Annotated in this window: 55 protein-coding genes (1 of these 55 running past the window's edge); 22 read left to right on the top strand and 33 right to left on the bottom strand. The window is 57.2% G+C overall.

Features of this window, described 5'->3' with window-relative positions:
- From VL197_16060 to VL197_15925, 28 genes are all read right to left on the bottom strand, one after another.
- On the bottom strand, positions 1–137 hold the start of the coding sequence (locus VL197_16060) for an ABC transporter permease (GenBank protein HUJ19501.1). 652 nt of this gene lie to the left of the window's left edge; 137 of the gene's 789 nt are visible here — the first part of the coding sequence; the start codon lies at positions 135–137; the stop codon falls past the left edge of the window.
- A gap of 34 nt (positions 138–171) precedes the next feature.
- Entirely contained in the window at positions 172–519 is a 348-nt protein-coding gene (locus tag VL197_16055) for an STAS domain-containing protein (protein ID HUJ19500.1), read from the bottom strand.
- 12 nt (positions 520–531) lie between these two features.
- Positions 532–966: an ATP-binding protein gene (locus tag VL197_16050; GenBank protein ID HUJ19499.1), complete on the bottom strand. Its 435-nt coding sequence runs from the start codon at positions 964–966 to the stop codon at positions 532–534.
- 23 nt (positions 967–989) lie between these two features.
- The gene (locus tag VL197_16045) at positions 990–2273 is read right to left on the bottom strand and encodes a PP2C family protein-serine/threonine phosphatase (GenBank protein HUJ19498.1); all 1284 of its coding nucleotides are present in this window, start codon (positions 2271–2273) and stop codon (positions 990–992) included.
- 102 nt (positions 2274–2375) lie between these two features.
- A complete protein-coding gene (locus VL197_16040) occupies positions 2376–3650 on the bottom strand; it encodes a M48 family metallopeptidase (protein HUJ19497.1) in 1275 nt (424 codons plus the stop codon).
- Between the two features lie 215 nt (positions 3651–3865).
- On the bottom strand, positions 3866–4510 hold the full coding sequence (locus VL197_16035) for a response regulator transcription factor (GenBank protein ID HUJ19496.1): 645 nt from the start codon (positions 4508–4510) through the stop codon (positions 3866–3868).
- Between the two features lie 162 nt (positions 4511–4672).
- Positions 4673–5254: a Maf family protein gene (locus tag VL197_16030; protein HUJ19495.1), complete on the bottom strand. Its 582-nt coding sequence runs from the start codon at positions 5252–5254 to the stop codon at positions 4673–4675.
- A 123-nt stretch (positions 5255–5377) separates the two neighbouring features.
- Positions 5378–6355, bottom strand: a complete 978-nt coding sequence (locus VL197_16025) for a putative Ig domain-containing protein (protein ID HUJ19494.1) — start codon at positions 6353–6355, stop codon at positions 5378–5380.
- Between the two features lie 176 nt (positions 6356–6531).
- The gene (locus VL197_16020) at positions 6532–11484 is read right to left on the bottom strand and encodes a PilC/PilY family type IV pilus protein (protein HUJ19493.1); all 4953 of its coding nucleotides are present in this window, start codon (positions 11482–11484) and stop codon (positions 6532–6534) included.
- A gap of 31 nt (positions 11485–11515) precedes the next feature.
- A complete protein-coding gene (locus VL197_16015; GenBank protein ID HUJ19492.1) occupies positions 11516–11905 on the bottom strand; it encodes a hypothetical protein in 390 nt (129 codons plus the stop codon).
- A 25-nt stretch (positions 11906–11930) separates the two neighbouring features.
- A complete protein-coding gene (locus tag VL197_16010) occupies positions 11931–12521 on the bottom strand; it encodes a hypothetical protein (GenBank protein HUJ19491.1) in 591 nt (196 codons plus the stop codon).
- Between the two features lie 13 nt (positions 12522–12534).
- On the bottom strand, positions 12535–13707 hold the full coding sequence (locus VL197_16005; GenBank protein HUJ19490.1) for a prepilin-type N-terminal cleavage/methylation domain-containing protein: 1173 nt from the start codon (positions 13705–13707) through the stop codon (positions 12535–12537).
- Positions 13708–13737: 30 nt separating this feature from the next.
- On the bottom strand, positions 13738–14202 hold the full coding sequence (locus tag VL197_16000) for a prepilin-type N-terminal cleavage/methylation domain-containing protein (protein HUJ19489.1): 465 nt from the start codon (positions 14200–14202) through the stop codon (positions 13738–13740).
- Positions 14177–14785, bottom strand: a complete 609-nt coding sequence (locus VL197_15995; protein ID HUJ19488.1) for a prepilin-type N-terminal cleavage/methylation domain-containing protein — start codon at positions 14783–14785, stop codon at positions 14177–14179. The genes VL197_16000 and VL197_15995 overlap by 26 nt, the downstream gene beginning before the upstream one ends.
- A gap of 341 nt (positions 14786–15126) precedes the next feature.
- Positions 15127–15681 carry a prepilin-type N-terminal cleavage/methylation domain-containing protein gene (locus VL197_15990; protein HUJ19487.1) on the bottom strand — a complete coding sequence of 185 codons (555 nt, stop codon included), beginning with the start codon at positions 15679–15681 and terminating at the stop codon, positions 15127–15129.
- Between the two features lie 121 nt (positions 15682–15802).
- Positions 15803–16642: an AmmeMemoRadiSam system protein B gene (gene amrB / locus VL197_15985; GenBank protein ID HUJ19486.1), complete on the bottom strand. Its 840-nt coding sequence runs from the start codon at positions 16640–16642 to the stop codon at positions 15803–15805.
- A gap of 94 nt (positions 16643–16736) precedes the next feature.
- Positions 16737–17519, bottom strand: coding sequence for a cyclic nucleotide-binding domain-containing protein (locus tag VL197_15980; GenBank protein ID HUJ19485.1), 783 nt, complete (start codon positions 17517–17519; stop codon positions 16737–16739).
- A 119-nt stretch (positions 17520–17638) separates the two neighbouring features.
- Positions 17639–19021, bottom strand: coding sequence for a replicative DNA helicase (gene dnaB, locus VL197_15975; GenBank protein HUJ19484.1), 1383 nt, complete (start codon positions 19019–19021; stop codon positions 17639–17641).
- Positions 19022–19131: 110 nt separating this feature from the next.
- Entirely contained in the window at positions 19132–19578 is a 447-nt protein-coding gene (rplI, locus tag VL197_15970; protein HUJ19483.1) for a 50S ribosomal protein L9, read from the bottom strand.
- Between the two features lie 107 nt (positions 19579–19685).
- Positions 19686–20921, bottom strand: a complete 1236-nt coding sequence (locus VL197_15965) for a diguanylate cyclase (protein HUJ19482.1) — start codon at positions 20919–20921, stop codon at positions 19686–19688.
- Positions 20921–23593 carry a DNA mismatch repair protein MutS gene (mutS, locus tag VL197_15960; GenBank protein ID HUJ19481.1) on the bottom strand — a complete coding sequence of 891 codons (2673 nt, stop codon included), beginning with the start codon at positions 23591–23593 and terminating at the stop codon, positions 20921–20923. Before mutS ends, VL197_15965 begins: the two co-directional genes overlap by 1 nt.
- Positions 23594–23691: 98 nt before the next feature.
- Entirely contained in the window at positions 23692–24495 is an 804-nt protein-coding gene (locus VL197_15955) for a uracil-DNA glycosylase (protein HUJ19480.1), read from the bottom strand.
- 49 nt (positions 24496–24544) lie between these two features.
- Positions 24545–25396: an NAD(+)/NADH kinase gene (locus tag VL197_15950; GenBank protein HUJ19479.1), complete on the bottom strand. Its 852-nt coding sequence runs from the start codon at positions 25394–25396 to the stop codon at positions 24545–24547.
- A 122-nt stretch (positions 25397–25518) separates the two neighbouring features.
- Positions 25519–25989 (bottom strand): tRNA (adenosine(37)-N6)-threonylcarbamoyltransferase complex ATPase subunit type 1 TsaE, encoded by a 471-nt coding sequence (gene tsaE, locus VL197_15945; GenBank protein HUJ19478.1) that lies wholly within the window; start codon positions 25987–25989, stop codon positions 25519–25521.
- Entirely contained in the window at positions 25989–26447 is a 459-nt protein-coding gene (locus VL197_15940) for a CBS domain-containing protein (GenBank protein HUJ19477.1), read from the bottom strand. Before VL197_15940 ends, tsaE begins: the two co-directional genes overlap by 1 nt.
- Positions 26448–26541: 94 nt before the next feature.
- Complete coding sequence (locus tag VL197_15935; protein HUJ19476.1) at positions 26542–28095, bottom strand: NAD(P)H-hydrate dehydratase; 1554 nt, start codon at positions 28093–28095, stop codon at positions 26542–26544.
- A 25-nt stretch (positions 28096–28120) separates the two neighbouring features.
- A complete protein-coding gene (gene acpS, locus VL197_15930) occupies positions 28121–28525 on the bottom strand; it encodes a holo-ACP synthase (protein HUJ19475.1) in 405 nt (134 codons plus the stop codon).
- A 16-nt stretch (positions 28526–28541) separates the two neighbouring features.
- On the bottom strand, positions 28542–29258 hold the full coding sequence (locus VL197_15925; GenBank protein ID HUJ19474.1) for a pyridoxine 5'-phosphate synthase: 717 nt from the start codon (positions 29256–29258) through the stop codon (positions 28542–28544).
- A gap of 169 nt (positions 29259–29427) precedes the next feature.
- On the opposite strand from VL197_15925, the gene VL197_15920 reads away from it, so the two are divergent.
- Positions 29428–30600 carry a flagellar assembly protein T N-terminal domain-containing protein gene (locus VL197_15920; protein HUJ19473.1) on the top strand — a complete coding sequence of 391 codons (1173 nt, stop codon included), beginning with the start codon at positions 29428–29430 and terminating at the stop codon, positions 30598–30600.
- 100 nt (positions 30601–30700) lie between these two features.
- Here VL197_15920 and VL197_15915 read toward each other — a convergent pair whose 3' ends face one another.
- From VL197_15915 to VL197_15895, 5 genes are all read right to left on the bottom strand, one after another.
- Positions 30701–31600, bottom strand: coding sequence for a tetrahydrofolate dehydrogenase/cyclohydrolase catalytic domain-containing protein (locus tag VL197_15915; GenBank protein HUJ19472.1), 900 nt, complete (start codon positions 31598–31600; stop codon positions 30701–30703).
- A 71-nt stretch (positions 31601–31671) separates the two neighbouring features.
- Positions 31672–32148: a hypothetical protein gene (locus VL197_15910; GenBank protein HUJ19471.1), complete on the bottom strand. Its 477-nt coding sequence runs from the start codon at positions 32146–32148 to the stop codon at positions 31672–31674.
- A gap of 52 nt (positions 32149–32200) precedes the next feature.
- On the bottom strand, positions 32201–33808 hold the full coding sequence (locus tag VL197_15905) for a glycerol-3-phosphate dehydrogenase/oxidase (GenBank protein ID HUJ19470.1): 1608 nt from the start codon (positions 33806–33808) through the stop codon (positions 32201–32203).
- Between the two features lie 152 nt (positions 33809–33960).
- Positions 33961–34668, bottom strand: coding sequence for a glycerophosphodiester phosphodiesterase (locus VL197_15900; protein ID HUJ19469.1), 708 nt, complete (start codon positions 34666–34668; stop codon positions 33961–33963).
- A 78-nt stretch (positions 34669–34746) separates the two neighbouring features.
- Entirely contained in the window at positions 34747–35709 is a 963-nt protein-coding gene (locus tag VL197_15895) for a patatin-like phospholipase family protein (GenBank protein HUJ19468.1), read from the bottom strand.
- A gap of 816 nt (positions 35710–36525) precedes the next feature.
- On the opposite strand from VL197_15895, the gene VL197_15890 reads away from it, so the two are divergent.
- From VL197_15890 to galE (VL197_15790), 21 genes are all read left to right on the top strand, one after another.
- Positions 36526–37200, top strand: coding sequence for a winged helix-turn-helix transcriptional regulator (locus VL197_15890; protein ID HUJ19467.1), 675 nt, complete (start codon positions 36526–36528; stop codon positions 37198–37200).
- Positions 37201–37270: 70 nt separating this feature from the next.
- On the top strand, positions 37271–38287 hold the full coding sequence (locus VL197_15885) for an NAD-dependent 4,6-dehydratase LegB (GenBank protein HUJ19466.1): 1017 nt from the start codon (positions 37271–37273) through the stop codon (positions 38285–38287).
- Positions 38284–39474 carry a LegC family aminotransferase gene (locus VL197_15880; protein HUJ19465.1) on the top strand — a complete coding sequence of 397 codons (1191 nt, stop codon included), beginning with the start codon at positions 38284–38286 and terminating at the stop codon, positions 39472–39474. The genes VL197_15885 and VL197_15880 overlap by 4 nt, the downstream gene beginning before the upstream one ends.
- Positions 39461–40612, top strand: coding sequence for a UDP-N-acetylglucosamine 2-epimerase (gene neuC / locus VL197_15875; GenBank protein HUJ19464.1), 1152 nt, complete (start codon positions 39461–39463; stop codon positions 40610–40612). Before VL197_15880 ends, neuC begins: the two co-directional genes overlap by 14 nt.
- Before the next feature lie 2 nt (positions 40613–40614).
- Positions 40615–41697, top strand: coding sequence for an N-acetylneuraminate synthase (gene neuB, locus VL197_15870; protein HUJ19463.1), 1083 nt, complete (start codon positions 40615–40617; stop codon positions 41695–41697).
- A complete protein-coding gene (locus VL197_15865; protein HUJ19462.1) occupies positions 41694–42332 on the top strand; it encodes an acetyltransferase in 639 nt (212 codons plus the stop codon). Before neuB ends, VL197_15865 begins: the two co-directional genes overlap by 4 nt.
- Positions 42329–43375: a nucleotidyltransferase family protein gene (locus VL197_15860; protein HUJ19461.1), complete on the top strand. Its 1047-nt coding sequence runs from the start codon at positions 42329–42331 to the stop codon at positions 43373–43375. The genes VL197_15865 and VL197_15860 overlap by 4 nt, the downstream gene beginning before the upstream one ends.
- A gap of 24 nt (positions 43376–43399) precedes the next feature.
- On the top strand, positions 43400–44416 hold the full coding sequence (locus tag VL197_15855; GenBank protein ID HUJ19460.1) for a Gfo/Idh/MocA family oxidoreductase: 1017 nt from the start codon (positions 43400–43402) through the stop codon (positions 44414–44416).
- Positions 44413–45207, top strand: coding sequence for a hypothetical protein (locus VL197_15850; protein HUJ19459.1), 795 nt, complete (start codon positions 44413–44415; stop codon positions 45205–45207). The genes VL197_15855 and VL197_15850 overlap by 4 nt, the downstream gene beginning before the upstream one ends.
- Positions 45204–46520: an aminotransferase class III-fold pyridoxal phosphate-dependent enzyme gene (locus VL197_15845; GenBank protein ID HUJ19458.1), complete on the top strand. Its 1317-nt coding sequence runs from the start codon at positions 45204–45206 to the stop codon at positions 46518–46520. The genes VL197_15850 and VL197_15845 overlap by 4 nt, the downstream gene beginning before the upstream one ends.
- On the top strand, positions 46492–47319 hold the full coding sequence (locus tag VL197_15840) for an SDR family oxidoreductase (GenBank protein HUJ19457.1): 828 nt from the start codon (positions 46492–46494) through the stop codon (positions 47317–47319). Before VL197_15845 ends, VL197_15840 begins: the two co-directional genes overlap by 29 nt.
- Entirely contained in the window at positions 47313–48557 is a 1245-nt protein-coding gene (locus VL197_15835) for a hypothetical protein (protein HUJ19456.1), read from the top strand. Before VL197_15840 ends, VL197_15835 begins: the two co-directional genes overlap by 7 nt.
- Position 48558: 1 nt before the next feature.
- The gene (locus VL197_15830) at positions 48559–50115 is read left to right on the top strand and encodes a lipopolysaccharide biosynthesis protein (protein HUJ19455.1); all 1557 of its coding nucleotides are present in this window, start codon (positions 48559–48561) and stop codon (positions 50113–50115) included.
- Positions 50116–50162: 47 nt separating this feature from the next.
- Positions 50163–50999 carry a methyltransferase domain-containing protein gene (locus VL197_15825; protein ID HUJ19454.1) on the top strand — a complete coding sequence of 279 codons (837 nt, stop codon included), beginning with the start codon at positions 50163–50165 and terminating at the stop codon, positions 50997–50999.
- A gap of 111 nt (positions 51000–51110) precedes the next feature.
- Positions 51111–51254, top strand: coding sequence for a hypothetical protein (locus tag VL197_15820; GenBank protein ID HUJ19453.1), 144 nt, complete (start codon positions 51111–51113; stop codon positions 51252–51254).
- 159 nt (positions 51255–51413) lie between these two features.
- Positions 51414–52229, top strand: coding sequence for a class I SAM-dependent methyltransferase (locus tag VL197_15815; GenBank protein ID HUJ19452.1), 816 nt, complete (start codon positions 51414–51416; stop codon positions 52227–52229).
- A gap of 563 nt (positions 52230–52792) precedes the next feature.
- The gene (locus tag VL197_15810) at positions 52793–53386 is read left to right on the top strand and encodes a methyltransferase domain-containing protein (protein HUJ19451.1); all 594 of its coding nucleotides are present in this window, start codon (positions 52793–52795) and stop codon (positions 53384–53386) included.
- 31 nt (positions 53387–53417) lie between these two features.
- Entirely contained in the window at positions 53418–54707 is a 1290-nt protein-coding gene (locus VL197_15805; GenBank protein ID HUJ19450.1) for a glycosyltransferase, read from the top strand.
- 10 nt (positions 54708–54717) lie between these two features.
- Entirely contained in the window at positions 54718–55683 is a 966-nt protein-coding gene (galE, locus tag VL197_15800; protein ID HUJ19449.1) for a UDP-glucose 4-epimerase GalE, read from the top strand.
- A 31-nt stretch (positions 55684–55714) separates the two neighbouring features.
- On the top strand, positions 55715–56608 hold the full coding sequence (locus VL197_15795) for a glycosyltransferase (protein HUJ19448.1): 894 nt from the start codon (positions 55715–55717) through the stop codon (positions 56606–56608).
- Between the two features lie 52 nt (positions 56609–56660).
- Positions 56661–57662, top strand: coding sequence for a UDP-glucose 4-epimerase GalE (gene galE / locus VL197_15790; protein HUJ19447.1), 1002 nt, complete (start codon positions 56661–56663; stop codon positions 57660–57662).
- Positions 57663–57671 lie beyond the last annotated feature (9 nt).

Genomic DNA, 57671 nt, shown 5'->3' with positions numbered 1-57671 from the left:
GCCTCCCTGAGCTTCTTCCGGTCCTGCAGCAGCGCGAAGGATTGCACCATCGTTTCGAAGAACAGGGAGACAATGCTCGAGAGGTCCTGCAGGAACGTAATGAACTTCCTGCCGATATGTCCGAAAAGGCTCTTCATCGCGGTTCTGACCGCTTCCTCCCGCTCCGCGTCCTCAGAGTCCCTTGATCGCTTCGTCCACGGACGGGAATATCTCGAAGATGCTCGCGAGCCGCGCAAGCTCGAACACGTCGCGGACCGCCGGGCTCAGGTCGATGAGGCGGAGACGGGCTCCCAGCTTCATGCAGGTCTGCATCGCCTCCACGAGCGTTGCGATGCCCGAGCTGTCCATGTACCGGACCTGGGACAGGTCGACGAAGAGCGCCCTGATCCCCTTGCCGCCCTGCCGGAACACTTCGCCCAGGGCGATGCGGACATCGGAGGAGGAGCTCATGTCAACGTCGCCCTTGAGCCTGAGCAGGAACCCGGTGCCGGTCATTTCGCTCGTGATCTCGACTTTCATGCCGCTCTCCCGTCAAGCGCACGGTCTCTTCTTCTGCAGCGTCAGCAGCGTTCCTTCCCGCCCGCTGGTATCATACCGCACCGTGTCGAACACGGCATTGATGAAATGCGTGCCGAGCCCGCCCGGCCGGATGTCCTTCAAATCACGCGGGGCGATCTTCGTTATATCCACCTGCTTGCCCGTGTCCCGGAGCTCTATGAGGAGCTCGGTGCCGGTCACGGTCAGGGTAAGGGAGATCTTCCCCTCCGGATCGCCCTCATAGGCATGCCGGATGATGTTGGAGCATGCCTCATCGAGGGCGAGAACGATCCTGCGTGCCTCTTTTCTGCTGAAGCCTGCTTCAATCACAACGGGATAGGCCGCGCTCCGCACCACATAGAGGAACTTGGGGTGGCTCGGGACGGTGAGGGAGACGACGTCGGGACCCCGTTGTTTGCTGTCCGCCATCGGTTTTCCATCCTGGTGTTCCGTTACGTCAGCGCCCCGAAGCAGACAAGCGTCATATCGTCATGCTGCGGGCTCAGTCCGGTAAAACGATTCACGTCGGCAAGGATCGCCGATTTCACGGCATCAGGATCAGACGGGCCCGCGCGGACGATCTCTTCGAAGCGTTCATACCCGTACTGCTCGCCAGCGGCATTCATGGCCTCGATGATCCCGTCCGTGTAAAGGACCATCAGGTCGCCCGGCTCCAGGGTCTTCGTTTCCTGTCCGAACTGAATACCTCCGAGAATGCCGAGCGGCGCACCACCGGCCCCGGACAGCCTCTCCACCGCACCGCCTGCTTTTCTAACGAGCGGCGGCAAATGCCCTGCGTTGGACAGGGTGACGGACCCTGCCGCGGAATCGAGCTCGATATAGAGCAGCGTGGCGAACATGCCTCGCCGGCCCCGCTCGACCAGGACGGCATTCAGCTGCCGGAGCGCCGACGCCGGGTCCCCTTCGGTGAAGGCAAGGGTCCTGAGATCGCTCCCGAGCTTGGCCATGTAAAGGGCCGCGGGAACCCCCTTGCCCGAGACGTCGCCGATCACGATGCCGGTCCGCTCCCGGTCGAGGCGGATAAAATCATAGAAATCACCGCCCACTTCCTGGGCCGGCGTGTAGTGGGCACTGAAGCGGTAGTTCGCGATCTCCGGCGCCTGCTGCGGGAGGAAGCTCTCCTGCACGGTCCGGGCGAATTCCATGTCCTTCACGAGCCGCTGCTTCTCCATGAGGCTGCGGTGCATTTTTGCGTTCTCGATCGCGATCGCCGCCATGCTGCAGAGCGCGATGAAGAGCTCCAGGTCATCCTTGTCAAAGGGCCTGTCATCCAGCCGGTTTATCACCTGGGCAACGCCGGTGATCCGGTCGCCGACCATGAGCGGCACCGTGATCATGGATTTCGTGCGGTAGCCGGTCGCCTCGTCATGGCCTCGGAAGAACTTCGGGTGGGTATAGGCGTCCTCGAGCAGGAGTGGCTTCCCTTCCTGCGCCACCGTTCCCGCGATCCCCTGCCCCAGATTGAGCCGGAACTCCTGCTTGAGCTTCTCGCCGACGCTCCCCAGGGCCACCTGGTACACGAGCTCGTTCGTCTTCTCGTCGATCAGCATCAGGCTGGACGCATCGGCATTCATGACCTGCTTCGATATGGTCATCACGTTCTCGAGGATCTGGTCCAGGTTGAGCGAGGAACTGATGAGGCTGTTGACGTCGATGAGGGTATGAAGGCGCTGTATCTTCTGTTCGAGCCGGATGATCGCAGCGGACTTTGCCATGGAGAAACAATAACATATCGGCGCAACAGCGGTCAATTGGAAAAAACTGAGCAGATCTCACAAATAGCCGGATGACTGACGAAATGCAATGAAGCTTGTCTCTTATCCGGCTTCTGCCTTCTGTCCCCTGTCTTCTGCGTTCTGTCCTTTCAGGCTTCTGATCCGCTCAACTACCGGCGGATGCGAGTAAAAGAAGGCAGCGTACAGGGGGTGCGGGTGAAGGTTGGACAGGTTCTCGCGCGAGAGCTTGACGAGCGATGAGGCCATGGCTTCGGGATTGCCGGAAAGCTCCGCTGCAAACCGGTCCGCTTCGTGTTCATCGCGCCGCGAAAGATGGCTGAACAGGGGCGTAAGCGGGAAGGTTACCAGGGAGCCCAGGAAAATAACGATCATGGCCCGGGCGTAGAACGAAGCCTGCTGCAAGCCGATGAGGCCGGGAAGACCGCTCCACCGGACGAGATGGTACGCAACGAACAGGCCGACGAATGCAAATGTCTCGGTCAGAACGATCCGCTTAAGCACATGTTTCCTCTTCCAATGCCCCGCCTCGTGGGCGAGGACGGCGAGGATTTCCTCGCGGGACATCTGCTGGATCAGCGTATCAAAGAGGACGATCCGCTTTACCCGGCCGATGCCCGTGAAATAGGCGTTTGAATGACGGCTTCTGCGCGATGCGTCCACCTGGAACACACGGCTCACCGTAAGGCCGGCGCGGGCCATCAATTCGCGGATCCCCTCTTCCAGCCCTTCCGCCTTCACGGTCTCGAACTTGAAGAAGAGCGGTTCGATCAGGGTCGGCGAAATGTACATCAGGAACACGCCCGCCGCAAGCAGGAATGCCCAGACCCAGAACCACCACCAGGACGGGCTGGCTGAGACCAGCGTAAGTGTCGCGGCAATGACCAGCCCCCCCAGGACCAGCGAGATCGCGAGAGACTTGACCAGGTCCGTGAGCCAGAGCCGGACCGTCATGGTATTGAAGCCATACCGCTCTTCCAGCGTGAAATGATGGTAGATGCTGAAGGGCAGGTCGATGGCCGTTTGGGCCAGATAGAGACAGAGAGCGAACAGCAGGCCCGAGGTTCTGAATGATGAACTCAGGGAGGCGATCCATCGGTCATACAGGCCGAGCAGCCCGCCAAAGAGGAAAACGAGCAGGATCGCATTGCTGACGATAGATTCTGCAAGGCCGGCACGGCTGTTCTCAATGGTGTAGGCGGATATCTTCCGGAGGAGTTCCGGATCGATCGCTCCCTCGAATTCGAGAGGCACGCTGCTGCCATGCTTCTTTAAATAGGAGAGATTCAGATATTTCAGCCAGTAGCCGATGCCGATAAACAGCAGATAGAGGAGCAGGATGATAGACGTGAGAAGCATATGCCATCATACCGTGATTCCGGCGGATGGTCAAGCCCGCGCACAGAGTAGAATAAAAAGGCGCCCCTTCTTACCTTGGGGCGCCAAAAGTCCTGTTTAAAGCTATGTAATAAATCCATGACATGACAATACAGGCTCTCTCCCCCACGCCCACGGCTTTTTGTTCATCATCCCCTGAGCGGATATTGTGAGGAGAACCGTCTTCTCAGGCCGAACTAGGCATGAGACAAGAGTGCGATAGCCTTGGTCCTGCTCTTGACCCTGAGTTTCCGGTAAACGCGATACAGATGGGTCTTTACCGTTCGCTCGCTGATACTGCTCCTGTCGGCGATTTCCCTGTTTGTCGCGCCCTGCAGCACCAGGGTCAGCATCTCCATCTCCCTAGTCGTGAGCGGCGGCAGTCCGGGCACATGGGTCTGAAGCGTCTCGGGCAGAAGCATCGGCTTGGCAATGCCCTTTTCGAGAATCCTGCGCTCGGCCCAGATCTCTCCCTCATGGACGGAACGTACGGCCTTGGCGATGATGGACGGTGGGTCGCCAATCTTGAGAATTCCTCGAATGCCCGCCTTGATGTCCGAAATGGCGCTCTCCTCGGTCGGTGACTCTTTCAGCACACAGATCACTCGGGATGCCTGGGACCTCGTCTGCAGCGAATGCAGGAAGCGGGAAAGGGTGTGCTGCTTCAGCACTTCAGGGTTCAGGATCACTACATCGGGCCCGGTCGCGATCTGCCTGAGCGCCGCTTCCCTTGTTGTTGCAATCGCTGTTATTTCAAAGTCCTCGTGCTGATCCAAGGCCGCTTTTATCATGTCCGCCTGTCCCGGATCATTTTCCACAACCATTACTCGAATAGCAGCCACAATATATCACCCCCATACTTTAGTCTATCTAATAGTTTAGAATGATAATCGATGCTTGTCAAGCTGCTTACACTATTTTTTTGTTCTTCTTTTTGGCCGCCAAGGCGGGTAAGGGATCCGTGGGGGCCCGCTGCTGCAGGGAGAACGAACCAATGCCGGCGTTCAAAAAAGAGTGACCCCGAACTCAGGGAGCATCTTTCCGAGCAAGGAAAGAGGAAGACCGACAACGTTGAAATAACACCCCTCGATCCGGTCCACCAGCAGCGCACCCTTTTCCTGAATGCCGTAGGCGCCTGCCTTGTCCAGGGGCTCTCCGGAAATCACATAAGACCTGATCTCGGACTGGCTAAGCTGCCTGAACCAGACCGAAGTCACGGACACCGCAGAGCGGGTCATACCCGAGAGCGCATCCATGACCGCAAGGCCCGTGATCACGCTGTGGCGCCTGCCTGAAAGCAGGGACAGCATCCGCACCGCCTCACCGGCATCGGCGGGCTTGCCGAGGATCAGTTCGTTCAGGACAACGATCGTGTCCGCGGCAATGACGATCCCCGACCCGGCCTTCGCCGCGGCCACCCGGGCCTTGTCGAGCGCGACACGCACCGCGTACGGTTCGGGTCCCTCCCCCGGGAGAAGGGTCTCATCCACGTCAGCCGAGTCGATGGTGAACGTCAACCCGATCTGCTGCAACAGATCACGCCGGCGCGGCGAGGCCGATGCGAGGATGATCTTTTGCTCTGCCATTCCTGTGTTTCCTTCATTTTTGATAGTTCGCGTTGTGAACGGATCTGCAAGCGAGAGACCGATACTACGTGAATGGGAGGGAAATTTCAATACAAAAGCGGCGTGAAATAGGAAGCAGTGAACTTATTGTTTCATTTCGAGTATTATCGAAAAATCCTGATAAGTAGTGCCGCCGTCTCCGTCGTCTGCGGAGATCTTTATCGGGATCTCCTGCCTCCCTGCCGCGTCCTTCGGCGTCTCCCAGCGTATCAGGCCGCTGGCACTGTCGATCGTCATTCCCTGCGGCCCTTTCAGAAGGCTAAAGGTGATGCTGTCGTTGTCGGGATCCACAGCGGTCACCTGGTAGGTGTACAGCCCGTTCACGATCTCATAATTCGGCGAAGAGGTGATCCGGGGAGCAGAATTGGACAGAAAGCTGATATCCGAGGCTTTTGGCGCTCCCGTACTATAGCCGTCGGACGGGGTAACCGTGACATAAAGCTTGTCCTTCTTATGCAGTCCGGCGGTCGAGAAGGTGTTTTCTTTTCCCGGGCCTGTGACGTACTTCCCGTTCAATCCCCACTGGTAGGTATAGCTGACCGTGTCCCCGTCCGGGTCTTGACCTGCGACCTCGGCCCTGACCACAGTATCGACGGGAGCATGGACGGGGACCAGCGTGACCGAACTAACAACCGGCGGACGGTTGCCGATGGCAACCTCGGGCGTCCGATAGGCTGTCCCCTCTCCGGAAGCATCGCCCGGGATGATCTCCGCACATACGATCGATCCCTTTTTAAAGTTTTCCGGCGCAAGAGTGGGCGACGGTCCTTCCTGGATGACCCTCCCGTTCACATACCACCGGAAACGGCAGTTCGCTGCAACGCCATCCTGCCCCTGCCCCGAATAATCGAGGCTGAGCTGCGAATCTGTTGTGGGATTCTCCGGCGTTATGACGGCCGAGGCCAGCCCAGGAGTTCCGGATGCCCGTGCCGATTCGGATCCCGAAGGGCTCGTCGGCATCCCGCCGTTGACCGCGGCCGCATTGCTTCCGGGTCTGGTACGAAGAGCCGCGTAGCCGAGAAAGGCGCCGGATATCACAAGCAGAACGATTGCCGCGATCAAAGAGACCTTCTTCTTTTGGCCCTTTTCAGCCGGAGGAGCTACTCGCTCCACTCGGATTAATTTTTTTCTTTTTCTCTGCACGTAACCTCTTCGATATATGGCTGACCGTTAACAAACTGCGGATGAGGCGCCGGAGACCGGAGCCTCATCCCGATCTCTTGCCGGATTGTCAGGCCCTATTTTCTGAGCCAGTGAATGACCCGGGATGTCGTGTCGATGGGCGGATTGTCCGTCAGTTCGACGATGACGCCCGTAGATACCTGCACCTTCTTTCCGAAGGTATTGCTGTTGTCGATCTTCGGCGCGATGATGATGGACTCGCCCATCGGAGGAGCTCCGGGTCCCATGAGGATGCCTTTCGCGACCGTCACATGGCCGGTCGTCCCGTTCGTGATACCCGGGCTGTAGATCGAGATGGTCGAAGGAGCAGTGCCTGTGGTATATCCCACGGAATAAAGGTACGAATTTCCTCCCGCATTGCACGGGTCGCCGTTGGGCAAATAGGTAAGAAAGTCGACCAGGCCTCCGACTGCCCGGGGGCGGGATATGACTCGCTCCGCGGCCGGGGTCGTAACTAGTTTCAGGTACCATCCCGTTGTCGACGGTGCAGTCACGGTGTCGGGCGTAATCGCGGTCACGATGGGCTGGAGACTGAAGCCCTTGGGCTTCTGCGTTCCACCGTCGATCGTGGCATCGTAAGCGCAGACCGTGGCCGTAGCCCCGCTGACCACGCTGCCCGTCGTCGACGTGAGTGTCCTGTCGTCGAATGCCGTGACCGTGAGGTTCGATGAAAGGCCCAGGTCCTTGAACCCCATGAATACCTGCTGCGAGCTGTCTGCGGCATCGCCGTCGTAAAAATACTTGCCCGAGCCTGCATAGACCCAGGTATTTCTGGGGACGGCATCGTCAAGGGCGACGTCCTGCTTCGCCGTGATGGGGTAATTACCCGTGAAGAGATAATGGACCGTCGTGGTCGATGACGACGACAACTGTGCGTTCGGGATGTCGATGCTGACCACCTTCCCCTTCCATCCTGAGCTGTAATAGGATGTCCCGAAATAGATCTTCTCCGATGCGTAGTCGTTGTTGATGTCCACGGACAGGATATCGCTCACGATCGCATTATGGTCGAGGGCTATTTTCTTGACTAGGTCGCCCGTCTTGAGGTTGAGAAGATAGACATACCCTGGGGTGCTCCGGGAAATGTCCTGCGCGGTCTTGGGCAAATTCTGAGAACCCGACCCGATCGCGACGTACCAGTTCCCGTTGGTCGAGCCATCGCCCGTCCGTATGATGCCCGGATAGCTCGTGGCATAGCCAAGGTCCGCGTCCGAGAATTCCCACATGGGCACCGGATTTTCAGCATCGGTGACATCGATGGCGTAAAAGGCGGAGAACCCTACCGTAGCGCTCGCGCCAGTCGGCGGATACTGGGGCGACGCCCCTCCGCAGCCACCGAACCTCATGCTGCCGATGACGACCGTTCTCCAGGTGCTTGCAGTCTTCGTGTCCGTCGGCTGGTCCGAGCTCCCGCCGATGCTCACGTCGACCAGGTACACCGGAAGGTCATTATAGTAGATATGGCAGTACGTGGGGTCGGCAAGGTATTTCAAATAGGGGAAGGCGTTGAACGGAATATACGCCCACTTTTCGTCCCCGAGCAGGTTGTTGGTGCTGTCGCTGTCGGAGAAAAAGTTCTTGAACAGAGCCCAGACATTGTCCGCCAGCCCGCCGGGATCGGTCTTTTGTTTCAGATAGCCGACCCTGAAAGCATGCAGCATGCCGTCGTTCGCGCCGATGAACGCCATGCTGGACCGCTGCAGATAATTATTGGCGTGCGTATAGTCGTAAAAGGTTTTATCATTATAGTTACTATCATAGGTATACGTTGACATGTTGCCGAGGACCTGGGGCGTTGAGGTGATGATATCGCCCAGTTTCCATACGTTGCCATTCGGGTTCCCCATATTCTGATTACTGTTGTCCAGAACGGTAACCCTCCGGTCCCGGTACGTGGAATTCGCCGTGCTGCCGCAGGCGTTATTATCTGTTTGGCCAGTTTCCAGGCACTCTCCCCTGATGTAGCGGACGATGTTCTCGGCCGAATACACGCTGTCCGGATTGAGCGCCGTGCTGAATGTAGGGTTCGTCAAGAGACTGGTAACCGAGAAATCGGTGGTCGTGAATGTATTCGTCGTAGAAGAGCCGCGTATGACCTTGCTCGAGGTAAAAATGGTCCTTGCGGAGGGGCGCTTCAGGGCCAGTTTTTCTCCGCCCTCCCAAAGGTAGTTGATGTCTGAAAACTGGATCGTAGAATCAGGTATGCAAGACGCCATGGTCCCGGGCTGCGAAGCATCTGCCGACGGGCTGGTGCCGTCAGCCCGTGTATTGAACCTGGCAGCCATGGTCTGGTTCAGCGATGGGTCAAAGTACATCTTCAATACTTTATCTTGAGTATTCGGGTCACCAGTCATATCGAGCTGTTTGTTAGAATTAGTATCCTCCCTCAAGTCATCATAGAGCCACAGGTTCTGCGTGTACCCGGTCCATGTAACCTGCCTCTGCCCTTCCTGTCTGATCGGCAGAAAGTAAGCCTGGAGCATGGATCCCACGCCCCGCGACGATGTCGTGAGCACGGAGACCGCCGTACCCGACGCCGACCTCTTCATCATATCCGCGATGGCCGCGGTAAGCGATGACTGGAGCGCGTAGGCGTCCGAGCCCTCATAGTAGGTGATGGGCGGGTCATCACCGGTGCCCCAGGGCGGCATGGGATTTAGGATGCCGCTCGTATTATCGCTCGCGAACCGGAAGCAGGCTTTCAGGTCATTCTGCGTGTAGCCGCTTTTCAATTTGGTTGGATTTGCCGGATCCAGGCAGGGCGGCAAGCCGCTTACCGGCTGCCCGGTAAATCCGCCGTTGAGGGCGGCAGATTGCATGATAGCGGACCCTGTTCCGAACAGAAAGATCGGGTAGGTAACAACGACCTGATCGGGCGGGGACGGGATGCAGGGAAACGTCCATGTTGACGAAGCCCCGCTGCAGGTCCCCGGGCGCATATCGGTTGTCCTGCCCCAGAGCGTCAGGTCATCAAGATAACTGCCGGTAACAAATCGGTCGGTAGTAAATCCCGTGGGCTTGCTGACCGTCCCCCCGCTCGCGTTCTTATAATCATCTGCCGTCGGCTCTCCGTCGGACATCAGAAGAATATACGACTTTGCGCAGGGCACATACACATCGTTTGCCGTGCTCGTGCCATGGGATGCCAGGTGGGAATACATGAAGTAGTAGGGGTCGTTGTTGGTGTTTTTGCTCGCGGTATAATCGTTTGAAGCGAACTTCGGCGAGACCTGGCTGAAATAGTTCAGCAGTTCGTATTCGGATTCGGCAAGCGGCGTGTTGCCGTTCGCTGACATGAGAATGGTCTGCTTTGCGATGGCGTCCATATTGCTGAAATCCACGGGGGCCAATACCTTGGCGCCGTTCGAGTTGTCTCCGTACGTTGCCAGGCCGAACCTGACCCCGCTCGAAAGGGTGTCGAGCATCCCGGTGATCGACTGCTGCCCCGTGTCTACCACGAGGCTATAGGGTCCGCCGCTCGGCTCTGTGGCATCGACGTATAAATAGACCTGCGAAATGTTGACATAGCAGCTCACCGTCGGCCCGCTGTACACATCGGAGCCGTTGTTCTGGACCCCGAATCCGGCGAGCAGCGTCGTGGTGGAAGCGCCGCTTATGATGTCGTTGAACGACCAGGCCTTGCCTGTCGCAGGATTGGTCGACCAGGTGAAGGTGTACGTGTCATATTTATTGTAGGTGCTGCTCGTATTATTCAGGTTCGTGAATGTGGAAGCCCAGTTCGCCGTGGTGCCGGTCCCTATCGACAGCACTCCCTGGATCGCTCTCGTGGCTACTGTGGTTGTGCTGGCAGGGGCACACTGAGTAATGCCGCCAATAGTTTGCCAACTACAGTTGGCACCGCTGTTGTTGCGGTCTGCACAGGTACCGAAATTAGTGCCAGATATTTCACATTGAGTATTGCGGCATTTAGTTTCACTGTTATTAAAGCCGCAGCTGTTGCCATTACACGTATTGTTATGATTTGTAAGATAACAGCCGGTGGTACTGCTGGTTGATAAGCATGCCCCGGTCGTTCCGTCAACCATTCTGGCGGTCACCACGACGTTCACATCCTGGATGGTGTGACCTGACAGATCGACGGTATTTGGCCCATAATTGAAAATAACCGGATTGGTATCAACGCGGTTCGCAATTGTTGTGGCATCGCTGTCCTGGGTGGTCTCATCAACATAGGTATAATACGATCCGGTTGCGGAAGTCGTCAGGTTGTTCATTCTTTTCCAGTTGGATGCCACGCTGATGTCACCGTTCGGGTAGAGGGTCGACGTGGTGGTCCCGGTGTTTATTGGCGTGAGCGACAGGCTCGAACAGGCCGGGCCCGAGGAGCATCCGTTTTTCCCCAATTTGTACCAGAAATTGCCGTTGAACGGGTAAATGACATCGCTGTAGCCGGGCACCAGGTAGGGGGCAGTCCACGACAAAGATGTTACGAGCGAATTCGCAGTCGAGTTGTCAAAGCTGACATTGTTCGAAGAACTGTCATCTTCGGTATAGAGCTTTATGGTATTGGGCGCGGTCACCGTGCGGGGATTGGGGGTTCCGCTTACGATGCCGGGGTTCCCGCCCACGAGCAGCTTCTTGGCCACCTCCATCTTGCGCGTAACAGCCCAGTTCAGCAGATTGCCACTCGCAATAGGTTGTGTCGTGTCGGCATAGGTTGTGCCCGGATCGAATCCGGAATAGATCTTCCACATCTTGTTCACACTGTCGTACTTGTACATCTTGGTCGGATCAAAATAACCGAAATAGTACCCGCTCAGGAACTGCTTTGGGTTAAAGGTGCCGGTGAAGGGGTGATCGTTCATACTGCCCGAGTCGTCAAGCATGATCATCACGTTCGGCGAAGCCTGCGAGCTGCTCAGAAATGGCGGCACCGAACAGTAATCAGACATGGCGGCGGCCATGGCCGGGGCAGTGGAAGTAATCGCCAGGACGATGCACAGGCCGGAGACCACAACCCCTTTTCGTATGGAATTATTCCAATTCATGGTATCACCTCATTCTTCTGTGTTCGTCACGCTATTGACCGACAGCCCTTAAAACCTGAACGAGCGGGCCTTTATCAGTGTACAGGTATTCATACTTGACCTTCACGGGATATTGAAGGTCGTCCATCTTGACCCGCTTGCCGTTCACATCGAATACCTTGGTCGTCCGGTTGATTATATATCCTCGGCGATCGATAAAGACCGCTTCGTCTGCTACCGCTGTCACGATGCCCTCGGCCTTTACGACGCGATCCTGCCCAAATGAAGTCTGCAGGGATGACCACATGAGCACCAGGGACAGTATCATCATGACCGGAAGCAGCCGGTGCGCCAGCCAATCCTGGCCGACAAGGGCACGGAAAGGCACCGCATCACATCCTGATTTTTCGTTCATGGCCCGGCCTTTTATCAGCTCTTTCATATCAACATCCTCCTGTCCTGTCTCATCAGTTAAAATAGCGGTACAGAATGGAATTCTCGCATTGAGTATTATTCGGCCCCGTGACCTTCAGGTCTATCCTGAATATCTCGGAAGTGCCGTTCCCGCCTCCAGCATAGCCCCTCGGCGGGAACTCGGCACTGTATCCTCCTGACCGGGCGATGGCCGTCATGTTGATATTGACCAAGGCCTGATAGATCGTGCCAACGGCCCCCGGCAGCGTGAGACTCATGGTGCAAGGCGTGGATTGAGTCCCCACGGCATAGGAGAAGTTATAGTTTTCCCCACTGCCGGAGCAGATTGCAGGAACACCGGCCGGAGGGCTGTCAGAATGCATGATGGCGTCTTTCATGATCTCAGCAAGGCCGTCCGCGGCTTCGCAGGCAGTGGCGTACCGTTTGCCTACCCCGGACATGGTCGTCGACTTGGTGGCAAAATACAGCATCCCCGTGATCAGCACGAACACCGCGACGGAAATAATGATGGCGGTGACCAGCGCAAAGCCCTGCTGGTTCTTGAGTGCTGATTGACCTAGGGTACGTTTCAATCGTATCCCGATTTCTTCCAGGCGCTCGCTAGTTCGGGTGTTCTGCATCATCGATACTCCCTCTTCATCCTCGAATATTCCTCGGCGTAACTACTATGGTTAACACTCTCCACCGGTATTGCCGCTGAGCTGCGCTTAGTTGAAAATCCCTGCCCGTTGCACCGCCAGCAAGGCCTAATTCACCGACCCTGATCTTGTCCGGAGCCGCGGCATTCGGATCGGGATTTACATAGTTATAGGTCAAGTCCTTGTTCCCCTCCTGGACCAGGATGTATACCCGTATCTGTTTCAAGCGCTGGTTCAGCTCCTTTGGCGTATATGCCGCAGCCTTGTTGACACCGCCATTGTCCCAGTAATTGATCGGATAATTCAGCGCCTTGGATGGATCGAGGCTCGCAATGTTGTCCGTAAGCCCGAAAGCGACCTGAAAATCCAGCACGCAGCTTATGACCGGGTCTCCGCCTGTCGGATTGTTGGATGTCCTGCTTTCCGCCCGCAAAAGGCTGTAAGTCCCGGGAGCGCAGTAGGATGGATTATTCGTAATTGATCCCAGGGAATAGAGAACCGTGTAATAAGGAAATGTTGCGTCCGTCTCGCTCGAAGTATTGAGGCCGTAAAATACATGCCCGGTCTGGAGAGACGTAAAGGACGTGCTGGGCGAGCTCTTGACCGTAGGCATGTTGCCCTGACCATTGTACTGAAAATACCATTGGCCGGCCTGGGTTAGGATCGTCTTGCCGCTCGTTCCCGAGGGATTCGTGATAATGATCCTATCGCCGGAAATGAGATTCTCCCGGGCGTCGGTGCTGCTGGAGAACGTAAGCGTCGGCGCTGTCGCTGTAACATCGGCCCACTCCTGCGCGGCCCGGGAGCCGATGCCCAATGCAGTTCCCTGCGTCGTCAACTTGTCGGATCCGCCAGGACCCGTTCCCTCTGCTGCGCTGGCCGCCCGTGCTGTAAACCCGGTCGTCCCATAATCATCCATGATGCCGTATCCCGCCATGATGAGGTCGCGCTCGATGAGGTTCTTTGCGATCCCCAGTTCCATCGAGGACTCCGCCACGCGATATTCCTTTACCTGCTGGCTGAACTGGACGTCATACACCTTGTACAGGCCGACGATGACGGTCGCGAAAATGGCCAAGGCAATGACCAGCTCGATCAGCGAAAAGCCGCGATGGGTCCTGATGGAATTGACTAATGCCGAGGCCGGCTTGTTCACTGTTTGAATCATCATTCGCTCCTGCCCTCCGGACCGGCTGCTTCCTTACATTCCTGACGAGTGCTTAAACACTAACGCCGAGTTGGTGAAGGTCTGGCCTGTTTTCAGATTTTGATAGCCGACATTGACCTCTATCTGTTTGACCGTGGAGGTCGTGTCCGTAACGCTCCACTGGATATTGAAAGACTGAGATGTTCCTCGTATAGATTGCTGGATCTTCGGGAACCCCCGGCTGTCCTGATTGGCGGAATCGCCCGCGATCCGCGAATGCGTTCCTGCGGACAGCAGCGGGTCTACGGCAGAATCCGGAGTAGTCGGGATAGCAAGGAGGGCCTCGGCGGTCTGGTTGGTGACCCTCACCGCGGCGCCTCGCATGTCATTCGCCAGATTGGCGTTCATCGACATCATCATCATGGTGACCAGAGCCATCATGGAAACCATAATGATCACGATGGCCATCATCATCTCGACCAGGGTAAATCCCTTATTTTTCGTTGCAGGTTGTCCCATCCCAGGACCCCTCTCTGATTTTGTTGTTGCTTACATTGATGCAGTATGATGCTAGCGATGGCCACTGTACAACGAAGACTATGGGCGATCCCCCCAGGCTGGTCCAGTCGTACTTATGCGCCATCCCGAGATGATCGAATAGCACGATAGTGCTGGTAGGAGCGGTAAAGAGCTGGACATTGTTCGGAAGAGTCACCGTAGTGGAGAGGTACTCCTCGGGTGTGCTGCCGGTGCAGCTGGTACTGCTGTATATGTAGTCCTGATTGCAGTCATTGAACTTGAAGGTCACATACTGGCTCGAAGACACAAGCCGGATGCCTGCCCCCCGAATGTATTGCATGGCATCCATTGTGCCGGAGGGTCCCGTGCTCATGGCGTCCATTCTGACGCCTTGCAGATCGCCCAACAGTCGTTTTGAGGCGCTCGACACACGCTCCCTGCGAACCAGGTCCATGCTCTCCATCGAGATCGCAGCCAGTATGCCGATGATGGCCACTACCACGACGACCTCGACGAGGCTGAAGCCCCTTTCGTCCTTTATACCGCGTCGTAAATCGTACATTCTATTAATAAAAATGTTCATTCTGACCTCAAGCTTTGCAATGCGAATGCCATACAGCAAATACGTCTTTTCAGCATGTTAGCCAGGCAAGACTAACCCTGGAATGTGCTGTTGTTCCTCAGGTATGTAATGAAATACATACGCAAATCCATCAGCATTTTTTTTCAATTTATTACGATATACGACATAGGAGGAAAGCCGCCACAGTTGCCTACGGAGAGGAGAGAAAAAAAAGAAGCCCCGTCACAGAGAATAGCAATCCATGCCGGGGCGCAGATTCATGCGGTATGAAAGATAAGTTTTCGGATGGGGTGGACCGTTACCGGTTTCGATTTCTCATTGCATGCCTATAAAATAGCTTATCACATAGTACACTCTCCCCCGTTCCATCGGCCCTCGATGACTCTGCTCGCGCTTATCTTGATGCAATGGACCATCCCCGGGGTTGCTGAGTCGCTCACGATAACCGTTATACCGCCCACGCCTCCCGTTTCCTGACGCGACCTGCCGAAACGATCGAAGATTCTGACTTCATTGCTGATGTCCGTTTTTAGGTCGGATTTGTTCAGAATGACCGTTCCCGGCAGGGTACGAAGAACCGGGTTCGCCTCCTCCCGCGTCCCGCCCGGGCAGGTGCCTGCATCATAGTTGAAATCATTATTACAGTCATTAAACTGAAAGACAGCGTATGATTTGGAAGAAGCGAAACGAATGCCAAAGCCTCTCGAATCTTGCGTCATGGCATCCATTCTCGCATGCTGAAGGTCCGCGAGGAGCTGTTTGGCTGCGCCCATGACCTGACCTCTTCGGATAACGTCCCTCCCGACCGATGTGAACCCGACCAGTATGGCTACAATAGAAATCACGACCATCAGTTCTACCAGGCTGATCCCGTTCTCTTTCCTGATCTTCATCATGAACCTCCTTAACAGGGGTATGTATCATGATGAAGATTACGATAAGAGGGTAGCGCTAAAATGACGGTATGCTATTATTTTTTGTTTTTACCTATATTTACGGCAATAAGAAGGAGGGAGATTACGAAACGATGATACCGGCATACCCCACAACCCGATCAAAGTCCCCGCTCACCTCCCCGGAGTTGGTATATTTTACCAGGTCGGCCCGGGTGGCGCCGAGTTCGTTGCAGGCGGTCAGCATCGCGACGGCGGGACCGTAGCCGCACATGGTGATACCGTATTCTCTGATCGTGCGGTAGAGGCCTGCGGGGTCGCGGTTCAGGATCTGCTTTATTGCTTTCTGGTCTTTCTCCTTTGCAATTGACGCCGCTTCATAGTGGCTCATGTCGGAACTCGCCACAATGAGGACATTGCCCGATCTCTCGTCCTTCGTCCCCTGTCTCTCGCTGCCCATCCGGTCCCTGATCGCCCCGGCCACGGCCCGGCCCAGTTCAAGGCAGGTCTCAAGCCTGGTGTCCATCATCTGGATGGGCACCATGGAGAAGTCTTTCTTAAAGTACTGGATGAACGGGAGCTGGACCTCGAGAGAATGCTCATGCAGGTGGGCCAGGGAGTCTTCGCGGATGCGGGAGGATCTCGACAACAGTATGCCGGCCAGAGCCTCGTCGATAGCAACGGTTCCGAGCGGCGTTTCCCAACTGCCCCTGGCCATGATCGAGATTGGCGCGCCAAGACCCGTATGGTTCGGCCCGATCAGGATAAAAGTGTCGGGCAGATCCAGCCGTGAGTAGACCGCCCCTGCCACGGTGCCGGAATACATGAGACCGGCATGGGGGGAGAGGATGCCCAGTGCCCGGACTTTTTCGGCTGCGGGGACAACAAAGGACTCCACCTGCTGCCTGAGCCCTTCAGCCGTTCCCTTATAAAACTGTCCTGCAACCGCCGGATGACGGCGCATAGGCACCTCATCGTGTGTGGACGTTACTTGTTCGGCTCCTGAACCTTTTCTTCCCGCCGAAGAAACCACTCGGCCTGCGCGACGGTGCCGAATACTACAGAGCGCCTTTCATTTTTTCCATGGTGCCCTTCACGCGTTCCTCGTAATAGTTCTGCAGCACTTCCTTGACGCGGGGCCACTTCTGGATCACGTCCCTGAGATCCTCCTCGGCCACCTCGAGCAAATCGGTCGGCTCCGCCGCCTCGACCGTAGCGGTCCGGGGATTCCCGGTCAGGAAGGCGATCTCGCCGAAAAAATCGCTCGCCTGGAGCACCGCGAGATCGACGCGCTTGTTCTGGATAGAGGAATAGACCCTTACCGATCCCCGCGTGACGATGTAGACGGAGCTGCCTGCCTCCCCCTCCCGGACGATAGGCTTGCCCGCTGGGACGGTATGGATCATCATGCGCTTCGTGAACTCGTTGAACTCCTCCTGGGTCAGGTCGGAGAACAGCGGGATCACGCTCCGGGTGGGCTGCGCTTCTCCTTCCACGGTCGGTTCGAGCTTGAGCTCAGAGACTGTCTTGTTCGAATGCAGGCCTTCCATCCTCTGCTGGGCCTCCCGGTTCCCCGGATCGAGTCGCAGCGCCAGCTTGTACTGGGCCAGGGCCCTGACCACGAACCCCTTCTCGGCATAGAGGTGGGCGGCGGTCATGTATTCTTTTATGGCTTCCGCTTTCTGATTCAGTTTCTGGCGTGCATCGCCGATCCGGACCCGCACGATGGGGTCGGGGTCGATGGCAAACAGCTTCTCCATCTCGGCAATGGCCGATTTCCACTCGGCCTTATCAATATACTTCTGCAGCCTATCGGTGATTGCCGCCTTTTCCGAAGCCAAGGAAGCCCTCCTGAAATTGCATATCCTCAACTACAAACAACATCCCGTCACGACGTTACCATACTAATTTGGAGCTGATGCTTATGGATAATCCAACGCCTGGCAGCCGGTGCTTCTTTCTAGAACCGCTTTTCCGCGTTCTCGAACCGCGTATACCGGTTGATGAACGTCAGGTCCACCTTACCGATGGGGCCGTTTCTCTGCTTGCCGATGATAACCTCGGCCACGCCCCTTCTTCCGCAGAGGCATTCGCCGTCGTGGGGGCACTCGCATTTGTTGTATACCTCGTCGCGATAGATGAAGAGGATCACGTCCGCGTCCTGTTCGATCGCGCCGGATTCACGGAGGTCCGCCAGCATCGGCCGCTTCTCCCTCCCCGGGCGAGTTTCCACGGCCCGGTTCAGCTGGGAGAGTGCGACCACGGGTATCTGGAGCTCCTTGGCGAGAGCCTTGAGCGAACGGGAGATGTTGGAGATTTCCTGCTCGCGGCTGCCCTCGTCTCCCCTTCCGCGCATGAGTTGGAGGTAGTCCACGATGAGCAGGTCCACTCCCTGGTCCGCCTTGAGCCGTCTTGCCTTTGCCCGCATTTCGAGCACGGAGATGGCCGCCGTGTCATCGATGAAGATGGGCGCTTCGGCGAGACGTCCGGCAGCGTTCGAGAGCGCCGGCCAGTCCCGCTCGGAAAGATGGCCCGTCCGCAGCCGGTGCGCGTCCACCCGCGACTCGGAGCCGAGGAGCCGGAGAACGAGCTGCTCCTTGGACATTTCCAGGCTGAAGATCGCGACCGATTTCCCCTTGTCGATCGCCGCGTGGGCCGCGATGTTCAGGACGAAGGCGGTCTTGCCCATCGACGGCCTCCCGGCAATGATGATCAGGTCGCTCGGCTGAAAGCCGGACGTCCGCTCGTCGAGGTCCACGAACCCCGTCGGGAGGCCGGTGACCATTTCCTTCCGTTCGTAGAGCCGTTCCACGATTGCGAAGCTGTGCCCTACGATGTTCTTCATGGACACGAAGGAGTCCCTGATCTTGTTCTGGGCGATCTCGAAAATGGACTTCTCCGCACGGTCGAGCAGTTCGTCGATGTCGATCGTGCGGGCGTCGTCGTAGCTCTGGGTGACGATGTCCGTTGCGGAATGGATGAGCCTGCGCAGGACCGATTTCTCACGTACGATCCGTGCGTGGTTCTTGATGTTCGCCGCCGTGGGGACCATGCTGACCAGGGCCGCGAGATAGGACGCGCCGCCGATCGCCTCGAGGCCCACCTTCCCGCGCAGCGCGTCGGGCAGCGTGACGAGGTCGATCGCCTCACCCGACTCGAACATGTCGATCATGACCTTGAATATCCTGCGGTGGGCGTCCTTGTAGAAATCCTCGGGCGACAGGAGCTCCACGACCTTGTTCATAGCGTCATTCTCGATCATGATGGCGCCCAGCACCATCTGTTCGGCTTCGATGTTCTGCGGGGGGAGTTTTTGAAGGGAGATTTCGGTCTCAAGCGCCATGGTTCATCTCCACGTACATCGGGGGAATGGAAAAACGAAGGCTGGTGTGGATCCACCAGCCTTGAGAGTAGGACGTGTCAGGAAGAAAGCGAGGAGCGTGTACGCTCAGCCTATTCCGCAGCCGTGACGGACACCTTGAAGTCGGCGGTCACGTCGGCGTGGAGTTTCACGGTGATCGTGTATTCGCCCACTCGCTTGATCGGCTCCTCGAGCACGATCTTTCTCTTATCGATGGTGACGCCCTTGGCCTTCGCCGCCTCGATGATGTCCATGGGCGTGACGGAGCCGAAGAGCTTGCCTTCCTCGCCGACCTTGGCCTTGATCTCGATTGACAGGCCCTTGATCTGGTCGGCATCGGCTGCCGCTTCCTTTTTCAGCTTGCGAAGGCGGTCGGCAACCATTTTCTTCGCATGCTCCATGGCATGGACGTTGTCCGGCGTGGCCTCGATCGCTTTTTTCCCTGGCACCAGATAGTTCCGGGCGTACCCGTCCGCAACCTTCACCAGGTCGCCGATCTTGCCCAGTTTATCAATATCTTCCCGAAGAATCACCTGCATCGCTGGTTCTGCTCCTTTCAAATGCGGAATAGAGGGACGATATTACCAAAACCTGGTCAGGGTGTCAATGGGAAATTCGAGAACCGGCCCGGCCTGCTGCAGCCGGATCAGAAGCGCGGCAGCCAGTCCACCCGGTCCCTGCCCGCATCCTTTGCCCGGTACAGGGCGTCGTCGGCCCGCCTGATCAGGTCATCGATGGACGCATCGCCCGCCTGGATTTCGGTAACTCCCATGCTGATGGTAACCTGCACGTCATCCATCATGGTTTCCTTGACCTGCATCCGGATCCGCTCCCCGTAGTTCCAGGCCTGTTCAAGACTGGTAGCGGGCAGAATGATCAGGAACTCTTCCCCTCCGTACCGGCCCGCGATGTCGTAGGCCCGCGCCGTGCTCTTCAAAAGACGGCCCACTTCCTTCAGGACGCCATCGCCCTTGAGATGTCCGTAGCGGTCATTGACGTTTTTGAAATGGTCGATATCGGCAATGATGCAGGACAGGTTTGTCTTCAACCGGGCGCTTTTTTCAAACTCCTCGCCGAACCGGTCCAGGACATGCCGACGGTTGTACAGTCCGGTCAATTCATCAGTGATCGCGATCCGCTCTATCTGCTGCCGCGCATCGGCAAGTTTCTTGATGAGCCGGGCCATGAAGACGGCGATAAGACCCAGGAGCATCGCCGTGCTCGTGATCCCGAAAAAGAAAATCCAGAATGTGTTCGTCTTGATTTTTTTCTGCAGGTCTTCGATATCGAAGGTGATGCTGATGCCGCCGCGGACATCTCCCAGCCGGTAGTCCTGGCGGCCGTGACACTGCAGGCAGCTTTCATCCACGTACAGCGGAGCCATATACCGGAAGGAACTCCGGCCGTTGCTGTTTTCTACCTTGCTCATCTCCTTCAGATTTCCCCGTTCAAATTCACGCAGGGCCTCCGTCTCAAAAACATCGGCTGCGTTCCCGGGGTTCAGGAGCTTCAAGCTCGTGATATGGAACCGGAACAGGCCTTCCCGTGCGGCGTACTCCGATATCTCGCGGGTCATGAGCGCCGGGTTCCGGAGGGTGAAGACCTTTCCCTCGGAAGTCCTGATGTCCGGATCTTCGAGATAGGGATTGGAGCTTACCCCGGGCCTCTTCTCCACGTACACACCGCCGTAATTGGCGTTCCATTTTCTGGTCAGCACGATCGTGTTGAACAGGACACGGGCCTGGATCAGGTTCTCCTCGTTCATGAGCTGCCGCGTGCGGAAGGCCATATCGAGAAAGATGACCGACAGCACCAGAGCCGTGACCAGGCCGGTCGAGAGTATGAAGTTCCGGTAGATTTTCCTTTCCCGGGCAACCAGCATCAGGAGTCACCCTCCACCTTTTTCTTCAGTTCATGGAGCTTGTTCATCGCGTCCAGGGGCGTCATGGCATCCAGGTTCAGGTCGGCGATCTCCTTGAACAGGAGCCCGGCCTCGGTCGCGAACAGCCCGAGCTGGGGCTGTGGCGCATCTGCCCCTTCGCCGTCCTTCCCGTTCCCTGGTGCTTTCGGCCCGCCCCCCGCGCCCGTTCCCGGGAGATGGGATGCGGCGACCGGCTCTCCCAGCTCGTTGAACTCCGCCTGCTCAAGGTTGGCAAGCACTTCCTTCGCCCGGTCGATGACCGACGCGGGAAGCCCGGCGAGCCGCGCAACCTGGATGCCGTACGATTTGTCGGCGCCGCCCTCGACGACGCGCCGCAGGAAAACGATCTGGTCGTTCCACTCCTTGATGGCCACGGTGCAGTTCTTCACGCGGTCCATGGTCAGCGCCAGTTCCGTTAGTTCATGGTAGTGCGTCGCGAACAGCGTCCGCGCCCTGAGCCTGGTATGGATATGCTCGGCAACAGCCCAGGCGATGCTGATGCCGTCAAATGTGCTCGTGCCCCTTCCGATCTCGTCAAGGATGATCAGGCTCCGGTCCGTGGCGTTGTTCAGGATGTTGGCGGTCTCGTTCATCTCGACCATGAACGTGCTCTGTCCTCGTGCGATGAAGTCCGATGCGCCGACGCGGGTGAAGATCCGGTCCACGATCCCGATCTGCGCTTCCCGGGCAGGGACGAAGCCGCCCATCTGCGCCATGAGCGTGATCAGTGCCACCTGCCGCATGTAGGTGGACTTGCCGGCCATGTTCGGCCCGGTCAGGATCATGATCTGGTTCTCCTCGCAGTCCAGCACCGTGTCGTTCGGGATGAACCGCTCCTCCACGAGCTGTTCGATGACCGGATGCCGGCCTTCCACGATCTTCAGGAGGTCGCCTTCGAGGATTATGGGCCTGGCGTAACTGTTCCTGGCCGCAGCCTCCGCCAGGGATGCGAGGCAGTCGATGACCGCGAGCCTTCCCGCCATGTCCTGGACCCTGACCGTGGACGCGGCGACGTTGTCCCGAACCTGCAGGAACAGCCGGTATTCCAGGTCGAGAATTTTCTCTTCCGCTCCGAGGACCTTCTCCTCAAACTCTTTGAGCTCCGGCGTGATGAACCGCTCCGCGTTCGCCAGGGTCTGTTTCCGGATAAAATCCTGCGGCACGTTTGCGAGGTTCGCCCTGGTTATCTCGATATAGTAACCGAAGACCCTGTTGTAGCTCACCTTGAGGGAGTTGATGCCGGTCCTCTCCCGCTCTCGCTGCTCGATGCCGGCGATCCAGCCCTTGCCTTCGGAGCTGATGGACCGGAGTTCGTCGAGCTCCGCGTTGAAACCCTTTTTGATCAGCTTTCCTTCCCGCAGCGCATAGGGGGGATCGTCGGAGACGGCCCTGTCGATGAGCTGGAGCACCTCCTGAAGGTCGTCCCAGTCGCCGGTCATCGCGAAGATCAGCTTCGCCATGCAGCCGGCGAGGTGCTCGCGGATCCGGGGAAGGGCGGTGAAGGACTGCTTGAGCGCGAGCAGGTCGCGGGCATTGGCCGCGCCGAGCGAGACGCGGCTGATCAGCCGTTCGAGGTCGTAGACGGCCCCGAGCGCGGTGCGCAGGTTCGCGCGGAGCTGGTGGTCGTTCTTGAACTCGGCCACGGCGTCGAGACGGCGCTCGATCTCCCCGGCGTCCCGGAGCGGGTTCAGCAGCCATTCGCGCAGCTTCCTGCCGCCCATGGAGGTGACCGTGTGATCGAGCACCGAGAGCAGCGTCCCCCGGGATGAGCCGTCGAACATATTCTTCACGAGCTCCAGGTTCCGCGAGCACGACGCATCCAGCACCATGTGCTCCCGCGCCAGGTACGGCTTGATCCTCCTTATGTTCGCAAGGCCCGTCTTCTGCGTTTCCCCGATGTACCGTATCGCTGCGCCGGCCGCGGAAATGCCCGCCTTCATGCCGCTGCAGCCGAACCCTTCGAGCGAGGCTACCTTGAAGTGATCGAGGAGGGTCCGCAGGGCCGTGTCCCGGTCGAACGTCCAGTCATCATAGGCATTGACCGCCTGCGTGTACTGCCGGAGGAGGGACGCCAGCCCCGCTTCGATCTGGACACCCTCCGGCAGCACGATCTCCCGCGGCGCGAACCGGGCGAGCAGGGTGTCCAGTTCCGCCAGGTTGGACCTGCCGGCGACCTCCGCCATGAAGAAATCACCCGTGGAAATGTCGAGGAAGGAAAGCCCGAAGCCGTCCTTTGCAGGAGAGAGCGACGCAAGGTAGTTGTTGTCCTTCGCGTCGAGCAGGTTCGCGTCGAGGACCGTGCCCGGGGTGACGACGCGGATCACCTCGCGCTTCACGATCCCCTTGGCGAGCTTGGGGTCCTCAACCTGCTCGCAGACCGCCACCTTGAAGCCGCGCCGGATGAGCTTCGCGATGTACCCTTCGGCGGCGTGATAGGGAAAGCCGCAAAGCGGCGTCTCGACGCCCTTCGACTTGTTCCGGGCGGTGAGCGTGATCTCCAGGATCTTCGAGGCGGTCACCGCGTCCTGGTCGAACATCTCGTAGAAGTCACCCATGCGGAACAGGAGGATCGCATCGAGATGCTGGCGCTTGATCTCGCGGTACTGCTTCATGAGGGGGGTTAAGTCGGACATAGTGAAAACTGAGGACAGAGCGCAGGAGACAGTCTCCCGGAAACACTCTCCTTTACGTCAGTCTGGCCGCTGGCCAGTGGCGCCTGAACGGAGGGACATTATTCTTTCGCCGCGATCCCCAGCTTTGCCATCACCTTTTGAATGTCTTCCCAGACGAGCCTCTTGTCCCTGGGATTTCTGAGGAGATATGCCGGGTGAAAGGTCGGCATCAGCGGTATCCCTTCGAAGGTCTGCCATTTCCCGCGAAGCGCGGTGATCCCCTTGTCCGTTTTCAGCAGCGTCTTCACGGCGATGTTTCCGAGCGCGATGATGACCCGGGGGTGGATCGCCTGGACCTGTTTTCTGAGGAACGGCGCGCAGGCGTCGATCTCGTCCGTCTCGGGGTTCCGGTTATCCGGCGGCCTGCACTTCACGATGTTACAGATATAGACATCCTCTCGTCTCAGCTGCATTCCCTTTACGATGATGTCCGTCAGGAGCTGGCCGGCCGCGCCCACGAAAGGCCTTCCCTGCTCGTCTTCTTCCCTGCCCGGTCCTTCTCCCACGAAAACGAGCGCGGCAGCGGGGTCCCCCTCCCCGAACACGATCGTCTTCCGCCCCGTGCTCAATCTGCACCGGACGCACTCGCCGAGCTCTTCGCGAACGGCGGCGAGTGCTGAAGCCTGCGTACCCGATCCACCCGCTTCCGGCGTGTTCAGCGGTGGGGGCTGGGCCGCATTCCCTTTGACAGCGGCCGGCGCGGAAGGACGGGAATCGCTCTTTGCAGGAGTCGCGGCCCCAGCATCAACGGCCGGAAGAATCGGGACCCCTGAAACCCCCAGCGCGCGCTGATACTCGAGATGCGACCTTATCTGCGTTACAATTTCCAGAAAATCGCGCCGGCTGTCATTCATGGAACGCATGCCATCTCTGCTTGCCCTGAACGGTGGACTTCCCACGATGCATTTCGGTTCAATTCCCCCACTTCAGCTTGGTCCTCAGGATCTCGTAATAGCTCTTCGCGGGGTGCTTGATCAGCCGCATCCTGAACCGGGACTTCTTGATCTCCACGATGTCCTTCGGGAGCAGGGGAAACCCGATCTGACCGTCGAGCGTGAGGGTGACGTCTTCACTCGGCGATATCAGGCAGACCGTCACGACGACGTTGTCCGGCAGGGCGATCGGCCGGTTCGAGAGCGTGTGGGGGCAGATCGGGGTCAGTACGAAACAGTGGATTGTCGGATAGATGATGGGCCCGCCGGCCGAGAGGGAATAGGCCGTGGAGCCCGTAGGTGTCGCGACGATCAGACCGTCGGCACGGAAGGTCGTCAGGTGCCCTTCGTTCACGGATACCTTGAGCTCCATCATGCGGGCGAGCGCCCCCTTGTTCACGACCGCGTCGTTCAGCACGCGGTACTGGGACACACGGTCGCCCCCGCGGATGACGCTCGCGGTGAGCATGATCCGGTCCTCGGTTGCGAGACGGCCCGCTATCGCCTTTTCCAGGTTGTCGTACAGCTCGTCCAGGGACACCTCCGCCATGAACCCGAGGCTCCCCAGGTTCACGCCGAAGATCGGCACATCGCTGTGGGCATCGGCCACGTGGCGTGCGGCGGAGAGGAGCGTGCCGTCCCCGCCGAGCACGATGATCATCTCGACGAGCGAAGGGATGGACGCCGCCTCGTGGCCGCGCATCCTGATGGCTTCGGCGGTGACGGTGTCAATAAATACCTTCTTGCCGCGTGAATCGAGCCACGCAGCCAGTTTCCGCGTGGCCCGCTGCGCTTCCGGAATGTTCTTTGCGATGATTCCGATCTTTTTCATTGGATACCGGGGAGAACAGCCGGGAGATCAGGAATGGCCACGGGCCGCACGCAGCGCGCTAAGCACGGCCTCCAACAAGATTTTCTCTAAGATCCCTATGGCCTCAGTGGCTAAAGAGCTTGTCATGTTCCCAGCTCCTGCTTCAGGGTATCGACCATCCTCCGGTACCGCTCGCCTTCGCCGAGGAACCCTATCTCGCGGCGCTGCTCGTCAACGTACGTGAGGTATACACTGAGGCGCTCCGCCGGGAGTTCGTCCTCGGCCCGTTCGGCCCACTCGATCACGGCGGCGCCGCGGGAACCGATGTACTCTCCGAACCCGATGTTCTCGAGCTCTTCAGGACCCTTCAGACGGTACAGGTCGATATGGTAGAAGGGCACCCGCCCCTGGTATTCGTTCACAAAGGTGAACGTGGGGCTAGTCACATACTGCGTTTTTACTTCGAGCCCGAGGGCGATGCCGTAGGAGAAGCTCGTCTTGCCGGCCCCGAGGTCGCCGTAGAGGCAGACCGTATCCCCGGGCCCGAGCAGCGCGCCCAGCCTCTCTCCGATCCTCCACGTCTGTTCCGGGCTCCCCGTGACCACGCTGAACATCACTCCGCCCGCATGGCCACGGCCCTGACCACGTCGCGTTTGCCCACGATGCCCGCGACCTTGCCGCCCTTCACGACCGGGAGGATATGGACCTTCTTTTCATCCATGATCGTCGCAATGTCCACGACGGACGCGTCCTCTGCAATGGTGATGACCTTGCGCGAGCAGATGTCTTTGACCTGGGTCGCGGCGAGCCGTTTGACGTCAGCCTCGAACTTCTTCGAGCTTTCGAGGTAAATGGCCGCGTCCAGGAAACTGATGACCGTGGGGATGTGGAGCCTCTTGTTCCTGCTTATGAGGTCGTTCTCGGTCACGATGCCGTAGAGCGCGCCGGCATCGTCCACGACAGGCACGCCGCTGATCTCGTTCTTCATCAGCAGGGCTGCCAACTCCTCGATCGAAGTCTCAGGCTTGACGGTGACAACGTCCTTCGTCATGATGTCTTTCGCGGTAAGCATTGAATCACCTCAGAAAAAGATTAATAACCACAGGTGAGCACAGGTACACACGGATGCGATCAGTTTTTTGTTTTATAATCTGTGTCCCTCTGAGCTAATCTGTGGCTTCCTGAGCAGTATTCTTCATCGCCTGCGGGATCTTTTCGATCAGGTCTCCGGCGATCATTCCCGCCTCGCCTTTTTCCTCTGCCGCAAGATCGCCTGCCAGACCGTGGAGATACACGCCAAGACATGCCGCCTGCTCGGTGGCATATCCCTGCGCCAGGAGACCGCCGATCATGCCGGTGAGCGCATCGCCGGTGCCTCCCGTAGCCATGCCGGGATTGCCCGTCGAATTCACGAAGGCCCGGCCATCCGGGAGCGCAATCACGGTGCCGGCTCCCTTCAGCACCAGCGTGACCCTGTATTGTACCGCGAACTGCGCGGCAATGCCGATTCTGTCTTTCTGCACATCGGCAGCGGACAGTCCGGCCAGCCTGCCCATCTCGCCCGGATGGGGCGTCAGGATGAAGGGAGCCTTTGCCTTTTTGAGAATATCCCGGGAGCCGGCGAGTGCGTTCAATCCGTCTGCATCGATGACAGTGGGAACCGCAAGCTCGCGGACAAAGCTTCTCACCATCTCGGTCGTTTCGTAGTGGGTGGAGAGCCCCGGCCCGATGGCGCAGGCGGTCATCTTCGCGGCTGTCTTGAGCAGTTCGAGTCCTGCTTCGATCCCGATCGTGCCGTCGATGCTCTCGGCGGATGGAACGCACATGGCTTCCCTGACCTGCTGCTGGATGATCGGGATGAGGCTGTTCGGCGCAGCCACGCTGACCAGGCCCGCGCCTGCTCTCAACGCGCTCTGAGCCGCCATCACGGCCGCGCCTGCCTTGCCCGGCGAGCCGGCTATGACCAGGAGATGGCCGAATTCTCCCTTGTGGGAGTCAGGGTCCCTGCGGGTCAGCATTCCCCAGCACGCGCCCCTGTCCAGCAGGAACAGGTTGCTCTTTTCGGCTTCAATGACCTCCGGCGGGATCCCGATATCCGCGACCCGCAGGGTCCCCGCATGGGCCGCTCCGGGATGCAGCACCAGACCGCGCTTCAAAAGCGCCATGGTCACGGTCAGGTCCGCCCTCACTGCGGACCCCATGACCGCTCCCGTATCCGCGTTGATGCCCGTGGGGATGTCCACGGCAACGACCGGCTTTCCCGATGCGTTCATCAGTTCCACGGCAAAGGCATAGGTTCCCTTGAGCGGCTGCGAGAGGCCCACGCCGAGCAGGGCGTCCACAATGATATCGGACCAGGCGACCACATCGGCGACAGCCTGCGTCGCCGCGTTCTGCCGGATCTCCACATCCATCTTGCGCAGGATGGAAAGGTTGACCTTCGCTTCGCCTGCAACCGCGCTGTACGGCGCGAGCAGGGCGACCCGCACCGGCACACCCCGGATGCGGAGCCTCCGCGCAAGCGCCAGGCCGTCTCCGCCGTTATTGCCCTTGCCGCAGAGGATGCCGACGCGGATTCCCGCGAGGCCATCAAAGAACTCCTCCATCCCGGCCATGACCGCCGCCGCAGCGTTCTCCATCAGAACGGGACCGGGGATGCCGAAGTCCTTGATCGCCCTGCGATCGATATTCTTCATCTGTTGTGCAGTGACGATCGTCATGGCATTGAACTGAATTTTCTTATTCCTACCCCACCAGCACTACCTGGGCCACGGCGTACCCCTCGTCATGGGAATAGCTCAGCAGAACCTGCTTCACGCCTTTCAGGTCCATGAGGTCCTTCACCCTGCCCGAGATGTTCACGATCGGGCCGCCGCCTTCGCCGTGGAGGACCTCCATGTCGGTCCACTTGACCCCGGCGCTCCAGCCGGTTCCGATCGCCTTGAGCACCGCTTCCTTTGCCGCGAACCTGCCGGCATAATGCTGCGCCGAAAACTTCTGTTTCGCACAATACTCACGCTCCCGTTCGGTAAAGACCCGTTCGAGGAAGCCGGGATGGTTCCTGCCTGCCTTGTCAATGCGGTCGATCTTGACGAGATCGACGCCGATGCCCACGATCATGTGCCCCCCGGGATGCTGCGAATTTACCATCGGCAATGCATCCGTTTCAGTCTGCAATCAATGCCCGCATCTCCCTCACGGCCCGGTCCATTCCGACCAGCGCGGCACGGGAGATGATGCTGTGGCCGATGTTCAGTTCCTCTACCTCGGGGAGGGACGTTATCTTCCGGGCATTCACATAGTTCAGGCCGTGCCCTGCCCCGACGCGCATGCCCAGGCTCGCCGCAAGCGTTGCGGCCTCGGCGATCCTGGCGAATTCGGCCTCGCGCTCCTTCTCGTACCGCGCGTTCGCGTACGCGCCCGTGTGAATCTCCACCCAGTCCGCGCCTGCCTTCTTGGAAGCCGCGATCTGCCGCTCATCGGGGTCCACGAAAAGACTGACGATGATCCCCGCCTGCTGGAGCGGCCCGATGAACTCTCTGATGAACTCTGCCCGGGAGGCGACCTCGAGGCCACCCTCGGTCGTGAGCTCTTGACGCTTTTCGGGAACGAGCGTCGTGATGTCCGGCTTCACGCCGAGTGCGATTCGCTGCATCTCAGCGGTCGCGGCCATCTCCATGTTCAATTTCGTCTGCACGATCTCCCGCAGAAGGCGGAGATCGCGGTCCTGCACATGCCGCCGGTCTTCGCGCAGGTGGGCGATGACACCTTCGGCCCCGGCAAGCTCGGCCAGCACGGCCGCCGCAACGGGATCAGGCTCGCTCCCTTTTCGCGCCTGCCGGATCGTCGCGATGTGATCGATGTTCACGGACAGCCTGGACAAGATACCGCACCCTCCTCGTTTCGTCTTCTTCCAGATTCTATCATCTCTCCGCCAAAATATCCAGAACATTCACGGACCTGGGGCATGGTACCGTCCTGATCCGCCGCGGTCTTGACCGCAATGGACCACTCTGTTATAGTACGTGCATGCAAAAACGGGAGGTATCCTCATGCGTAGCCTGCATCTGTCATTGATGGCTTTATTCCTTGCCCTCGCATCATCCACTCCTGCGTTCGCCCAGGAGATCAAGACCGTGACTGCCGAGGGCGTTGCCGCGGTCCAGCAGGGCGCCGTCGACATCGCGCGCGACGCGGCGATCGAGGACGCCCAGAAGCGCGCTGTCGAACAGGCCATCGGGATCGTGATCGATTCTCAGACCCAGGTCGAGAACTACCAGTTGATCAGCGATAAGATCCTTTCCCAGGTCAAGGGATATATTACACGATACAATGTGGTCGGCGAGAATCAGGACAGCGGGCTTTTGCGCGTACGCGTCACGGCCGACGTGTCCATGGGCAAGCTGAGCGACGATCTCTCCGCCATCGGCATCCTCATGAGCCAGATGCACAAGCCCAGGACCATGATCATGGTCGCCGAGCAGAACATCGACGGAAGCGTGAACGCCTGGTGGCTGGGTGTGCGCGGGGAGACGGACCTGAACGTGGTGGAGCACGCGTTCATGGACACGTTCACCGAGAAGGGGTTTGAATTCATCGATCCCGCGGTCGCGTCGAAGGAGATCAGGGTGACGGCCCCGTACCGGGTGCAGGACCTGACGGCGACCCAGGCGAAAATGCTCGGGAAGCAGGCAGATGCCGAAGTGGTGATCATCGGCAAGGCCGTCGCCAAACTGTACGGAGAGGTCGGGGGCGGGTTGAAATCGGTGCAGGCGGACCTGACCGCCCGGGCGGTCAGGACGGACACGGGCCAGGTCATCGCAACCGCGATAACCCATGCGGCGGCAGTTCACATCTCGGAGATCAGCGCCGGGACCGAGGCGCTCAAAAAAGCGGCCAACCAGGCGTCCGATGAGATGATGACCAAGATCCTCGCCCTCTACTCGAGGGAAGTGGGCGGCACCCGGCCGGTCGCGATCACGGTGAGCGGCCTGACCAAGACGCAGTTTGTGAAATTCAAGGACGTGCTCAGGAACCAGGTGCGCGGCATCAAGGACCTGCATGAGCGGAGCTTTGACGGTACGACGGCGAAGATCTCCGTTGACTCAAAGACGGGCGCGCAGCAACTGTCGGACGAGCTCGTGCTCAGGGATTTCGGGACCTTCTCGGTCGAGGTCGTGGGATCCACGGCGAATTCGCTGGAATTGAAGGTCTCGCCGAAGTAACGAAGAAGAGCACGGAAGCCGGATGACCGCTATCAGCGTAGAGCTTGATTCTCTCATCCGGAGTCTGTCTTCTCTTCCCCCTGCTCGGCCTCTGAACTTCCTACCCCACCCCAACCATCCGCTTGGCTGAGATCACCGTGTTCTTGAGCAGGATCGCGATGGTCACTGGCCCCACGCCGCCGGGCACGGGCGTGATCAGGGACGCCTTGTGCGAGACGGCGCCGAACTCCACATCGCCGACCGTCGTCCCGTCGGCAAGCACGTTGATCCCGATGTCCACCACCACGGCCCCTTCCTTCACCATGTCGGCCTTGATCAGGCCGGGCCGGCCCGTTGCGCTGCACAGGATGTCCGCCTGCCTCGTCTCGAGGCCGAGGTCCTTGGTCTCGCGGTGGCAGACCGTGACCGTTGCCTCCCGGACGAGCATCATCATTGCGAGCGGCTTGCCCACGGCGAGGCTCTTGCCCACGATCACGACCTTCTTCCCCCTGACCTCAACGCCGTATTGTTCCAGCAGGCGCATCACGCCATAGGGCGTGCACGGCAGGAAGGTCGACCGGACCGAGAGCGTGAACCCTGGCTCGAAGAGCTGGTCCGTGGATTCATCGGCCGACAGCCTGCCCACGGAGATCGCGCCCTGTCCATCAGCGTCCTTTTCCGGCGCGATGGCGTTCACGACCTTCCGGGTGTCGATGTGCCGCGGGAGCGGTAGAAAAACGAGGATCCCGTTTGCGCGCTCGTCATTATTCAGCGTCTTGATCAGGTTCAGGATCTCATTCAGCGTGGCCGTTGCCGGCATCGTGTGGTTGAAGATGTCGATGCCCGAGCGGGCCGCCGCGCTCTGGATCGCCTGATAGTACATCAGGGAAGATCTATCCTCCCCGACGAGCAGGAGGGCGAGGCCCGCCCGAATGCCATGCTTCGCCAATCTGTCCGTCTCCGCCTTTACCGTTGCCAGAATCTTTGCGGAGAGCTCGACACCCTTCATCAGTTGCGACATAGTACCTCCTCACGAGAAAAAAGATCAAGAGACGGGCATGGCCCCCCGACTTATCCTGAATGCGGCATGATTCATTTGACGGTTCCCGTCGGGAGGGTAGAGCCCGCCCCTTCCCGGATCTCCGGATGGCGGATCTGACCGCCGAGATTTGCGGTGAAGCCCACGACGACGGCAGTGATCAGCGCCGCTACGAGGACCAGGAACGAAACCCATTTCGGTATCGCGCCTTTTCGACGCAGGAGGAAGAGACCGGCAAGGGACATTGCACCGAGGATCTCCACCAGGGTGAGCGCGATATCAGCCGCCTCTTCATGCCTGCCGATGTATCCTTCCGTCACACCCGGCAGTTTCTTGACCGTGTCCTCCGCGGCCTGACCGCTGAAGAAGACGGCGGGCGTCATGAGGGCAAGGAGCACGAAGAGAGCAAGGCTCAGGGCCAACACTTCCCCGCTTTTTCTTACCATTCCGTAGACAAGCAGGAGTATGACTCCCGGGACGCCGATGACCGGTACATGGTTGATGATGAGATGCAGATGCGGCCAATTCATGATAGCTCCTTTCCGATGTACAGGGTCCTGGGCCGTTCCCGCCGGCCAGGCGTCACGCTTTCAGGCAGACGCGATCCTTGTCCAGGTCCTGGAGAAAGCCCCCGACCTGCTGTTTTGTTTCGTCCTGGTTCCAGTCAAATTCCCGGGCAGCGACAGCAGCCAGCTTTTCGATCCGGTCTGTGCCGCGCGCCCCGGTCATCCCCGTATGCATCCTGCGCAGCACGACATCGGAGAGCGTCCTCGCACCCTCTTCCCGGATGCTGTACAGGACCTGCGCGTAAATGTCCCTGCTCCCGGGCGAGACCTCTTCACGCAGAGCCGGGTCCCTGCCGGCAAGGTCCAGCACGCGTTCGGTCCGCGAGCCATAGAACCTGATGAGGTGCGATACCGTTTCGTTGTCGACCGCGTACCGCGCCGCCAGGTCCGGCACCGCCTGTGCCACATATTCATCATAGGGCAGGGGCAGGCCGCCGGGAAAGGGCCGGGCATCCGTCAGGCAGGATGCTTTCACGCCGAGCGCGGTACAGGCGGTGTCCACGACATCCTTTGCCATGGCGCGGTACGTCGTCAGCTTGCCGCCGGCGATCGTGATGATCCTGTTGTTCCGGCCTTCCCGGATCACCCGGTGCTTGCGCGATATTTTTGCTTCGCTCGTGCCCGCGAACGCGAGCGGACGAATGCCCGCGTAGGTGTACAGGATCGCTTCCCGCCTGATATTCAGGCCGGGAAGCACCCGCCTGCTCTCGGTGAGCAGATACTCCACGTCGTCGCGGTCTGCGTGCACTTCGTCAAGGTCGCCGTCGTACCTCGTGTCCGTTGTCCCGATGAGGGACCAGGAGTCCAGCGGTATGATGAAGAACATCCTGTTGTCCCGGGATGCAACGAAGAGGGCCTGATCGGAGAGCTTCGGCAGCACGAGATGGATGCCTTTTGTCGGGAAGATGATCCTGTGTTGGTCGATCTTCCCCGCCCTGCGGACGCTGTCGATCCACGGACCGGCCGCATTGATCAGGACCTTTGCGCGGAACGTGTATGCCTCGCCATTCAACTGATCCCGGGCGGTGACGACCACGCCGCTGTCCGTCTCCTCGATCCGTTCGGCCCGGACGTAGTTCCGGACCATGGCGCCCGCTTCCCGGGCGGCAATGATGTTTTCCAGCACGAGCCGCTCCGGCATCAGGATCTGGTGATCGTAGTACCGTGCGCTTCCCGTCAGACCACTGCGGTTCAGGCGCGGCTCGAAGGCGAGCGTCCTGTCCCTGTTGGAGGTGAAATAGTGGGGGATGTCCCGTTCATGGGACAGCAGGTCATAGAGGTGGATGCCGAGGGAAATGACGGCCCTGCCGCGGGGGTCGTCCCGATAGATGGGAATGACAAGCGGGATGGGGCGGATCAGATGGGGCGCCATGCGCCGGAGGATCGCCCGCTCCCGTAATGACTCGGCGACCAGATCGATCTCGAAATTGGCAAGATACCGCAGGCCGCCGTGGATCAGCCGCGTCGTCTTGGACGTGACGCCCGAGGCGAAATCGCCCTTTTCCAGGAGCAGGCACGACAAGCCCCGGAGCGCGGCGTCCCGCGCCGTCCCCGCCCCGGTGATGCCGCCCCCGATCACGACGATGTCGTATACGTTTTGTTCCGGTCTTTCGATGGCGGACACAGGATTCCTTCACGTCCGGCAGCAACAGGAGAACGCCTCACGCGGCCTGGCCGGACAAAAAAGAAATTGTTCTCGCAGCGGCGATACATGCTCTGAACCTGGCATCCGCTTTTCACCACGAACGTTGCGGGCTTTGCGGGAAACCAGGCTCTTTATTTTTTTTTTGCATATCGCCTGTCCAAAACCTGTTTCAGCAAGGCGGGCCTGTTCGTGTAGATGCCGTCGACTTTCCAATCGATGCATCGTTTCATTTCTTCTTCCGTGTCCACGGTCCACACAAAGATGTCCACCCCCTGCCCGTGGCATGCCCTGACAAGCGGTTCGGTCACCGTGTTCTTCCGCAGGCTGATCAGCGAGTATCCCTTTGCCCGGTAGGCGGCCACATGCCGGAGGGAGAAAGTATCATAAATGACGGCGCAGCGGGCTTCGGGCAGAGCCGACTGCACCGGCGGGAGTTCCTCTTCCCTGAAGGAGGACACCACGAGGGTTCCTGCAAATGGGTGCCCGGCAAGATGACGGGCAAGCGCCGCCCCTCCTCCGTGGCTCTTGATCTCGGTATTGATGCCGGCTTTTCCCGCCACCAGCTCGAGCACATCGTCTAATCGCGGAATGCGCTCTCCGTCCCTGAGCCTGATGCCGTCCAGCTCTTTTGACGAAGCCGCTTCCACGGCGACATTCCTCTCGGCCGTCCTGCCCGTATGCCTGTCATGCATCACATAGAGGAACCCGTCCCTGCTCAGCCTCAGATCGAGCTCAATCATGTCGACCGGGACCGTGAGGGCAAGCCGGAAGGCTGCAAGTGAATTTTCGAGCGCCTCGGAGGAATCGCCGCGGTGAGCAATAACGAGCGGTTTCGCCATCGGCCAATTATACCTGAATGCGAAAAAATGACAACAGGGCGGTTTGCGTGAGCAAGGGTGCAATGCGCACGGAGAGGGTCATTTTCCCCCGGCCACTTTCCCCATGATCCTGTCCTTGATGTCCTTGATCTGCGCACCGAGCGTTTTCTGCGGAAGACTGTCCACGGATGCGCGGGAGATCGCGGTCTTTATCGAAAGGAGCTTCTCGAGCGCCGCCGTCTCTCCCAAGCGGTAAAGCTCGCGGGGGTTGCTGAAATCCGCCCAGTTCGTCCCGCCCACGGGCGGATGGATGACCACGTCGGCATCGCGCATCAGGAGTTCGTTCAGGTAGATCCGGGACACCGCGTCGGCGCGCATGACCACGTCGAGCCCGAACTTGTCCTCGAACCTGCCGACCTCGCTCGAGACGTCCACGGCGATCACGATGTCGGCTCCCAGCTCCCTGGCGCAATGGACCGGAACGCGCTCCACCCAGCCGCCGTCCACGAGCAGCATGTCCCCGTCCACGACCGGCGGAAAGATGCCCGGCAGTGCGCAGCTGGCGCTGATCGCGCGGCGCAGCGAACCGCTGCGGTAAACAACCCGCTTTCCGTTCCGGATGTCCGTGGCGACGCACGCGAACAGGATCTTGGTGTCTTCAAAGGCATTGTCCGGGATCAACGGATAGATGAAATCTTCGTATTCTTGTTCGGAAATGAAGGCGGGTTTCGTCGCAGTGATGCCCCAGAAATATCCCTTCCGGATAAGGTTCGCCATGTCGGTAAAAAACCCGTGGTTTCTTTCGTCAGTCTCTTCCAGCCTCCTCAGGAACTCAAGCCGGGTCTTCCGGGACCGGAAGCTGCGAAGATACTGTTCGAGCCTTCCCATCCAGTATGCCGAGTCGGGCTGGAGTGCATAAAGCCCGCCGACCAATGCGCCCAGGCTCGTACCGGCGATCATGTCGATGGGGACCTTCGCGTCCTCAAAGACCTTGAGCACGCCCAGATGAGCCAGTCCCCGCGCCGCGCCGCCGCCCAGTGCCAGACATATCTTCGGTTCCATGGATATCCTTTATTGTTCCGCGTATTGTCAAAATCTAACCACAGCGTCCACCGAGAACTTCTTGAATCTCAGGGAAAACAACATTCTTCAGAATCGCTTCCCCCTCGTTGCCCTGTCATTAATAGCGATTTACACTCTTTCCCCCGTTTCTCAAACCCGGCGAGCGCACAGAGCAGGTTGAAAAAAACAGCCTTTTCGTATTCAGAATGAATCGGGGCATTCCTCAGGGCTCTCTGTGGTTTCATCTTTCATCCCTGTTCTCATAGAACTTCTCATAGTACCCGTCCCCGTGATCCCTGCGCTTGTGATTATCGAAGCAATCATAACATCCGACACGGGAAGAGTAAAGAGGTTTCATGGGCCGGCATTCCGCACAAGCCTATATCAGATACAACGCAAATCCGGGGATGACAGCATGGTCAGCAGGAGACGGCCTGTTGCCCAAATCACTTTAGTTACTAACCTACTCAAAATGGAAAGAATATTTTCCGCGAAGGCGCCAAGAACACAAAGGAAGTAAAAAACAAGGGTATTTCGATATTAATACAGATCTGCATGATTTCCTTCGCGACCTTTACGCCTTCGCGGTTCCAAGGTTTTGGTTCCGGCTTGTCTCAGAAGTGAAAGGGCAGCCATAACACGGTAAATGCGAGATTCTTCGCTACGCTCAGATGACATCTTTGACCGTTCTGGGTGAAGACGGGGTTTCAGCAACACTCTACAGTTGCTTTGACCTCGTTGCCCTGCACCGGGGGCCCCCTCTCACGCTTCCATGGAGCTCTTTCTACAGCTCATTTCCCGGCATAGATTCATTATATGAACAAAGAAAACTCTAAAAAATCATTGACACCCGTTTTTTTTCATGGTAACGTTCATTCTATGAACAAGAAGGCTCCGATTGCCCCAGATACAGATCATTTCAAAGCTCTCCAGATCCTCGATGAGCTTTCGGTGAACGATTCCATGACGCAGCGTGATCTGAGCGAGCGCCTCGGCCTGGCGCTGGGGCTCGTGAACTCATACATAAAGAATCTCGTGACCAAGGGCTTCATCACGGTCGCGGCGATCCCTCCGAAGCGCTACGCCTACTATCTTACACCCAAAGGCTTTGCCGAGAAGACCCGCCTTGCCTATGACCTGCTCCAGGACTATACCCGCATTTACCGGGAGGCAAAGAACAACTACCGGACGCTGTTCCAAAATCTCGAGCGATCGGGACAGAAAAAGATCATTTTTGCGGGCGTTGACGAAGTGACCGACATCGCGTTCATCACGCTGCACGAGACCGGCCTGGAGCTGACCGGCGTGGTGGACGATGAGAAGAAGGGCGACCTATTCTTCGGCAGGGAGATCCGGGAGATCGGGGCCTGCAAGTCCCTGCAACATGATTGTGTGGTCATCACTTCGTATCTTCAGCGGGATGCGATCGAACAGGCGCTGGTCAAGAACGGCATTGCCGGGAAAAGCATCCGGCAGGTATTCATTTTCTGATCATGAGCAACGGCGAAGCGGGGCGCAAGATTCTCCCGCCTGATGCAGACAGAGGAGATGAGGCTATCGCATGAATTCTTCATTGAAGAATAAAAAGATCCTGGTCACCGGCGCTGATGGATTCATCGGCTCCCATCTTACCGAGGAACTGGTCCGGCAGGGCCACTCGGTGCGTGCTTTCGTGCTCTATAACTCATTCAACTCCTGGGGTTGGCTGGAGAGTGTCGACAACGAGATCAGGAGGTCCCTCGATGTGTTTTCCGGTGATATCAGGGACCCGCACGGAGTAAGAACAGCGATGAAGGGATGCGACGTGGTCCTGCACCTGGCAGCCCTGATCGCAATTCCCTATTCCTATCATTCTCCAGACACCTATGTTGACACCAATGTAAAAGGAACACTGAATATCGTCCAGGCGGCACGCGAACTGGGTGTCCAGAAAGTCGTGCATACCTCTACGAGCGAAGTATACGGCACGGCCAGATTCGTCCCCATAACCGAAGACCATCCCCTGCAGGGTCAGTCGCCCTATTCCGCCTCCAAGATCGGGGCGGATCATATTGCGATGTCATTTTTTCATTCCTTTAGTACGCCGGTTGCGATCATCCGGCCCTTCAACACCTACGGCCCCCGGCAGTCCGCCCGGGCCGTTATCCCTACCGTCGTTACACAGATCGCGGGCGGCCAGAAAACATTGAAACTCGGAGCGCTTCATCCGACGCGCGATTTCAACTATATCAGGGATACTGTCAGGGCCTTTATTGCAGTGGCAGAGTCGGATCGCGCGGTCGGAGAAATTGTCAATATCGGCAGCAATTATGAGATCTCGATCGGAGACCTCGTTCGTATGATCGCCGACATCATGGGTTCCGATTGCGGGATAACAACAGAGGCCACCCGTCTCCGGCCCGAGAACAGCGAAGTAGAGCGGCTCTGGGCAGACAATGCGAAAGCGGAGAAACTGCTTGGCTGGAAACCGGAATACGCGGGCACGGAAGGCCTCAGGCGCGGGCTCAAAGAAACCATAGACTGGTTCCGGGTACCCGGGAATCTGAAGGGCTACAAGGCCGACCTCTATAATGTATGACAGAAAATCTCGACCCTCATAAGGTTGTACAAGCGCTGAGGACGGTCCTTCCCGCTGCGGGCAATGGGCCCGTTGCACTCCATGAGCCCTGCTTCAAGGGGAATGAATGGGCCTACGTCAAGGAATGCCTCGACACGGGCTGGGTGTCATCGGCCGGTGCGTTTGTGGATATGTTCGAGCGGCAAGTGGCCGAGTATACGGGCGCACGTCGCGTGGTGGCGGTGGTGAATGGCACGGCTGCCCTGCATATCTGTCTTCTGCTCGCAGGGGTGGAGCACGACGACGAAGTCCTGGTCCCTGCGTTGACCTTTGTGGCTACTGCGAACGCTGTAGTCTATTGCGGTGCTGTGCCCCATTTCGTGGACAGCGAGGAGCGGACGCTGGGTCTCGACCCCCATAAGCTCGATGTCTATCTGAACGAAGTTGGTGAGATGAGGCCTGACGCTTGTTTTAATAAAAGGACGGGAAGAAGAATTAAAGCAGTGGTTCCCATGCACACCTTTGGACATCCTGTTGATATGGAACCCCTGCTTGAGGTCTGCGCCCGCTACAGGCTTGAATTGATCGAGGATGCTGCCGAATCCCTCGGCTCCTTTTACAAGGGCCGCCATACGGGCACCATGGGGAAGCTGTCCGCACTCAGCTTTAACGGCAACAAGACCATCACGACGGGCGGGGGCGGCGCGATCCTGACCGATGACGAGGAGCTCGCGAAACGCGCAAAACATCTCACGACAACGGCGAAGGTGCCCCATCCCTGGCAGCTCTATCATGACAAGGTCGGCTATAATTACCGGCTTCCCAACATCAACGCAGCTCTCGGCTGCGCCCAACTGGAACAATTGCCGGCCTTCCTGCAGAGCAAGCGGACTCTGGCGCGCCGCTATCAGAATGCTTTTGCCGGTGTCGATGGCGTCAGATTTTTCACCGAACCTCCATTTGCAAAGAGCAATTACTGGCTGAATGTCCTTCTGCTCGACGAGGCTCTGGCATGCTCCCGCGACAGGATACTGAAGGCGAGCAATGATGCCGGGATCATGACCCGTCCTGCATGGAGCCTGATGCATCAGCTCCCCATGTTCAGGGACTGTCCCCGGATGGACCTTGCCGTTGCCGAAAGCATTGAACGCAGGCTGATCAATATTCCAAGCAGTGCCATTTTAGGTGCTCCTTATGCTACAACGTAAGATATGTGCCGTCACCGGCTCTCGCGCTGACTATGACCTTCTGACCCCCGTAATGAAAAAGATCCGGCAGGAGCCGTCCTTTCGGTTGCAGGTGATCGCGACAGGCATGCACCTTGCCCCGCAGTTCGGACTGACCTACAAGAGCATAGAAGCGGACGGTTTTACGATTGATGCGAAGGTGGACATGGAGTTGACCGGCGACACCCCCTCTGATGTGACCAGGTCTCTCGGTCGGGGCGTCAAGGGATTCGCCGAAGCACTCGACCGCCTCCAGCCTGATCTCCTGCTCGTGCTGGGAGACCGGTTTGAGATCCTCGCCGCTGCGCAGTCGGCTATGATCGCGAAAATCCCGATGGCGCACATCGCCGGAGGTGACACCACCGAAGGCTCCTTCGACGAGGCCATCCGACACAGCATCACCAAGATGTCGCACATCCACTTCGTAACCAACGAAGCGGCTGCCCGGCGGGTGCGACAACTCGGCGAGGACCCGGCGCATATCTACAATTTCGGGAGTCCGGGGGGTATCGATGCGATCAAGAAGGAGCTCCTGGACCGGGCGGCGCTCGAACGAGAGCTGGGATTCACGTTCCGGAAGCGTAATCTTCTTGTCACGTTCCATCCGGCGACTCTCGACGCCCAGCCTGCCGGAACGCAGTTCCGGGAACTGCTCACGGCCCTCGACCGACTGGGAGATGAAGTGGGTATCATCTTCACGCTCCCGAACGCAGACCCCGAAGGAAACACTATCAGCGCCTTGATCGAAGAATATACCGCTGCCAGGCCCCGGGCAAAGGCCTTCGCTTCCCTCGGCCAGGTCCGCTACTTAAGCTGCGTGGCCCAGATGGACGCCGTCGTAGGCAACTCCTCAAGCGGGCTCTATGAAGTGCCCTCGTTCAGGAAGCCGACCGTCAATATCGGCGACCGCCAGAAAGGGCGGCTACAGGCATCATCGGTGATCAGTTGCCGGCCCGAAGCGTCGGACATCGAGCGAGCTATGCGGGAGGCCTTCACGAAAGACTGCTCCGATGCGGTAAACCCCTACGATAAGGGCAACAGCGCACAGCGCATCGTCGCAGCACTCAAGGCGACCCCAGACTATGCCAAGCTCCTAAAGAAGAGGTTCTTCGACCTGTGACCATGAGCATACAGCGCACTTATATCATCGCCGAAGCAGGGGTAAACCACGGCGGTTCGCTCGAGATGGCCAAAAAGCTCATCGACGCGGCCGCTGATGCCGGCGCCGATGCGGTCAAGTTCCAGACGTTCAAGGCCGACGAGCTCGTCAGCAGTACGGCTCCCAAAGCCGATTACCAGAAAGCCGCGACCGGTACAACAGAATCGCAGCGGGAAATGCTCAAAAAACTGGAGCTCGACGAGGCAGCGCACCGGGTCCTTGCCAATCATTGCCGGAAGAGGGGAATCCAGTTCCTTTCCACGCCCTTCGACGGGGACAGCGTAGACCTGCTGGCAGCGAGGATCAAGGTGCCGATGCTCAAGCTGCCTTCGGGCGAGATCACGAATGGCCCGCTCCTCCTCAGTGCAGCGCAGACGGGCCTGCCTATCATTCTCTCTACGGGTATGAGCACCCTGGCGGATATCAAGGCGGCGCTGGGAGTTATTGCCTTCGGGTACACGGTCAAAAAAGAAAAACCATCGCAAAAGGCTTTTAAGGCCGCCCTTTCTTCCCCCAAGGGCCAGCGAAGCCTGAAAGAACGGGTCATACTCCTGCACTGCACGACCGAGTATCCTGCCCCCCTCGCAGACGTGAACCTTTGCGCCATGGAAATAATGCGAGAGGCCTTCGGGCTTCCCGTCGGATATTCCGACCATACACAGGGCATAATCGTCCCGATAGCAGCCGCTGCCCGGGGCGCAGCCGTCATAGAGAAACATTTCACCTTAAACCGGGAACTTCCCGGCCCCGACCACAAGGCGTCCCTGGAGCCCCGCGAGCTCAGAGCAATGGTACGGGCGATTCGGGACGTTGAGCTGACCCTCGGGTCGGGCGAGAAGAAGCCGGCACCCGGCGAAGAGAAGAATTTTGTTGTAGCCCGGCGAAGCCTTATGGCCGCGCGGAATATAAAAAGAGGCGAGGCCTTGACGCCGGAAAACTTGACCTGCAAACGGCCGGGTAACGGTTTGTCCCCGCTCCGGTACTGGGAAATGCTCGGCAAAAAAGCCGACAGGGACTATCACAAGGATGAGATGGTAGGTATATGACCCAACCCGTCATCATACTGGGCGCAGGCGGTCATGCGAAGGTGCTGATCGATACCCTTCTCAGAATGGGCGTGCAGCTCTCGGGTATTACCGATCCTGATCACGCAAAACACGGGTCAAGCGTTCTCGGGGTCCGGGTCCTGGGGGGCGATGAGGTCCTGCTGAGCAATGGACCGGAAATGGTCAGACTCGCGAACGGTGTGGGCTCGATCGGGGAATCTGCGGGCAGGAGACGGCTATTCGAACGATTCAAGGCCAGAGGATACGGCTTTATGAATGTGGTTCATCCCTCGGCAGTAATCGGTGCGGAGGTGCTTCTCTCGGAAGGAGTTCAGGTCATGGCGGGCGTAGTGATCCAATCAGGTACTACGATTGGTCGGAATACGATCATCAATACGAGGGCTTCCGTAGACCATGACTGTTCGATCGGGGACCATGTCCATATTGCTCCGGGAGTCACCCTTTCCGGAGGGGTCAGCGTTGAGGAAGGATCTCATATCGGGACTGGGGCGACAGTGGTTCAAGGGATTCGCATCGGCAGAAACAGTATTGTTGGTGCTGGTTCGGTCGTGTTGACCGACGTTCCGGAAGGCGTAACGGTATGGGGTGTGCCCGGGAAGGTGGTACAGCAATGAAAGAATGGAAAAAAGTGCTTGTTCCAGTCTCGTCCTCCATCCGAAAGACGATTGAAACGATCGATCTCGGGGCTCTGCAGATCGCGGTTGCGGTCGATGAGAACGGTCGTCTCGTCGGCACCGTCACTGACGGGGACATCCGGCGCGGCCTCCTTCGGGGCTTATCGCTCGATGATACCGTAGAGAAGATCATGAATGCCCACCCGACCACCGTGAGGTCGCACGAGAACCGCGAAACGGTCCTTGCCCTGATGAAGAGCAAAAGTTTTCATCAGATCCCGATCGTTGATGAGGAAGGCCGCGTCGTTGGGATCGAGATACTGGATGAACTGATCCGGGGAAAGCAGCCGGATAACGTCGTGGTCATCATGGCAGGAGGCGTAGGAAGCCGTTTGCGGCCTTTAACGGATGACTGCCCGAAGCCCCTCCTGAAGGTCGGCAGCAAGCCGATCCTTGAGATCATCCTCGAGAACTTCATAGATCAGGGATTCAGAAAATTTTACATATCGGTTAATTACAAAGCGGAAATGATCGAAGAATATTTTGGAGATGGTTCCCGGTGGGGGGTTGGGCTGACCTACCTTCGCGAAAAAGCGCCGTTAGGAACTGCGGGTGCGTTAACATTGCTGGCGGATGAGTTGAAAAAACCGGTCATCATCATGAACGGCGATCTGCTGACCCGGCTCAATTTCCATCAGTTACTTGACTTTCATAAGGAACACAATGCCAAAGCAACAATGTGCGTACGCGACTACGATTACCAGGTACCCTACGGGGTCGTAACCATCGACAAACACCGGCTGGCAGGCATCGAAGAAAAGCCGATTCATCATTTCTTTGTGAGCGCCGGCATCTATGTATTTGATCCCGAAGTGGTGGCTCTCGTACCGAAGAACCGATACTTCGACATGCCGGACCTTTTCCAGGAATTGATCAGGCAGAACAAAGAAACCGCCGTCTTCCCAATCAGGGAGTATTGGATCGACATCGGACGCATTGATGATTTTGAAAAGGCCAACGGGGAGTACAACAGAAACTTCTAACTGCGAAGAACGGGGACAACTACCATGAATTTTCTTGTGGCCGGTCTGGGCTCCATGGGGAAACGTCGCATCAGGTGCCTGAAAGCGCTGGGGTACGGAGCAATCGGCGGATTAGATGTTCGATCCGACCGAAGGACGGAAGTAGAGGAGAAATACGGGATCGCTGTCTATGCGGACTTCCAGGAAGCGCTCGCCGCCGTAAAACCGGACTGCCTCATCATATCCGTTCCGCCCGACGTCCACCACCTCTATATGAAACTAGCCATCGAGCACGGCCTTCATTTCTTCGTGGAAGCGAGTGTGGTGGACACCGATCTGGAGGAGATACGGAAGAAGCTGCGGGGCCGCCGGATCGTTGCCGCCCCTTCCGCTACCCTGCTGTTTCATCCCGCCATCACGCAGATAGCAGCGGTCATCCGTTCCGGACAGCTCGGCAAAATCTCGAACATCATGCTGCATTCCGGCCAGTATCTGCCCGACTGGCATACCTATGAAAAGGTGTCCGACTACTACGTCTCGAACCCATCGACCGGGGGGGCCCGCGAGATCGTCCCCTTTGAACTGACCTGGGTCACCAAACTGTTCGGTTTCCCGCGAAGGGTCTTCGGCAACGTCAGGAAGACAATCAGGATCCCCGGGGCGGAATCGATCGATGATACGTACAACTTCCTTCTCGATTATGACGGTTTCCTGGCCACGGTAACCGTAGATGTCGTTTCACGTCACGCTACGAGAAGATTATTGATCAACGGAGACAGGCAGCAGCTTGTCTGGGACTGGGACAAGAACCACATCTCCCTGTTCGATCCCGCTGTTTCACGATGGACCGTGCTTCCCTATGAAATGAAGCAGGCGGAAGCCGGGTACAATGCCAATATCGGAGAGAACATGTATATCGACGAGCTCCGGGACTTCATAGATGCTGTCCGGGGAAAGAAGGAGTTCATCAATTCCCTCGAAGATGATCAGCGCGTGCTCGCTCTCCTGTATGCAATAGAACGGTCCGACAAGGCGGCCGCCTCCGTAGAGGTTGCCGGATGAAGATCGGGATCCTGATCACTGCGCGGCTCGGTTCGACGAGGCTACAAAACAAACATCTCCTGCCGGTAAGAGAACAACCGATCCTCCATTACCTGCTTGCGCGGATCAGGATGGAATTTGCAGACGAGATGCGATCGGGACGGGTGCAGCTCATCATAGCGACATCGAATGAGCCGGAAAACCAGGAATTCGAGCGGTTCTCTGCAGAAGGCGCAGTAGTTCATTACGGTTGCAAGAACAATATTCCACTCCGTCATCTGGAAACAGCGCGCGCGCATCTTCTTGACGCGATCATCGCCGTTGACGGCGACGACATTCTCTGCTCCGTTGAAGGGATGCGCGCCGTGTATCAACGGTTATTGCAGGGCTCGAGCTACGTCAGAACGACCGGGCTCCCGTTTGGAATGAATTCCATGGGCTATACCACGATTTTTCTCGGAACCTCGCTCGAGGGGCATCTCGACGATACCCTCGAAACCGGCTGGGGCCGCATCTTCGACAGTAGAAAGCTGACGGACATCGAGATCGCATTTCCTGTCCAGGATTCGGCGCTCCGGTTCACCTTGGACTACCCTGAAGACCTTCAATTTTTCAGCTCGGTCATCGATTCGCTCGGTGATGCCGCTTACACCGAGCACGATTCGGGGATCGTGAACATCGTTCTTGAAAAAAAGCTTTTCCTGATCAACCACGTGATCACGAAGCAATATTGGGACAACTTTTACCGTCTTCAGGAAGAGGAACAAAAGGGATCTCCCGCCGGGAATCCCGTGAAAGGGAAATCATCATGACCTCAAAAGGGCCGGAACTATGGAAAAGGGCGAAAACGATCATCCCTGGCGGAGGCCAGCTTCTTTCGAAGAGAAGTGAGAAGTTCCTTCCGGGCCTTTGGCCGTCCTACTATACCAAGGCGAAAGGCTGCGAGCTCTGGGACTTGGACGGGAACAAATATTACGATTTCGCCCAAATGGGTGTCGGTTCCTGCATTCTCGGATATGCCGATGAGCGCGTGAACGACGCCGTACACCAGGCCGTCCGCGACGGCTCCATGAGCTCGTTGAACTGCTTCGAGGAGGTAACACTGGCCGAACGCCTGATCAGCCTTCATCCGTGGTCCTCGATGGCACGATTTGCAAGGACCGGCGGCGAAGCATGCGCCGTGGCCGTGAGGATCGCACGGGCCGCCAGCGGAAAGGCAAAGGTCGCCTTTTGCGGCTATCACGGCTGGCACGACTGGTACTTGGCCGCGAACCTGGGCAATGCCTCAAACCTTGACGGGCAGTTGCTTCCGGGACTCGAGCCCCGAGGTGTCCCCCGTGAGTTGCGCGAGACGGCCCTCCCCTTCAATTACAACCGGATCGACGAACTGGAGGGGATCATAGAAAACCACCCGGGCGAGATCGGCGTGATCATCATGGAGCCGCAGCGGGGATCCGATCCTGCACCGGGCTTCCTGCAGGGCGTCAGGAGGATTGCCGACCGGATTGGGGCGGTCCTCATTTTTGATGAAGTGACCTCCGGATTCCGCATGAATGTCGGCGGAATTCATTTGATCCATGGAGTGAATCCCGACATCGCGGTGTTCGGCAAGGCTCTGGGGAACGGGTTTCCCATATCGGCCGTTATCGGTCGGCGGGAAGTGATGGAGCACGCCCAGGAAAGTTTCATCAGCTCGACGTTCTGGACAGAGCGGATCGGTTTCGTGGCAGCGCTTGCGACGTTGAAAAAGATCGAGGACGACAATGTGCCGTCCCGCCTGGTCCAGGCCGGGAAGCGCATCAACGAGGGATGGACGACCATCGCATGCAAGCATGGGATCGATATTCAGATATCAGGGATCCCGCCGCTTACCCATATCTCGTTCAAGGCCGCCGATCCGCTCGCGGTACAAACCCTGTATGCGCAGGAAATGCTGGAACGGGGCTTTCTCGTGGGTGCTGCCGTCTACGCTTCCGCTGCATATACCGACGAGATCATCGACCGGTTCATTGCCGCATCTGACAAGGTTTTCGGAAAGATCAAGAGCACGCTCGACGCAGGTACTATCCGCGATTCTTTAAAAGGCGAGGTCATTCATGCCGGGTTTAAAAGACTTACCGCATAATCACTTTGATCTGTCCGGGAAAACGGCGGTCGTGACCGGCGGTACGGGGATCCTCGGATCGCTCTACTGCCGACGCCTGGCCGAAGCCGGTGCACAGGTCATCGTTGCCGATCTCTCGGCGGAAAGCTGCGCGACGCTCGCGGCCGAGATCACGGAAAAAACGGGGGTCACCGCCGCGGGTTTAGCCGTTGATCTCAGTGATGAATCTTCGGTAATGCGCTGGGCAAAACAGATAAACGGCCTTTATCAGAATGTAGATGTGCTCGTCAATAACGCAGCTGCCAAATCTCCGGGTTTCTTCGCTCTCCTCGACAAGTTCACCCTCGCGGACTGGAACCAGGTGATGGCGGTCAATGTTACCGGCATGTTCCTGGTGATACGGGAACTTGGCCCTGCCATGGCGGCCAGGGGCCGTGGCAGTATCATCAATGTCAGTTCCATCTACGGCGTGGTCGGACCAGACCAACGGATATACGAAGGGTCCTGGTACGAGAAACTTGGCGGCGCCATCAATACACCTTTGATCTACTCGGCGACAAAAGGCGCTGTGATCGCCATGACAAAATATCTCGCAGCCTACTGGGGTCCGCGCGGCGTCCGCACGAACACTCTTTCACCGGGAGGCGTCTCCTCAGGTCAAAACAACACCTTCAGTGAAAAATACAGCGCCAGGGTCCCGCTGGGGCGCATGGCCGAGGCCGAGGAAATGGTCGGAGCGTTGCTCTTTTTGGCTTCAGATGCGTCCTCCTATGTAAGTGGCCAGAACATTATTGTCGATGGAGGCCTCACTGCTTGGTGACACGAGCCGGCATAACAAGAATCATCTTTCTGGTACACTTCCCCCTATCCAGCCATGATCAGGAAAAGTGGGGTTTCGAATACCTGCGATCAGAGGGGTATACTGTCGAGGTCTATGACCTGTCCCCTTTCTTGACCCCTGCCTCCCTGGAATGCAGTCGAGACAATCGGGAAGCCGATAGGAACCTCATCCGTAAGATAACTTCCTATGAGGATTTCGAGCGCCGGGTAAGTTCCGTTGCGTCCAGTGCTGTTTTCATAGATTACATAATGGGTTTCGCCGATCCGGACCTCAAGACAGAGAAATTATTCAGGGTCCTGGGCCGCTACCGGGCAAAATACTTCTTGATCTCGGCAGGCGCCTTACCGGTAACCAGGGGCCGTGCGAAGCGATTGTTCACGAAGATCAAAACGGCCTTGAACCCGAAGAAACTGGCGAGTTATGCCGTGCGGAAGATCATCGCCTTCCTGAAAAGAAATACGGCGTTGTATGCCTCTCCAGAACGGATTTTCTGCGGAAATTCAGAGGTTGCCGATGCTTACCTGAGAAGGTTTAAGGTCGCTTCTGAAAGGGTGACCTCGATTCATTCCCTGGATTATGACACCTTTCTCCACTACATCAGGAAAACGAGCCCCGCCGAGAGGACAATCGAGAGGACCTGCGTTTTCCTCGACGAAAACGCATGCCATAATGTCGATTTCGCAATATTGAACCTGAGACCCCTGACCCCGGAAAAATATTTCCCGAGCATGGCCCGGTTGTTTGATGTGATCGAGAAAAAAACGGGCCTTAAGGTCGTGATCGCCGCCCATCCCCGTTCGCACTATGAACAAATGTCAGGGATATACGGGGAACGTGAGATCATCAAAGGGAAGACCGTCGAACTCGTTGCAAAAAGCTCCCTGGTGCTGCTGCATGGCAGTACGGCTGTCAGTTTTGCGGTCCTTTTCAACAAGCCGGCCGTAATCATAAAAACCGAGGAAATGATGAAGAATAGTCATTTCTCTACTGCAATGGATGCAATGAAGACTGCCTTGGGAGCAAAGACCATCAACATAGACGACCCCTCCGAGTTGAACGGAACCAGCTTTGATTACGCGAACTGGCCCAGGGATAATTACGATGAGTACAAGTATAAGTACGTAAAATCGCCGGATGCGGAGGAGTTGACGACCTGGGAGTTCGTAGCAAGAGAGATACAGAAAATGAATTCAGAAAAACAGAGACTGTCTTTCTGATATGATAGATTCTTCGTCCGTAAAAACTCGATTCATCGTATCCGTGCTCTCGAACACCGTGCGTTCCGTGATCGGTTTCTTCAGCGGGCTCCTCATTGCACGCGGGCTGAACCCTGCGGGTTACGGAGACATGATGTTTCTGCTCGGGAGCTTCGTTGCTGTTCGGACGCTTCTGGATATGGGGACTTCCAGTGCTTTTTATACATTTATCTCGCAGCGACCCAGGAGCCGCCGGTTTTACCTTTATTACTATGCTTGGCTTGCGCTGCAATTTGTCATTCCCGCAGTCCTGATTATCGTGCTCCTGCCTAATGCGATGATCGAAAAGGTATGGCTGGGTCATTCACGTACGATTATTTTACTTTCCTTTGCTGCGGCTTTCATGCAGCAACAGGTATGGCAGACGTTGAACCAGATCGGAGAGGCGTCGAGAAAGACCATCCGGGTTCAGATCATTTGCACGGCAGTAGCGATTGGCCACCTTGGCCTTGTTTTCATGCTCCTTGCCTACGATCTTTTATCGGTCAGAATGGTGTTTCTGCTTTTGATCGGGGAATACCCGCTGGCAGCCCTCTGGGCGTTTCGGTTTTTACGGGATAAGGAGGCAACAACGGGGCCAGATGAGTCCGGGGCCCTCTCTGCCGGATCCCTGTTGAAGGAATACTGGTTATATTGTCAGCCTTTGGCTTTTTTATCATTGGTTGCCTTCTTGTATGAGTTTGCCGATCGCTGGCTACTTCAGCGCTTTGGAGGACCAAGCCAGCAAGGTTTTTACCAGATCGCCTATCAGTTCGCGAGTGTCAGTCTGTTGGCTACCACCTCCATCTTAAATGTCTTCTGGAAAGAGATCGCTGAGGCCAATGCACGCCAGGATAAGCAGCGTCTTGCCGCACTTTACCATAAAGTATCCCGTTCGCTCGTCATGCTCGGGGCGGTATTATCAGGCTTCCTGATTCCCTGGACCGAACAGATCGTTGCTGTCTTACTGGGAAAATCCTACCTCACGGCAGTGCCGGTATTAGTGATCATGTTTCTCTATCCGATTCACCAGTCCATGGGGCAGATCGGCGGGACCATGTTGCTGGCAGGAGGACACACTACGGCATACACGAAAATGAGCATTGCTATGATGCTGATCAGTCTTCCTTTGGCGTACTTGGTACAGGCCCCAACTCATGGAGTTACTATTCCCGGATTAGGACTCGGCGCCGTCGGGATGGCGCTCAAGATGATTTTATTGAACATCTTGTCTGTAAACATACTGGCATGGCTTATCGCCCGGTACCATGGCTGGAAATTCGAGTGGCTTTACCAAGTCATCGGCATCGGCCTGGTAATGATCTCAGGCTACGCGGCCAAGCAGGGAGTCGGTCTTTTCTGGCAACTTTCGCGCTCGGATGCGATAAGAAGTCTTCTGCCACCATTTCTCACCGCCGGTGTCTTCTATCTGATTCTAGTCTCGATCTTCATATGGATGATGCCGTGGCTTATCGGCATGGATCGTCAAGAGATGAGGCACATCGTTGCTCAATTCAAATCTGCGCTCGGGGTTCTTTGATCCAAAGGCCCAGTGCCTCCAGGATATTGCCGCATAAGGAAGACCACATGCAGAACTGGACCAATGATCAACTTAACCATACGATAGCTCAGTGGGACAAAGCAATCGAGATCTATTATCCGCAGTATTTAAAAGCATGGAGAGATCCCAGGGAGCACTACAGAAGCTTGCATGAGGAGTGGAATCTATTGGATGCGATCAAGCTGATAGACTGGGGGAAATATATCAATAAATCCACTTGCTCTGTGCTGGACATCGGTGGAGGCACCGGGTGGCTGAGTGCGTATTTATCAAAGTTAGACCAAGTCAGGAACATTTTTCTTCTTGATTCCAGTGAATATTTCTTAACGATAATGTTTCCCGAGATCGCGAGGCTAATGGATGCGAACACAGAAAAGATCACTCCGGTTCTTGGGTTATTCTCGCCCATTTTATTCGATAACGAGTCCGTCGATATCGTCGTGGCCAGTTCCTCATTACATCATAGCGACAATCTTGAAAATATTTTAAAAGAAGCACACCGTGTCATAAAAGAAGACGGCATCCTTTTTATATTAAATGAGAATCCCCACGGAAGCTTTAAATATCTTCTTTTAATTTTCAAACAATTTTTATCAATCATGACAAATTCCGTCCTCCGCCGCTACAAGACCGTATCGCCGTCCATCTCTTCCAGCGGATATCTCTATGATGCATATCTGGGCGATAGATTTTATCCGCGCTGGTATTGGGAAAAAGCGATCACTACAGCGGGCTTTGACCTGCTAGAAACAATAGAGACGCCGTACCTGGCACGAAAAAAAGACAAAAAAGGAACTGAATTAGTTCATTTTGTTTGTGGAAAATCGAGTAATCGGGTTGGCACCAGCCGAAATAAGGGTTGAGCGACGAAACAGGCTATTCTTTTCAGGAAAGGTGCTTCGCATGGCAGAATCACGGAAGATATTGATCTTGGATGCGGTAGCCAAAAGCGGCCGGGTGCGATCGGTATCGATGTGAACATAAATACCAGCGCCGATGTGGTGCAGGATTTCAATTCATTCCCCTACCCCTTCGGTGGCACTACCTTCGATGGAACTTATGTAGACAACGTTCTGGAGCACCTCGATGACGTCATCAAGGGGATGGAAGAACTGTAGAGAATCAGCAAGCCCGGCGGGTTGGTGCCGGTGAAGATCGTCGTCCCCTACTCCCAGGCGAAGTGGGCCTTCATCGATCCAATGCACAGACTTTATAACAATTGATCCGTTCTTCTATTTCAACCGCGTACATCTACAAGAACTCGTGAGGAGAAGCTGATGGTTGCACGTTATGCGTTGGCTGCGAAATTGAACAATTCGAAACCTGTCGTGAAGGAAAACTTTATTCAGGATGCATGCAGGGGGAAAAGTGTGCTCGACTTGGGCTGTATACGCCACAGTGCTAATTTTGCGATCAATGATCCCAACTGGCTACATAAAATAATAAAATTTGTCGCAAAAAAAGTGATAGGCGTGGATTACTTGCCTGATGAAATAAAGAAACTTAATGCCTTAGGCTATGACATAATTTGGGGCGACGTGACAAAACCGCTGGCCATTCACGAGACCTTTGACGTAATCGTCGCCGGTGATCTGATTGAACATCTGGCGAATTTTGAAGGTTTTTTTGAAAACTGCTCGCGTCTTCTCAAAGCTGATGGTGTAATAATAATCACGACCCCTAATCCTTTCTACGCTGGAGAGTTTCACTTTACTGCGTTTAAAAAAAGGTTTTTAATTAATCCGGAGCATACATGCTGGATCGATCCCCAAGCATTGTCTCAATTATCAAATAGATTTAGTTACGAGATTAATGAAATATATTTTATCAAAAATAGTTGGTCGTTAAAAAACCTAATCTGCGAAACGGAACAGCATCCGTATGATATTCTGCAAGGGGTGTGGCAGGGTGACTCGCTCAGGCTACAATTGATGAGACGCATCATGGGTGCCATTTTCAATTTATTCTACGTGCCTTATACAATGTTCACGGGCTCCCGCTCCCGCCTTGTCCGGCACAGCGATTATCTTGCTGTTTTAGCGAGGCGTGCCGATGCATCTTCAATAGATTCAATAACTCGTATAAAGTCTTGAACCTGTTAGAACTGTTTAAAATATTGTTTCACTTATCGGAACGGCCTTTCTGCCGGCCTGGTTATCATTCGCATGTCGCGGTGATAATCAACGCCAGTTCTATAGCGAAGTGCAACACTTGGGGCAGTCATGCTACCCTAAGTGTCTATGCCAAAACCATATAAGCAACTGAGCCAAGAAGAACGAGAGCATATTGCCAACTTGCTCTCAGAAGATTTCAGTCTCGGCGACATAGCTAAAGCAGTAGGCCGGGACAAGAGCACGATCTCCCGGGAACTTGCTCGGAACTCAGCTCCTGAGCGTCAGCGCTATACACCCTGCCGGGCACATTGCTCGGGCCTGTGAGCGGAAGACTAAGGCCAACAAGCACGAGCATTTCGAGTTGCTACGGCAGTCACCAACGTTTTTCCTGGGATCCGTTTGATGATATAATGATCGTGCCCGCTAGTTAAAATATTTATTGAGAAAAAAACGCGAGCTTACGAGATTAAATAATGACACCGCGCAGATTGTCAGAAAGACACTTAAGAATTTGGCATCCGACCTACCTTATTTATAGATCCATGTGGAAAAACATCGAGCGGGCGGTCGCCACCGCGCGCGCTGAAACATCGAATCCGACCCCTTCAGTACTGGACGTTGGGTGCGGCAACAAGCCCTACCAAGACCTATTCAAGGGATGCAGGTATCTGGGCATGGATTTCTCATCAGATGATGCATCTCCGGATATCATTGGTGATGCGGCCGCGATTCCGGTTCAGTCGGCGATAATGGATATAGTGTTCAGCACCCAGGTAATAGAACACGTTTCTGACCCACAGGCGATGGTCCGGGAGTGCCACAGAATTTTAAGACCGGGGGGATTTCTGATCCTGACCGGGCCCTTTTACTGGCCGCTCCACGAGGAGCCATACGACTATCACCGGTTCACCAAATACGGATTCGAAAATATGCTGAAAAATGCGGGCTTCTCTTCCTGGGAAATTTGGCCGGATGGCGGGAACTGGACCCAGATATTTCTATCGATCAACCTGCAGTTGCGCAGAGTTTGCTTCATTCCGTTGATCGTGCTCTTTAATTGTCTCGGCCTCATACTGGATTATCTTGACCATGAGGAAACAATACCGGCAAACTATACTATTCTTGCGCGGTCCTGATCCCTGCATTGATCGCTGATAAAGACAACTCATGAAAAAGAAAATACTCTTTTACTCGGAATGTTACATTTTCGGCGGCTGCGAAAATGTCCTCGTCAATCTTATCCTGAGCCCTGTAGTCAACGAGCGGTTCGACGTTCTTTACGCCTACGCCCGGAACAGGGACTACCAGCGCGGCGTGGACAGCAGGTTCGGCGCGTTCCCGAAGAAATACCCGCTCCGCATCCTGAGCAACGGCAACCTTTTCTACCGAATTGACGGCAGCGGGATGAACAAATATCTGGCGTTTCTCATCAAAGCGCCTTTAGCTTTGCTTCAAAGGATGGGCGTGTATGCCCTCTATAATTTTTTGAGGCTCTCTCTGTTCATCAGGGAACAAAAGCCGGACATCCTGCATATCAATAACGGCGGCTATCCAAGCGCTCTCTCATGCCGAACCGCGGTCTTCAGCGCAAAGCTGGCCGGCGTGCCGAGGATTGTCTTCAACGTGAACAACCTGGCCCAAAAGCAGAAGGGCGTCATCGACCGGCTGGTCGATTGGTACGTTCACAAGCATGTGGACTACTTCATTACGGCATCGCAGGCCGCAAGGAGCAACCTGATCAAGAACAGGGGATTCGACGCCGGAAAGATCGTGCAGATTTTCAATGCGCAGAAGCCGAATCCCGTCCGGAAGACCCGGGAAGAAGTGCTGGGTGAGTACGGCGTGGCATCCGACAAATTCGTCATTGTGACGGTGGCGTATTTGACCGAGCGCAAGGGCCATCTGTTCCTCCTGGAGGCGCTGGACAGCATCCGGCGGACGGACGCCGACCTCTACGACAACCTCGTCCTGTTCCTGGTCGGCGACGGCGAGATGCGGCCGGAGATAGAGAGCTACATCAGGGAGCACGGCCTTGACGGCAAGGTCATCCTGACGGGATTCCGGAACGATGACTACCACTTCATCAACGCCGCCGACCTGTTCATCCTTCCGTCGCTCCGGGACGAGGACATGCCCTACGTGATCCTGTCGGCAATGGAACTGAGCAAGCCCGTGATCTCGACAAAAGTGGCGGGTATCGTCGAAGAGATCAGGGACGGCATCGACGGCGTGCTGCTCGATCCTGCGGAGCTCCATAGATTGCCAGCCTTGATCAAGGAGCTGCATTCCGACAGCAGCCTGCGCTCCAGCTACGGCGCAAGCGCCAGGAACAGATACCAAGCATCCTTTGCGCTTGATAAGATTTTAAGGAAATACCTTGACGTTTATAAACGGCTGTATCCGGATGATACGGCAATCCCCTCCGCGTGCTCAACAGCTGGACCGGGGCAGGCATGAAAGGATAAGCATGATACTGATCACGGGTGGTGCGGGCTACGTAGGCTCCCACGCGAACAAGTTTTTGCACGGCCGGGGTTACCGGACCGTGGTGCTCGATAATTTATCCACCGGGCACGGTGAGTTTGTAAAATGGGGCGAGTTCGTTCAGGGAGACCTGTCGGACAGGGAGCAGCTGATACTCCTGTTCAAGAGATTCCCCATCAAGGCAGTCATGCATTTCGGCGCTTTCGCCTACGTGGGGGAATCGGTCGTCGACCCCTTACGCTACTATGCCAACAACGTCTCCAACACCGTGAACCTGCTCCAGGCGATGAAGGAGTCCAATGTGTCGTTCATCGTGTTCTCCTCCTCCTGCTCGACCTACGGCATACCGCAGCGAATACCGATCCCGGAGGAGCACCCGCAGGCGCCGATAAACCCCTACGGCAGGACCAAGCTCATGGTCGAGCAGATCCTGAAGGACGTCGATACGGCCCACGGCATCAGGCACGTCAATCTGAGGTACTTTAACGCGGCCGGGGCGGACCCGGACGGCCAGGTCGGGGAGCGGCACGATCCCGAGACGCATCTGATCCCGCTGGTCCTGAACACCGCATCGGGCCGGCAGGACGCGGTAAGGATCTTCGGCGCGGATTACGGTACGCCGGACGGTACCTGCGTCAGGGACTATATTCACGTGACCGACCTCGCTCATGCCCACCAGCTCGCCTTGGAGCATCTGCTGAAATCCGGGACAAGCGACTCTTTCAACCTCGCCAACGGAAAGGGCTTTTCCGTCAAAGAGGTTATCGATGCCGCAGGGAAAGTCACGGGGAAGAAGATCAAAACCGTCGTCCAGGACAGAAGACCCGGAGACCCGCCCGTGCTCATCGGGAGCTCGGAAAAGGCAAAGAAGATATTAAGCTGGGAACCGGAATACAAGGACCTGGAAGCGATCATTCAAACCGCGTGGAAATGGCACAGCAGGACCTGAGTCGATGCAGCGCAACAGCGGGCAGGATCACATGGCTGACAGACCCCTCTTCTCGGTAATCATTCCCACCTTCAACCGCGCGGAGAAGCTGCGCCGGGCCATCGAATCCGTGGAGCGTCAGTCCTTCCGGGATTTCGAGCTCATCGTCTGCGACGACGGCTCGACCGACCACACCCGGGATGTCGTCGAGTCCTTTCAGCAGCGTCTCGGGATCACGTACGTCCGCGAGGAGAACTGGGGAGGGCCCGCGCGGCCCCGGAACAACGGCATCCGGGCCGCAAAGGGCGAATGGATCTGCTTCCTTGACGCCGATGACTGGTGGTACCCCGAGAAACTGGAGCGCGTGCAGGAAAGGATTTCCCCTGTTGATGTCGTTCATCATGATGGAGACGTGTATACCCTGGACGGGAAAAAGCGTCTGGTCAGGATGCGAGGCAGAACCCTGAGACCCCCTGTGTTCAACGATATGATGACGAAGGGCAATGCCTTTATAACTTCCGGCGTCTGCGTCAGGAAGGCGGTCATCGAAAAAGCCGGCGGTTTTCCTGAGGACAAGGAATTGATCTCAATCGAGGATTATGACCTGTGGCTCAGGATATCGCTGATCACGGACCGCTTTGTCCATGTCCCCCTGCCTCTCTGCGGATATTCGGAGGGCGAGGGAAATATCTCGGGGACACCCCGGCATATATCCGCCCATGCCGCCCTGTTCGACAAATTCAAGGACCGACTGCCTCCAGGAGACCGGCGGGAATCGGAAAAATATTTTTCTTATTGCATGGGGCTTGCGCTGTTGAAGACCGGCATGTACGGGAAGAGCCGGGGCCGGTTCGTCCGGTCCCTGAAGTCCCGGAACGCGCGGATTGCGGCCCTGTCGCTCGTGCGCATCATGGCGTCTTTCCTGCGGCAGGCGTTCGGGTCATGAGCGAAGACGGGACCGGGTTCACCAGGAACGAGAGCATACAACGGGAGGTAAGATGATGATCCTAGTAACCGGCGGTGCAGGCTATATCGGCAGCCACGTGGTCCGGCAGCTTTCGGAAGCAGGGCACCAGGTGGTGGTCCTGGATAATCTTTCGACGGGATTTGCCGATGCCCTCATCCATGGGGAGGAGCTGGTCGTCGCGGATCTCGGCGACGCCGGAAAGGTGGAGGCGCTTTTCAGGCAGCGCCGCTTCAAGACGGTGCTGCACTTTGCCGCTTCGATCGTGGCGCCCGAGTCGGTCGGCGATCCGCTGAAATATTACGGGAACAACACCTGCAATACCATTCACCTGCTGAAAGCCTGCGTCCGCCACGGGGCCGAGCAGTTCATTTTTTCGAGCACCGCGGCCGTGTACGGCCTTCCCGATTCGGGGATTGCATCGGAAGACAGCCCCACCATACCGATCAACCCCTACGGGGCATCCAAACTGATGAGCGAGTGGGTCCTTCGCGACGTGGGTCAGGCCCACGGTCTTCGATCGGTGGCCCTGCGCTACTTCAATGTCGCCGGCGCCGACCCCCTTGCCCGCATGGGCCAGCGCACGCCCGATGCCACCCATCTGATCAAGGTCTGCTGCCAGGCGGCTCTCGGGCAGCGGCCTTCGGTCTCGATATACGGCACTGACTACGCAACGCCGGACGGTACCGGGGTCCGGGACTACATCCATGTGGAGGATCTTGCGGCGGCCCATCTTGCGGCCCTCGGCTATCTCGAGCAGGGCGGCCTGTCCACGACGTTGAATGTCGGCTACGGCGCCGGCAGCAGCGTCCGCGACGTGATCGAGACCGTTCGCCACGTGTCGGGCGTCTCTTTTGCCGTCCAGGAGGCGCCCCGCCGCCCCGGTGACCCCGCGAGCCTGGTAGCGCGCGCCGGGAAGATCAGCGAGGTCCTTCAATGGCAGCCACGGTATAAAGACCTCGGGACGATCGTCTCAGATGCGTGGCGATGGGAGCAAAAGTTGGCAATCGGCGCAAAACAAAAAGGGCGGCCTTGATGACCGAAA

The organism is Nitrospirota bacterium (genome assembly GCA_035516965.1).
GTDB lineage: Bacteria > Nitrospirota > UBA9217 > UBA9217 > UBA9217 > MHEA01.
Note: the sequence above shows the minus strand (reverse complement) of the source record. Positions and strands in the feature narration are given on the sequence as shown.

Excerpts from the sequence above, each read along its gene's own strand:
- VL197_16010 (HUJ19491.1), bottom strand. The coding sequence starts at position 12,521 with ATGATGCAGAACACCCGAACTAGCGAGCGCCTGGAAGAAATCGGGATA.
- VL197_15935 (HUJ19476.1), bottom strand. The coding sequence starts at position 28,095 with ATGACGATCGTCACTGCACAACAGATGAAGAATATCGATCGCAGGGCG.
- rplI (HUJ19483.1), bottom strand. The coding sequence starts at position 19,578 with ATGCAGGTGATTCTTCGGGAAGATATTGATAAACTGGGCAAGATCGGC.
- VL197_15965 (HUJ19482.1), bottom strand. The coding sequence starts at position 20,921 with ATGCTGGTTGCCCGGGAAAGGAAAATCTACCGGAACTTCATACTCTCG.
- VL197_16000 (HUJ19489.1), bottom strand. The coding sequence starts at position 14,202 with ATGGGACAACCTGCAACGAAAAATAAGGGATTTACCCTGGTCGAGATG.
- VL197_16030 (HUJ19495.1), bottom strand. The coding sequence starts at position 5,254 with ATGGCAGAGCAAAAGATCATCCTCGCATCGGCCTCGCCGCGCCGGCGT.
- VL197_15950 (HUJ19479.1), bottom strand. The coding sequence starts at position 25,396 with ATGAAAAAGATCGGAATCATCGCAAAGAACATTCCGGAAGCGCAGCGG.
- VL197_15885 (HUJ19466.1), top strand. The coding sequence starts at position 37,271 with ATGAATTCTTCATTGAAGAATAAAAAGATCCTGGTCACCGGCGCTGAT.
- VL197_15890 (HUJ19467.1), top strand. The coding sequence starts at position 36,526 with ATGAACAAAGAAAACTCTAAAAAATCATTGACACCCGTTTTTTTTCAT.
- VL197_15810 (HUJ19451.1), top strand. The coding sequence starts at position 52,793 with ATGTGGAAAAACATCGAGCGGGCGGTCGCCACCGCGCGCGCTGAAACA.
- VL197_15955 (HUJ19480.1), bottom strand. The coding sequence starts at position 24,495 with ATGCGTTCCATGAATGACAGCCGGCGCGATTTTCTGGAAATTGTAACG.
- VL197_16020 (HUJ19493.1), bottom strand. The coding sequence starts at position 11,484 with ATGAATTGGAATAATTCCATACGAAAAGGGGTTGTGGTCTCCGGCCTG.
- VL197_15840 (HUJ19457.1), top strand. The coding sequence starts at position 46,492 with ATGCCGGGTTTAAAAGACTTACCGCATAATCACTTTGATCTGTCCGGG.
- VL197_15865 (HUJ19462.1), top strand. The coding sequence starts at position 41,694 with ATGACCCAACCCGTCATCATACTGGGCGCAGGCGGTCATGCGAAGGTG.
- VL197_15900 (HUJ19469.1), bottom strand. The coding sequence starts at position 34,668 with ATGGCGAAACCGCTCGTTATTGCTCACCGCGGCGATTCCTCCGAGGCG.
- VL197_15895 (HUJ19468.1), bottom strand. The coding sequence starts at position 35,709 with ATGGAACCGAAGATATGTCTGGCACTGGGCGGCGGCGCGGCGCGGGGA.
- VL197_15795 (HUJ19448.1), top strand. The coding sequence starts at position 55,715 with ATGGCTGACAGACCCCTCTTCTCGGTAATCATTCCCACCTTCAACCGC.
- neuC (HUJ19464.1), top strand. The coding sequence starts at position 39,461 with ATGCTACAACGTAAGATATGTGCCGTCACCGGCTCTCGCGCTGACTAT.
- VL197_15915 (HUJ19472.1), bottom strand. The coding sequence starts at position 31,600 with ATGTCGCAACTGATGAAGGGTGTCGAGCTCTCCGCAAAGATTCTGGCA.
- VL197_15850 (HUJ19459.1), top strand. The coding sequence starts at position 44,413 with ATGAAGATCGGGATCCTGATCACTGCGCGGCTCGGTTCGACGAGGCTA.
- VL197_15805 (HUJ19450.1), top strand. The coding sequence starts at position 53,418 with ATGAAAAAGAAAATACTCTTTTACTCGGAATGTTACATTTTCGGCGGC.
- galE (HUJ19449.1), top strand. The coding sequence starts at position 54,718 with ATGATACTGATCACGGGTGGTGCGGGCTACGTAGGCTCCCACGCGAAC.
- VL197_15880 (HUJ19465.1), top strand. The coding sequence starts at position 38,284 with ATGACAGAAAATCTCGACCCTCATAAGGTTGTACAAGCGCTGAGGACG.
- VL197_15940 (HUJ19477.1), bottom strand. The coding sequence starts at position 26,447 with ATGCTTACCGCGAAAGACATCATGACGAAGGACGTTGTCACCGTCAAG.
- VL197_15910 (HUJ19471.1), bottom strand. The coding sequence starts at position 32,148 with ATGAATTGGCCGCATCTGCATCTCATCATCAACCATGTACCGGTCATC.
- VL197_15990 (HUJ19487.1), bottom strand. The coding sequence starts at position 15,681 with ATGATGAAGATCAGGAAAGAGAACGGGATCAGCCTGGTAGAACTGATG.
- VL197_16055 (HUJ19500.1), bottom strand. The coding sequence starts at position 519 with ATGAAAGTCGAGATCACGAGCGAAATGACCGGCACCGGGTTCCTGCTC.
- acpS (HUJ19475.1), bottom strand. The coding sequence starts at position 28,525 with ATGGTAAATTCGCAGCATCCCGGGGGGCACATGATCGTGGGCATCGGC.
- galE (HUJ19447.1), top strand. The coding sequence starts at position 56,661 with ATGATGATCCTAGTAACCGGCGGTGCAGGCTATATCGGCAGCCACGTG.
- VL197_15920 (HUJ19473.1), top strand. The coding sequence starts at position 29,428 with ATGCGTAGCCTGCATCTGTCATTGATGGCTTTATTCCTTGCCCTCGCA.
- VL197_16050 (HUJ19499.1), bottom strand. The coding sequence starts at position 966 with ATGGCGGACAGCAAACAACGGGGTCCCGACGTCGTCTCCCTCACCGTC.
- VL197_15845 (HUJ19458.1), top strand. The coding sequence starts at position 45,204 with ATGACCTCAAAAGGGCCGGAACTATGGAAAAGGGCGAAAACGATCATC.
- amrB (HUJ19486.1), bottom strand. The coding sequence starts at position 16,642 with ATGCGCCGTCATCCGGCGGTTGCAGGACAGTTTTATAAGGGAACGGCT.
- VL197_15815 (HUJ19452.1), top strand. The coding sequence starts at position 51,414 with ATGGTTGCACGTTATGCGTTGGCTGCGAAATTGAACAATTCGAAACCT.
- VL197_15860 (HUJ19461.1), top strand. The coding sequence starts at position 42,329 with ATGAAAGAATGGAAAAAAGTGCTTGTTCCAGTCTCGTCCTCCATCCGA.
- VL197_15995 (HUJ19488.1), bottom strand. The coding sequence starts at position 14,785 with ATGAACATTTTTATTAATAGAATGTACGATTTACGACGCGGTATAAAG.
- VL197_16040 (HUJ19497.1), bottom strand. The coding sequence starts at position 3,650 with ATGCTTCTCACGTCTATCATCCTGCTCCTCTATCTGCTGTTTATCGGC.
- VL197_15825 (HUJ19454.1), top strand. The coding sequence starts at position 50,163 with ATGCAGAACTGGACCAATGATCAACTTAACCATACGATAGCTCAGTGG.
- VL197_16015 (HUJ19492.1), bottom strand. The coding sequence starts at position 11,905 with ATGAAAGAGCTGATAAAAGGCCGGGCCATGAACGAAAAATCAGGATGT.
- dnaB (HUJ19484.1), bottom strand. The coding sequence starts at position 19,021 with ATGGCGCTTGAGACCGAAATCTCCCTTCAAAAACTCCCCCCGCAGAAC.
- VL197_15830 (HUJ19455.1), top strand. The coding sequence starts at position 48,559 with ATGATAGATTCTTCGTCCGTAAAAACTCGATTCATCGTATCCGTGCTC.
- mutS (HUJ19481.1), bottom strand. The coding sequence starts at position 23,593 with ATGTCCGACTTAACCCCCCTCATGAAGCAGTACCGCGAGATCAAGCGC.
- VL197_16045 (HUJ19498.1), bottom strand. The coding sequence starts at position 2,273 with ATGGCAAAGTCCGCTGCGATCATCCGGCTCGAACAGAAGATACAGCGC.
- neuB (HUJ19463.1), top strand. The coding sequence starts at position 40,615 with ATGAGCATACAGCGCACTTATATCATCGCCGAAGCAGGGGTAAACCAC.
- VL197_15855 (HUJ19460.1), top strand. The coding sequence starts at position 43,400 with ATGAATTTTCTTGTGGCCGGTCTGGGCTCCATGGGGAAACGTCGCATC.
- tsaE (HUJ19478.1), bottom strand. The coding sequence starts at position 25,989 with ATGTTCAGCGTGGTCACGGGGAGCCCGGAACAGACGTGGAGGATCGGA.
- VL197_16005 (HUJ19490.1), bottom strand. The coding sequence starts at position 13,707 with ATGATGATTCAAACAGTGAACAAGCCGGCCTCGGCATTAGTCAATTCC.